General features: G+C 37.0%; 36 protein-coding genes (1 of these 36 only partly in view). 20 read left to right on the top strand and 16 right to left on the bottom strand.

The window, feature by feature from the left end:
- A protein-coding gene (locus ACFINH_RS03160; protein ID WP_375622020.1) for an ABC transporter ATP-binding protein crosses the window boundary here: on the top strand, positions 1-1,691 show its 3' portion. The gene continues 76 nt to the left of window position 1, outside the view; the window shows 1,691 of its 1,767 coding nt (coding positions 77-1,767); the start codon falls outside the window, past its left edge; it ends in the stop codon at positions 1,689-1,691.
- A gap of 1,440 nt (positions 1,692-3,131) precedes the next feature.
- On the opposite strand, the gene ACFINH_RS03155 is transcribed toward ACFINH_RS03160, so the two are convergent.
- Both ACFINH_RS03155 and ACFINH_RS03150 read right to left on the bottom strand, forming a co-directional pair.
- Positions 3,132-7,790 (bottom strand): translocation/assembly module TamB domain-containing protein, encoded by a 4,659-nt coding sequence (locus ACFINH_RS03155; RefSeq protein ID WP_375632133.1) that lies wholly within the window; start codon positions 7,788-7,790, stop codon positions 3,132-3,134.
- Entirely contained in the window at positions 7,790-9,754 is a 1,965-nt protein-coding gene (locus ACFINH_RS03150) for an autotransporter assembly complex family protein (protein WP_375632132.1), read from the bottom strand. The genes ACFINH_RS03155 and ACFINH_RS03150 overlap by 1 nt, the downstream gene beginning before the upstream one ends.
- 408 nt (positions 9,755-10,162) lie before the next feature.
- Here ACFINH_RS03150 and ACFINH_RS03145 point away from each other — a divergent pair, with 408 nt between their 5' ends.
- The gene (locus ACFINH_RS03145) at positions 10,163-11,695 is read left to right on the top strand and encodes a YifB family Mg chelatase-like AAA ATPase (RefSeq protein ID WP_375632131.1); all 1,533 of its coding nucleotides are present in this window, start codon (positions 10,163-10,165) and stop codon (positions 11,693-11,695) included.
- Between the two features lie 11 nt (positions 11,696-11,706).
- On the opposite strand, the gene ACFINH_RS03140 is transcribed toward ACFINH_RS03145, so the two are convergent.
- Complete coding sequence (locus tag ACFINH_RS03140) at positions 11,707-12,612, bottom strand: transporter substrate-binding domain-containing protein (RefSeq protein ID WP_375632130.1); 906 nt, start codon at positions 12,610-12,612, stop codon at positions 11,707-11,709.
- Between the two features lie 1,257 nt (positions 12,613-13,869).
- Between ACFINH_RS03140 and gyrB the strand changes: the two genes are divergently transcribed.
- From gyrB to tsaE, 12 genes are all read left to right on the top strand, one after another.
- Positions 13,870-16,302 carry a DNA topoisomerase (ATP-hydrolyzing) subunit B gene (gene gyrB, locus ACFINH_RS03135; protein ID WP_375611371.1) on the top strand — a complete coding sequence of 811 codons (2,433 nt, stop codon included), beginning with the start codon at positions 13,870-13,872 and terminating at the stop codon, positions 16,300-16,302.
- A gap of 118 nt (positions 16,303-16,420) precedes the next feature.
- On the top strand, positions 16,421-17,203 hold the full coding sequence (gene ubiE, locus ACFINH_RS03130) for a bifunctional demethylmenaquinone methyltransferase/2-methoxy-6-polyprenyl-1,4-benzoquinol methylase UbiE (protein ID WP_375612796.1): 783 nt from the start codon (positions 16,421-16,423) through the stop codon (positions 17,201-17,203).
- A 2-nt stretch (positions 17,204-17,205) separates the two neighbouring features.
- Entirely contained in the window at positions 17,206-18,792 is a 1,587-nt protein-coding gene (ubiB, locus tag ACFINH_RS03125; RefSeq protein WP_375612795.1) for a 2-polyprenylphenol 6-hydroxylase, read from the top strand.
- Positions 18,793-18,860: 68 nt separating this feature from the next.
- Positions 18,861-20,282, top strand: coding sequence for a bifunctional phosphopantothenoylcysteine decarboxylase/phosphopantothenate--cysteine ligase CoaBC (coaBC, locus tag ACFINH_RS03120; RefSeq protein ID WP_375612794.1), 1,422 nt, complete (start codon positions 18,861-18,863; stop codon positions 20,280-20,282).
- Between the two features lie 1,887 nt (positions 20,283-22,169).
- Entirely contained in the window at positions 22,170-22,889 is a 720-nt protein-coding gene (locus ACFINH_RS03115; RefSeq protein WP_375612793.1) for a sulfate transporter family protein, read from the top strand.
- Between the two features lie 804 nt (positions 22,890-23,693).
- Positions 23,694-23,816: a hypothetical protein gene (locus ACFINH_RS03110; RefSeq protein ID WP_375612792.1), complete on the top strand. Its 123-nt coding sequence runs from the start codon at positions 23,694-23,696 to the stop codon at positions 23,814-23,816.
- Positions 23,817-23,875: 59 nt separating this feature from the next.
- On the top strand, positions 23,876-24,796 hold the full coding sequence (gene accD / locus ACFINH_RS03105; RefSeq protein ID WP_375611366.1) for an acetyl-CoA carboxylase, carboxyltransferase subunit beta: 921 nt from the start codon (positions 23,876-23,878) through the stop codon (positions 24,794-24,796).
- A 4-nt stretch (positions 24,797-24,800) separates the two neighbouring features.
- Positions 24,801-26,120 carry a bifunctional folylpolyglutamate synthase/dihydrofolate synthase gene (locus tag ACFINH_RS03100; protein WP_375632129.1) on the top strand — a complete coding sequence of 440 codons (1,320 nt, stop codon included), beginning with the start codon at positions 24,801-24,803 and terminating at the stop codon, positions 26,118-26,120.
- Between the two features lie 44 nt (positions 26,121-26,164).
- Complete coding sequence (locus ACFINH_RS03095; RefSeq protein WP_375620876.1) at positions 26,165-27,163, top strand: complex I NDUFA9 subunit family protein; 999 nt, start codon at positions 26,165-26,167, stop codon at positions 27,161-27,163.
- A 713-nt stretch (positions 27,164-27,876) separates the two neighbouring features.
- The gene (gene ahcY / locus ACFINH_RS03090) at positions 27,877-29,274 is read left to right on the top strand and encodes an adenosylhomocysteinase (RefSeq protein ID WP_375632128.1); all 1,398 of its coding nucleotides are present in this window, start codon (positions 27,877-27,879) and stop codon (positions 29,272-29,274) included.
- A 34-nt stretch (positions 29,275-29,308) separates the two neighbouring features.
- Positions 29,309-31,774 carry an ATP-binding protein gene (locus ACFINH_RS03085; protein ID WP_375632127.1) on the top strand — a complete coding sequence of 822 codons (2,466 nt, stop codon included), beginning with the start codon at positions 29,309-29,311 and terminating at the stop codon, positions 31,772-31,774.
- A 51-nt stretch (positions 31,775-31,825) separates the two neighbouring features.
- Complete coding sequence (tsaE, locus tag ACFINH_RS03080; RefSeq protein WP_375632126.1) at positions 31,826-32,296, top strand: tRNA (adenosine(37)-N6)-threonylcarbamoyltransferase complex ATPase subunit type 1 TsaE; 471 nt, start codon at positions 31,826-31,828, stop codon at positions 32,294-32,296.
- 680 nt (positions 32,297-32,976) lie between these two features.
- Here tsaE and trxA read toward each other — a convergent pair.
- The 6 genes from trxA to ACFINH_RS03050 form a co-directional block, all read right to left on the bottom strand.
- Positions 32,977-33,300 (bottom strand): thioredoxin, encoded by a 324-nt coding sequence (gene trxA / locus ACFINH_RS03075; RefSeq protein ID WP_375611361.1) that lies wholly within the window; start codon positions 33,298-33,300, stop codon positions 32,977-32,979.
- 177 nt (positions 33,301-33,477) lie between these two features.
- On the bottom strand, positions 33,478-36,954 hold the full coding sequence (gene addA / locus ACFINH_RS03070; protein ID WP_375632125.1) for a double-strand break repair helicase AddA: 3,477 nt from the start codon (positions 36,952-36,954) through the stop codon (positions 33,478-33,480).
- A 2-nt stretch (positions 36,955-36,956) separates the two neighbouring features.
- Complete coding sequence (addB, locus tag ACFINH_RS03065) at positions 36,957-40,076, bottom strand: double-strand break repair protein AddB (protein ID WP_375632124.1); 3,120 nt, start codon at positions 40,074-40,076, stop codon at positions 36,957-36,959.
- Positions 40,077-40,462: 386 nt separating this feature from the next.
- Positions 40,463-42,037 (bottom strand): peptide chain release factor 3, encoded by a 1,575-nt coding sequence (locus tag ACFINH_RS03060; protein ID WP_375632123.1) that lies wholly within the window; start codon positions 42,035-42,037, stop codon positions 40,463-40,465.
- A complete protein-coding gene (locus ACFINH_RS03055; RefSeq protein WP_375632122.1) occupies positions 42,037-43,698 on the bottom strand; it encodes a lysine--tRNA ligase in 1,662 nt (553 codons plus the stop codon). The genes ACFINH_RS03060 and ACFINH_RS03055 overlap by 1 nt, the downstream gene beginning before the upstream one ends.
- A 374-nt stretch (positions 43,699-44,072) precedes the next feature.
- On the bottom strand, positions 44,073-45,308 hold the full coding sequence (locus ACFINH_RS03050; protein WP_375632121.1) for an argininosuccinate synthase: 1,236 nt from the start codon (positions 45,306-45,308) through the stop codon (positions 44,073-44,075).
- A gap of 170 nt (positions 45,309-45,478) precedes the next feature.
- On the opposite strand from ACFINH_RS03050, the gene ACFINH_RS03045 reads away from it, so the two are divergent.
- The gene (locus ACFINH_RS03045; RefSeq protein WP_375612781.1) at positions 45,479-46,120 is read left to right on the top strand and encodes a LysE family translocator; all 642 of its coding nucleotides are present in this window, start codon (positions 45,479-45,481) and stop codon (positions 46,118-46,120) included.
- 791 nt (positions 46,121-46,911) lie between these two features.
- Here ACFINH_RS03045 and rlmN read toward each other — a convergent pair.
- The 7 genes from rlmN to lptC all read right to left on the bottom strand — a co-directional run bounded on the left by rlmN (position 46,912) and on the right by lptC (position 54,069).
- Positions 46,912-48,138 carry a 23S rRNA (adenine(2503)-C(2))-methyltransferase RlmN gene (rlmN, locus tag ACFINH_RS03040; protein WP_375632120.1) on the bottom strand — a complete coding sequence of 409 codons (1,227 nt, stop codon included), beginning with the start codon at positions 48,136-48,138 and terminating at the stop codon, positions 46,912-46,914.
- A 41-nt stretch (positions 48,139-48,179) separates the two neighbouring features.
- Positions 48,180-48,683 (bottom strand): invasion associated locus B family protein, encoded by a 504-nt coding sequence (locus tag ACFINH_RS03035; RefSeq protein WP_375632169.1) that lies wholly within the window; start codon positions 48,681-48,683, stop codon positions 48,180-48,182.
- A 1,004-nt stretch (positions 48,684-49,687) separates the two neighbouring features.
- On the bottom strand, positions 49,688-49,945 hold the full coding sequence (locus ACFINH_RS03030; RefSeq protein WP_375632119.1) for a hypothetical protein: 258 nt from the start codon (positions 49,943-49,945) through the stop codon (positions 49,688-49,690).
- 624 nt (positions 49,946-50,569) lie between these two features.
- Complete coding sequence (ptsN, locus tag ACFINH_RS03025) at positions 50,570-51,034, bottom strand: PTS IIA-like nitrogen regulatory protein PtsN (protein WP_375611353.1); 465 nt, start codon at positions 51,032-51,034, stop codon at positions 50,570-50,572.
- A gap of 913 nt (positions 51,035-51,947) precedes the next feature.
- A complete protein-coding gene (gene lptB / locus ACFINH_RS03020; protein WP_012754448.1) occupies positions 51,948-52,742 on the bottom strand; it encodes an LPS export ABC transporter ATP-binding protein in 795 nt (264 codons plus the stop codon).
- Positions 52,743-52,748: 6 nt separating this feature from the next.
- Positions 52,749-53,348: an LptA/OstA family protein gene (locus ACFINH_RS03015; protein WP_375622043.1), complete on the bottom strand. Its 600-nt coding sequence runs from the start codon at positions 53,346-53,348 to the stop codon at positions 52,749-52,751.
- Between the two features lie 76 nt (positions 53,349-53,424).
- Positions 53,425-54,069: an LPS export ABC transporter periplasmic protein LptC gene (gene lptC / locus ACFINH_RS03010; RefSeq protein ID WP_375611351.1), complete on the bottom strand. Its 645-nt coding sequence runs from the start codon at positions 54,067-54,069 to the stop codon at positions 53,425-53,427.
- 183 nt (positions 54,070-54,252) lie between these two features.
- Here lptC and ihfB point away from each other — a divergent pair, with 183 nt between their 5' ends.
- From ihfB to lspA, 5 genes are all read left to right on the top strand, one after another.
- Positions 54,253-54,531, top strand: a complete 279-nt coding sequence (gene ihfB, locus ACFINH_RS03005; protein ID WP_273790186.1) for an integration host factor subunit beta — start codon at positions 54,253-54,255, stop codon at positions 54,529-54,531.
- A gap of 7 nt (positions 54,532-54,538) precedes the next feature.
- A complete protein-coding gene (locus ACFINH_RS03000) occupies positions 54,539-54,835 on the top strand; it encodes a LapA family protein (RefSeq protein WP_375632118.1) in 297 nt (98 codons plus the stop codon).
- A 172-nt stretch (positions 54,836-55,007) separates the two neighbouring features.
- Positions 55,008-55,940 (top strand): class I SAM-dependent methyltransferase, encoded by a 933-nt coding sequence (locus tag ACFINH_RS02995; protein WP_375612775.1) that lies wholly within the window; start codon positions 55,008-55,010, stop codon positions 55,938-55,940.
- Positions 55,941-55,942: 2 nt separating this feature from the next.
- Positions 55,943-56,797 carry a TrmH family RNA methyltransferase gene (locus tag ACFINH_RS02990; protein ID WP_375611349.1) on the top strand — a complete coding sequence of 285 codons (855 nt, stop codon included), beginning with the start codon at positions 55,943-55,945 and terminating at the stop codon, positions 56,795-56,797.
- Positions 56,787-57,290, top strand: coding sequence for a signal peptidase II (lspA, locus tag ACFINH_RS02985; RefSeq protein WP_375612774.1), 504 nt, complete (start codon positions 56,787-56,789; stop codon positions 57,288-57,290). Before ACFINH_RS02990 ends, lspA begins: the two co-directional genes overlap by 11 nt.
- The last annotated feature ends 381 nt before the right edge of the window (positions 57,291-57,671 follow it).

The raw sequence follows: 57,671 nt of genomic DNA, 5'->3' as shown, positions 1-57,671 counted from the left end.
CGCGTTGGTACAGTGCGGCTATTTTCTCAATGATCATCATTTCTGGTACAACTGCAACGAGTGCATGGATGATGCGTGATGTTGTTAATCAGATTATTGATGCGCAAAATTTTCCTATGATCGTTTTAATTTCTAGCATCATTGCTTTTATCTTTATTCTCAAAGGAGTTGCAACTTTTTCCCAAACTTATTTTCTAAACAAAGCCGGAAATAGTATCATTGCTGAACAACAACGCAAAATTTTTGCCCGACTTATGGAACAAGGAGTCTCTTTTTATCATAATAACACTTCATCTGATCTTCTTGTTCGCGTAACCCACAATGCTACAGCTGTACGTAATATCATTGATACTATTATCACAACTTTTGTACGTGATTTGCTTTCCGTTAGTGGTTTGTTGCTTGTCATGTTTATTCAAAACTTTATATTAGTTTCCATTACTTTAATCATAGGACCACTAGCTTTTTTAGGCGTTCGAATGGCTTTAAAACGCGTTCGCCGCCTTATGGAAAAAGAGCTCCTTTCACTTGGTGAAATTATAAAAATCGTACAGGAAACTGCTGTTGGCATTCGAGTCATTAAGGCTTTTTCACTAGAAGAAGTCATGAAGAAAAGAATGGATAAAGCTATTTGTGATGTTGAAAAACAAACAAATAATATTGCAACACTCGAAGCTATTACAAATCCGATTATGGAAACACTCACAGGTGTTGCCATTGCTGGTATTATCTGTTTTTCCGGTTACCTTGCAACCCAACGCGCAGGTGTTCAAGGTGAATTTATGTCTTTTATTGTTGCTTTACTTTTAGCTTATGAGCCCGCAAAAAGACTAGCAAATGTACGTGTAAAAATTGAATCTGGATTGGTCAATATCCGCACGATGTTTGAAATACTCGACCATCCTCTTACAGTTATAGAACATAAAGAAGCTAAAGATCTGAATAAAACGCAAGGAGCTATTCGCTTCGAACACGTTTCTTTTGCATACACTGAGAACAAAATGGTATTGAAAGACATCAACCTAGAAATAGAAGCTGGGAAAATGACAGCATTGGTGGGACCATCAGGTTCGGGAAAGTCTACCTTTATTAACCTTATTATGCGACTCTATGATCCCACAAAAGGACGCATATTAATTAATGATCAAGACATCCGCTACACAACATTTCGCTCTCTGAGAAACCTGATGGCCTATGTAGGACAGGATACTTTTCTCTTTCAAGGAACTGTTAAATATAATATCGGTCTTGGAAAAGAAGGGGCTAGTGATGACGAAATTATCGAAGCAGCAAAAGCAGCAAATGCTCATGACTTTATTATGCGTTTGCCAAATGGTTATGATACACAGATAGGTGATAATGGCTGTAATCTTTCAGGGGGGCAAAAACAACGACTCGCTATCGCTAGAGCAATGATTCACGATAGTGAAATTCTGATTCTTGATGAAGCAACAAGTGCGCTCGATTCACACACCGAAGCACAAATTAATGAAGCCATTCACCACCTTACTAAAGGACGCACAACAATCATTATTGCTCATCGCCTTTCAACGATTGCTCGTGCTCATAAAATTGTGGTCATACAAAATGGACAACTGATTGAACAAGGTACTCAAAAAGAATTGCTAGCAAAAGAACATGGGTTTTATAAAAAACTTCATAATATCCAGTTCAAAAAACATACCCCCTAATTTCTAGATCCTTAAATAAGATTTGAAATAAAAAATGGATAGAAGGTAATGCTCCATTTATAAAAAAAGACTTGTTATCAAGAAAAAGCATTACTTCAATCAAGAATTGGTAAAGAATTTATGGTTTATTGAAAATAAAATTCTTGGATTTAGATGAAAACTTTACTCGTTGTTTTGTTGAATGCAAAAGATAAGATGTAATTTGCTTATTGCAAATTTTCTTTATATTTATGATGAATCAATCAAAAGCGCTTGTTGTACGTCATAAGAGATATTGGTATATGCATAAAAACTCTTAAGATAAGCAATAAAAATACCTCTACACTTTCAAGTGAAAAGATTGTCAGCAACATGAGAAGCTGGAAAATAGAATGATAATGCCGGCTTATAGCTTTAGTAAATACTTATACCTTTATTAATAACGGTAGTGTAGATTTTATACCATTCATAAGAGATACTTTATACCATTTCACAAGCAATCTTATGAAATAGACTCAAGCGCACACTGAGAAATGTTCCTTTAAAACAAGTACATAAACTTGCAACACAATAATGTTATATTTTGGAGTATTCTGTTTGGGGAGCTATTCGTTATAAGAAAAGTGATCTTATTCCAGACACAATAAACAAAAATCTAAAATAATAGGTAATTTTTATTATTAAAAAATATTGCTTTAAATGCGTTTGACAATAAAATCGATATCTTATGATATTCTCCGCTTAACGCTTTTGTTTATCACGTTCTTTAATGGAATCATGTCTTTCACATAAAAACAGAATGCCATTGTGTTGCAAATTCACGTACTTGTTTTAAAGAGACCTCTCTCAAAGTCTTCCCTAAGCCCATTCGCAATAACATTCGTGAATTGTATAACGATAAATCCATTAAGCTGCCCTATCTTTACGCTTATGGAGTAACAAGCCGGCACCACTCACACTATTCTGCCAGTCCCTAATGTTGCGACAGCTCTTAGCTCTCGAGATGATTCATAAGAGGCATTTTTAGTTATTTCTTAATAGTTTTATCCACACAGGATTCTCCGCTTGTAGCATACAAGCCGAATGATTTTGATTGATTCAATACGAAAGAGATTCGTACGATATTCAAAGTTCTAATTCAAGTTGAATAACAATAAATTATCTTTATAAATCAATATATTGCACACACTCCATTCTTTAGGCAACAGCACGATATGGGCTTGAAAACAAGGTAAGGTATTTCTCTAAAATAAATATATAGCAGCAAAATAACATACTATCTTTCGTGAAGATTTTGTCCCTTTAGAGAATAGCATAACAAAAATCGAATATTTCAGATATATCTCTTCACGCCTCAACAAAAAGCTTCTTCTTTTATAGGATTTCTAGTCTATGCCTCCTTCCTCAGATTTAGAAATGAGAGACAAAAAACGAAGAAATTGTTTTTTTAAAATTCAATCTTTAATAATCTCTTTCATAAAAGAGACCTATACTAGAATTTTGTTCATTTCCTATGGCACCTTTAGCTTTGAGATGACGCGAAATATCTAAATTAATTGTCCCTTTCGTCGTTCCATCAGACCCTGCTTCAAAACCCAAATAAATATTATTGTGTATGTAGCGTCCAATACGTAAGCCTGTATTCCCCTTCTCATTAACGATAACATCAAGATCATCAAGTCCAATTTTAGTTCGTAAAGTATTCAACAAAGATGTATTAGAACTACCTGCAAGATCAGCCGCTGCTGCTGCAAGTTGAGCAATCTGAAATGGTGATAATTCATTAAGAGAGCGATTAAAAATCAAACGCGCCAAAATCTCATCCTGAGGCAAATTTGGTTGTGATGAAAAATTAATATCAAGATTATCAACCGTCCCACTTACAGTTACAGTGACACGAATATCACCACTGTTATTGTTGGTTACAAAATAAACCGTAGGATTAAGATTACCACTAAAACTCGCTTGTCCTTGATCAAAATTAAGACGTTGTGACAGAATATCAAAACGTCCACGAATCATTCTAAATTCACCAACTGGATGCACATCATTCAATGGACCTGCTAGATTAATGCGTCCTCCCAGTTCAGCATCTAAGCCTTTTCCGCGTACAAAAAATTGATTGCGTGCTGTAATACGCATGTTTGATAGCACGACAGATGAAGATTCTTGTGTAACTATACGGCTTTTGCTTTTGTTCGTGTTCTTAACATCAGCACGTTCAAGTGTTGTTTGAATCGATTTAGTTAAATTCTTATTTCTAACATCAAGAAACTTGGCACTTTTAAAATGATCAGGAACAAAAACTTCAGCTTTTTCAACGATGATATCACCACCAAGAACAAGACTATTTAAAAAATGACCTGTCATTGTCATCTCACCTGATAATGTTGCCAGAATCATAGAACCATCATTATAATTGGCATTATCAAGATGAAATATCAAATCTGTCTCTAGACCATTAGAGATACGACCTGAAGCAGAAACTCCTCCCCCCTCAAACGAAGAAGCTGAAGCTTTTTCTATAAGGATATGATCACCTTTCAATTTGCCTTCAATCGTTATATTATTCAATCCTACATTTGTTTGTGAATCAAAAAAGCTACCGTCGCCTATAGAAATATTTCCTATCAATTGTGGCTTTGATAATGACCCATTAAGAGCTGTATCAATTCTTGCTGTACCCGTTATATGTGCACCACGCTTGGCTAATAAGAGATTAACAAAATCAAGAGGCATTATCCCTTTAACGTTTAATTTTGCCTCTGAACCATTAAGAGATACAGGCCCATGGATGGAAAGATCTAATCCTTTATCTCCAGTAGCTATCATATTTTCAATATGAAATGTCGATTTTTTATAAGAACCACGAGCATTTATATTGATTGACATCGGTCCTTTATGCGTCATAGCGGTTAAATTTTGACTAGAAAGCTCAAAATGAGCAGATGGATCCTTCATTGTTCCACCAATATCAACTTTACCTATCACTGTCCCATCAAGCGCTTGTCCTGCAATAAAACCATTCGCCAAACGTGCAGATAAATTTTGCAAATTAATATGAAGATCAAGCGCATTTTTCTCTAGAGATACACGCCCCTGAGCTTGTGCTTGTACTCCTTCTCCTGTTAAATTTGCATTCAAAGTAAGATTTTGATCTACAGTATTTCCCGTAGCAGAAAGAGAAAAAGGCATAATTTTTTTATCTTGAAAAGCAACAGTTGTCAGTCCCTCACCTTTTATATCGTAAGTTATATCAGGTTTTTTTAAATGACCACGAATCATAACCTGCCCTGTTACACTCCCTGCTGCTCCAAGATCGGATTTCCACAGATTGACTAAAGCAGCAGGAAGCGCATTCATTGTAAGTTGTAAATTCAGGGTATCTTGAATATTTCCTGCTAAAATGATGTTGCCTCCATTTATTGCAATTCCTAATTCATTGATTGTCATTCCATCTTTATCAAAAGAAATTATAGATGGCTTCGGCAATGTTGCATGAAAAGTATGTTGTTTTAAGTCCACAGCTTCAATTTGCACTTCTCGTTTTATACTTTCTGGAAGTTCCTCAACCATTAAACGACCAGAAAGCCGTGCATTGAGAGTATCATGCAACATCGCCTGGACAGTAAAAACCGTTTGTCCATTATTCCTATCAGCGTGAGCATTTAAACGATTGACCATTACCAAAGGTGTTTGAATATGTTCTGCATTGATAACTCCTTCAAACTGAGTCATGCCAAAAGGATCGAATATGTCAGCATCTATTGCCAATTTTTTTATTTTATTCTTGGAAAAATTCAAATGGTTAACATGCGCCTTCACATTGGTTTTTTGTCTGCCATTTTGTTCATCAAAAATAAAATCTCCTTTTACTTTTCCACTACCATCCTGCAAAAATAACGCTGAAAGTACGGAAATATCATCGGCATCAATATGCAGCGCTCCTTTCAAAAAACCGCCAAGTTGTTGAGAAAGATCACCCGTTATTTTTGCACTTCCCCCTCTAATATCGATATTTTCAAGTTTTCGAATTTTATGAGAATCTTCAAAAGAGGCCGATAAATGCAAAGTTTTTTTAGCAAAAACCCCTTCACCTTTTACCGCCCCCGTTAAAGAAGTAACTGGTGCTGTATTATCTACAAATGCATCTATATTAAGTGTTGTGTTTTGAAGTTTCTTCCCTACAATTAATGCTTCATCAATATGGGCACGTGTATTTAGTTTTATATGGCTATTGCGCCCTCTCGCCGTACTTTGAATTGTAAGCGCACCGCTTATCTTTGGATCTAATTTGGACAAATCAGATATTTGAGCAGATAGATCCATTTTAGCGCTTTCATCTGAAAAATAACCATTAGCCTCTATGTTTGTATATTGATTTTTCAAATTAAAATGACGTAAAGTGAAGCCCATTGTATTTCGAGCAGCGCCACCTGAAAGAGTAGTATTTCCTTTGAATAAACGATCAAAAGACTGCATGCCTATTTTCATATCGTCAGCCATTCCTGATAATTTTAGATCAAAAATACCACTCAATAAACTGATCGTTCCTTTGGCTTTAATATCTGCACTACCAGAAAGTGATTGTTTACTGAACACTTCCAAAGGAGTTAATGTTTGAGCTTTTAAACCGAGATCGCCTTTAAAAACAAAATTCTCCATTGTCCCTTTTAACCAAGAAGAAAAACCCTGAGCCGTAACACTCAGATCATGAATCAAAATTGGTTTGTTCGAAACAATATCCGTATCTAAATGCACATGAACCGCTTGGCTTAAATTTTCTACTAACACTCCCTTAATCTTTTTAACCCCTTGAAGCGTCCCTTTAACCTGAACACCAACATGACGAGAAGCTGCATTATCAAGATTTTCGCTTACTCCTCCCATATCAAAAATTGCATCGCGAATATAAATATTTTTATTGCTTAAATGATTTACAACCAACCGCCCATTCCAAGATTGTTGACCTTCGCGACCATAGTCAATGTTCAAAGCAAGAGTATTCGCAGGTTTTGGCACTTCTGATATAGGTAAATGAATAGACTCCTTTTCGTTATCAAGAGCCATTTTGCCATCAACAAAAAGCCGTCGCAAGAATCCATCGGCGGTTATTTCAGCATTGGCTATAACATTCATTGCTTTGTTCTGAATAACCATCTGATCAAGGTGTGTCACACCTTCTTTTGTTCTTCTTGCCTTTGCTTTTAATGTTATATCAGATTCGAAGAGACTACGATATTGAACAGGTATTAAAGGGCTCAGTGTTCCCTCTAATTTCGTAGAAAAACTCTGTCCTTCTGGAACACTTTCAAGAATAACATTACCATCTAAAATAGAATGATGATCGGACTCTAAAGAAAGTTTGATAACCAAATCATCAAAAGTACCATCACCTTTCACGACGAGACTTAATGCTGGACGTTGTTCAATGTTAAAAATATTCGCCAAAATACCATTTTGTGGTTCGTTAGCAGAAATATCAATTTGAGCTGTACGATTACTATCAGATATCTTGGTGAGAACAGAAAAAGAACCCGGTGCATCTAAACGATGCGCCGCTATATCGACATCAAAATTACCACCAGCCAAGGTGAAATTGCCTTTTAAGGACATATCAGCAGAAAAACCAAAAAGATTCTGTTCAAATGTCACATGTTGAGCTGTAAGCGTATTGATAGAAAGAGCAAGCGGCAATTTTGGTAAAGAGAATTTACCAGTCTCAAGGGAAGAAACAAAAGAAGAATTGCCTTGCGGTTTGCGTAAAAATGTAACCTGTTCTGCCGAAAGCTGGTTAATATCCATCCGCCCTCTCAGCAACGCTAGACGATTCCAATCCATTTTAGCATTGGTAATTTTAAGCCAAACTCCTTTTTTATCACTGACAGTAATAGTATCAATTGATGTTTGAGAAGACAGTGTCCCTTGCATATTGTGTAAACGAACTTGACGATTAGGCGCTGAAAGCTTTCGTTCAATTAAAGAAACAAACCATGAGCGATCATCTGTTTTCATTTCGCTAGAGGGAAGAATGTCTCCTCTTTGCGCAAAAACAAAACCACCCACCCCAAAAAACAAAAATACAAAGAAGAAAGCTGATAAACGTACACCTTTTTTCATTAAAATGCTTGCCCTATACCCACATAAAAACCAATGCGAGGGTCACCCTTCTCTCTCTTTAAAGGAAAGGCTAAATCAACGCGTAAAGGACCAAGACCCGTCATATAACGACCTCCTATACCGGCTCCCCATTTAATTTTTTGAGAAAAATCAAAATTTGCTTTTTCCCCTACTAAACCTCCATCAAGAAAACTGACAAACCCTATTTTATCATTTAAAGAAACACGCAATTCTGCTGACCCCTCAATAAGCGCCCGTCCACCAACAACCCCATCATTTTCTGTTTTGATACCAATATTACGGTAAGCATAACCACGAACAGAGCCCCCACCACCAGCAAAAAAAAGCGTATTTGCGGGTACTTGTGCTGTATCATTCCCAAGAATTGTACCAAGCTTCGCCCGCGCAGCAACAACAAAACGATCCCCTTCATCCAACGCCCAATAAGAACGACCTTCTGCTGTTACTTTTGCAACAAAGTTGCTAAAACGCATCTCATAAAAAGGCTCAATGAAAACTTCACCATATAAACCTTTTGTTGCATTAAACTTATTATTACGACTATCGTAAATCAAGCCGCTAGGGAAACCGATTGTTGTAAAATTACGGCTCCCAAAATAGATATCACGTGAATAACCATTTGAAACTTCTACAGCAGCCTGTCCCGATAGATTACCATTAAAAATATGCGTAATACCTAATTTTCCTTTGATGGCTTTTGTCGTATAATTTTCTAAAACATCTTGTTGTATTTTTAATTCTGACCTGAGATCTGTATCTGGCGTGAGTACACCAGGCTTTACAAATGTACCACCGAAAAGATAATCAAAATTTTTAAAATTATATGATTGCTTTTTATTGCTACCAACACCACTTATTTTTGTTTCAATTTTAAGAGTCTCTGCATGACCAAAAAGATTGTTATGCATCCAATAAGTCTCAAAACCAGCACCGTCTAAAGTTGAATAGCTACCGCCTACACCAAAACGACGCGGTTTACGTTCTTGTACAACAAGTGCAAGCGGTAAACTACCATCTAGATTAATAGTATCAGCCTCACGTATATTGATAGCACGAAAAACACCAAGGCGCGCAAGACGTTCATTTGCCTTAGCTAACGCATCAGAATCGTATATCTGCCCTGGTTTCAATCCGGTCATCCACGCGATATAAGCTGAATCTACACGTGGTTTCTTACTTATATTACGCACACTTAAAGGACCATAATGAGCCTTTTGTCCAGGACCAACAACAATCCGTCCTTCAACACGCAATGTAGCATGATCAGCCACGACTTCACTCTTCATAATTTTAGCTTTAGCATAACCTTGTTGCCGCCATCCTTCTATCGCCCATTTTTCTGCTTTCAAAATGGTTTCAGATTTAGCAATAGCCCCAACTTTATAGCCCAATTCTTCAATTGTGGGCATTTTATGCGCTTTACGTTTTTCAAACGGAGCTACTTTATCAATATTGGCAATACTAAAAACATATTGTGGACCAGCATTAATTGTAATAACGATATTCGATTGTGCTGGAAGTTGAGTTACCGGACTTAAATCAGCGACTTCTAAGCCATTAATTTTAATACTAATAACACCACCATAGCGTCCATCAGCATAAAGAGCAGAAAGAATTGCTCGATAATCTGAACGCGCCTTGGCGAGCAAACCAGAAGAACTGGCGGATGCTTTCTCTTTATCAGCAACAAGAGAAGAAACAGATTTAACTATTTTTATACCTTCTAATGGTGCACCTGGCGGTGCAACAACATCAACTTTATAAAATTTCTCTGTACTTTTGGTATAATGTGAAGAAGAATTTGTTTTCTTTTGACCAAAAAAAGGGATGCCGAAAAAATCAAATGCAGCAAGTGGCTGTGGAAAAGAAAAAGTAAAACACAAGCCTATAAATACACAGCGCACAGTCCCTGATTTTAACAAAATTCTTGTCTGGTATACCATAAAATCAGATACCTTATAATACACTTTGCATCTACTACGCTTTAAATAATATAAAAATAAGAAAGGTAAATATAATTACTTTGCACATTTTACACGTTTTATCACATCAAATAACACTCTGCGATACATAACGTTATCCTCCCCTTATATTTTCATAAAATTCTACACTGTTGTATAACACGAACAGCCTCATTCTTTTTTTCTTAACATATTTATTTAGCTTATTATAAATGTTTTATTGCGTCCCATATCATCATGGTTAAATTTGTACAAATGACTTTCCATGGGAATGCTAAAAAACTGCCCACGTATATAGTTCTCTCTATAAAAAAAGCTATAGAGATGCTTCTTGATTTTTATAAATAGATATGATTGTCTCTACCAAGTCTAAAGGGGGAAAATAAATAAATGATCGCACGTATTACAACTGTTGCTTTTCGCGGTCTAGAAGCAGTCCCTGTCGATGTACAGGTTATGATTTCGTCTGGTAAAATAGGAATGGCTATTGTTGGATTAGCTGATAAGGCAGTTGCAGAAAGCCGTGAACGTGTACAAGCAGCCCTCCACGCTTGTGGACTTTCTATGCCTACTAAACGAATTACGATTAATCTTGCACCAGCTGATTTGCCTAAAGAGGGATCGCATTATGATTTGCCAATCGCCGTAGGCTTAATGCTTGCTATGGGAATCCTCCCTCCCGAAGTAGCTCAAGACTATGTCATTTTAGGAGAATTATCACTGGATGGTTCACTTACCGCCGTTAATGGTGTTTTACCAGCTGCCATGACAGCTTTATCACTCGATAAAGGACTGATTTGTCCCTTCCAGTGTGGACCTGAAGCAGCATGGGCAAATGCAGAAATAAATATTCTTGCCCCAGAGACTCTGCTCACTATAGTCAACCATTTCAAAGGAACCCAAATTCAAAAACGTCCACAACCGCGCCAATATACTATCGAAACTGAACTTCCAGATCTTTGCGAAATCAAAGGACAAAAAACAGCCAAACGTGCCTTAGAAGTTTGTGCTGCTGGACGCCATAACCTTTTGTTTGTAGGTCCCCCTGGTGCTGGAAAATCTATGCTAGCGCAACGCTTACCTTCCATTTTGCCACCTCTTGATAGCCGTGAGCTTTTAGATGTCTCTCTGATTGCTTCTATTACAGGAGAAACGGTTCATAAGACCATTTCACTTCATTGTCCCTTTCGTTCCCCACATCATTCTGCTTCCATGGCCGCAATGATTGGTGGAGGGCTTAAAGGACGACCGGGAGAGGTCTCCCTTGCTCATAATGGTGTGTTATTCCTTGATGAATTGCCTGAATTTTCTCCACAGGTTCTTGATTCTCTTCGTCAACCTTTAGAAAGTGGGGAGTCAGTCATCGCCCGCGCTAATCACCATATTAGCTATCCTGCTCGCTTCCAACTTATTGCCGCGATGAATCCTTGCCGTTGTGGTATGGCAGGCGAAAAAGACCATGTTTGCCCTAAAGGGATACGCTGTCAAATCGATTATCAGTCCCGTATTTCTGGTCCTCTGCTTGACCGAATTGATTTACGGATTGATGTCCCTGCTTTGACGGCTATGGACCTTATGCAACCAGAACAATCAGAAAAAAGCTGCGACGTTGCCAAACGCGTCGCACGGTGCCGTACCATTCAAGCTAAACGTTTTTCAACAATGGGGTTTGATCATATTCGTACCAATGGCGATTGCCCTGCCAAAATTATAGAACAGATTGCCATTCCTGATAAAAGTGCGACCATACTCTTACGAGATGTGAGTGAAAAAATGCACCTCTCCGCACGCGCTTATCATCGCATTCTCAAAGTTGCACGCACAATTGCTGATCTTGACGGATCAGATACTCTTTCACGCTATCATCTCGCAGAAGCTATTTCCTATCGACTAGGCGCAGAAAGATTAACAGCCCTTAATTAAAAAACTACTCATCAATAAAAACTTATTGGAAAATAACGCAAATAAAGTTCTGTAAGTTTACCATCCTCTTCTAGAGATTTCAGCGCATAATTGAGTATATCAACCAATTTTTCATTCTTTTTTGCAACAGCAAGCTGCATTCCTTGCCCCAATAACTGTGGCGCCATATATGCCCCCCCAACAAAATGGCAGCAATCAACAGATTTTTGTTTTTTGAACCATAATGATAAAGCAAATCCATCATCAAAAATAAGGTCAATTTTACGCTCTTGTAATGCTTTATAGAGCTCTTCTCTCTTTTTAAACCCTTGCCATTTGGCTTTAGGAAAATAATATTGAAAGAGTTTTTCGTGAACACTTTTAGACAAAACACCACTGGTTAAATGTATCAATTGATCACTTATTGGCTCATCGAGATTTAAACGTCGAGAAGCAACAAATCGCGCTGGAAAGCGCAAATATGACTTTGTAAAAACAAGATCTTGCTGGGTTTTACTTGTTTCTTTTAAACCCGCAATAATGACTTCTGCACCACCATTTTTAACATGTTCTACAAGCTCTTTCCAAGGAATCACTTCTATTTCACAAAGCTTCTCTAATTTTAATTTTGAGCAAATAGCGCGCAATAAATCGATATTATAACCTGCAAGATACCCCGATTGATCAATAAAATTAAAAGGAGGAAAATCAAAAGTTGTTACAAAACGCAAACGAAAGATATCCGTTGTATCAGGTTGTACCAAATGTTCATGCGAATCAAAAAAAGAAGGCAACCTTTCAGCTTCTGCGTAAGAGGAAAATAGAACCCCCCCCGCTACAAATAAAATACGAATAAAAATATTGTATGGATTATTGAATAAAAAGTACTGTAAACGCAATTGAAGATGTTTCACATATATAGATTTTTTTATTTTCAAAATCTCTCCCCCATTTTTCAAAACTAAGATGCAACACTTCTTAACTATTATCTAACGCACTTCACCAAAATATCTGGCGTTTAATAAATAAAATTCTTGCTATTTTTGAAACCATTGAAAATGCTTAGATTTCTGATGTTAATTTTCCAAAATGAATATATAAAAAGTAATTTTAGAGAAAAGCGATTTAATTTTTTAATATAAGAAATAAGCTGTATATACTTTAGTGGTACACTTTATTTTATCAAAATATCCCGCGTACCTTAAAATATTAAGACCATTTCCTTGCGTATCACAACCTGGGAAGTATATAGATACTATTGAAGAAAAGAGTAAAAATACCCCTCAAATGCCGATGGTTTTCTCAACATTAAGGTTGCATCAACATTTAAGAGCTGAAAAATAAAATGATGATTCTGATTTGCACTTTATTGTCACGATGGGAAAGATGGGGGACATAAATCTTGTAGTATTCACAGGGTATTTTGCGTTATACTATTCAAACATCGTTGTAAAATGAGTTTGGGAACATTGAGAGATGCTCCTTAAAAAAGCGCGTGAATAAACAGTACAATGGCGTTTTGTTTTGAATGAGCGATGCAACCTCACGAGAATGCAAGAAACAAAAGCGTAAGATAATTCGTCATTACCCTCATTATTCAAAAATATCACCGTAGACGTTTTTTTAAATTGTAAAGTTGAATATAAAAGATGATCGTGGAAACGTGTTTTTACATTTACGCATTTATATTTTCCTCAAATGAAGCTTTTTTCACATTTTAAAGATGACACAAACCAATATACACAATATTTTCGCCTCAATCTAACATACAAAAGTTTGAACTGCTTAGAGAGCTCGCAACCTTTGTTTTAAATATATGGTAGAATTAGGATTGAAAAATTGATTTATGGATAAAACAAGTGAGACCTTTATTAGTGTAACACAAAAATGCATAACTAATTCTGAAACATTACGCATATGCAAAAATAAACAAAGTAAATAGCATCGTTTATGAAACAGCTTTTTGTATAAGTCATAAGTGTTTATTCGCCTTATATCACCGCCCTAGTGTTTTACAGCATAACAGTACACTATCATTTTATCATTCTCTCCATTATATATCGACAGATATTGAATCTAGATCTGATATACGGTAAATATTTAATGTGGTTATTCCATAAATAACTGATCAGAACATTGAGCTTTAAAAAAAGCGGATAAAATATTGTAAATTGAACACAGGAATGGACTAACTTATGAGTGATGAAATAACCTCACCAGCACAAAGCAATAACTATGATGCCGCTTCTATCAAAGTTCTCAAAGGTCTTGATGCTGTACGCAAACGTCCTGGTATGTATATCGGTGACACTGATGATGGATCGGGGTTACACCATATGGTCTATGAAGTTGTAGACAATGCTATCGATGAAGCTTTAGCCGGTCATGCAACTCTTGTAAACGTCACACTCCATGCTGATGGTTCTTGTTCTGTTCGTGATAATGGACGTGGAATTCCGACAGATATCCATCCAACAGAAGGTATTTCTGCCGCTGAAGTTATTATGACACAGCTTCATGCCGGTGGAAAGTTTGATCAAAACTCTTATAAAGTTTCAGGCGGATTACACGGTGTTGGCGTCTCTGTTGTGAATGCATTATCCGTTTGGCTTAAATTGCAAATCAAACGCAATGGTAAAATTCATGAAATATCATTTACCCACGGGGTAGCTGATGCTCCATTAAAAGTTGTTGGCGATTGCGATCAAGAAAGTGGAACAGAAATTAGATTTTTACCAAGCTCTGAAACCTTTACTATGGTTGAGTTTGATTTTGAAACTTTAGAGCGTCGTTTACGGGAATTAGCTTTTCTAAATTCTGGGGTTTATATTCTTCTTGTTGACGAGCGTCATGCTGATATTAAATCCGTTGAATTGCATTATGAAGGTGGATTAATAGAGTTTGTGAAATATATTGATCAATCAAAAAAAGCTCTGCTTGATACTCCTATTTATATTGCAAGTGAAAAGGATGGTATGAGCGTTGATGTTGCCCTGTGGTGGAATGATTCCTATCATGAGAAGGTCTTGTGTTTTACCAATAATATCCCTCAGCGTGACGGTGGAACGCATTTGATAGGTTTCAGAAGTGCCCTTACACGCCAAATTAATGGCTATGCTGAATCTTCAGGTATTGCTAAAAAAGAAAAAGTGAACTTAACCGGTGATGACTGCCGTGAAGGATTAACAGCTATTCTTTCTGTCAAAGTTCCTGATCCAAAATTTTCTTCACAAACAAAGGATAAGTTAGTCTCTTCTGAAGTGCGCCCTATTGTTGAAAGTTTGGTCAATGAAGGTCTTTCAATATGGCTGGAAGAACATCCTCATGAAGCAAAACTTCTCATTAGTAAAGTGGTAGAAGCTGCAACAGCACGTGAAGCAGCACGCAAAGCACGTGAACTCACAAGACGAAAAGGGGCGCTTGATATCACTTCTCTACCAGGAAAGCTTGCCGATTGCCAAGAACGAGATCCCGCAAAATCAGAAATCTTTATTGTCGAGGGGGATTCGGCTGGCGGTTCAGCAAAAAGTGGGCGCTCACGTCAAAATCAAGCAATTTTACCCCTTCGTGGTAAAATCCTCAATGTTGAACGAGCACGTTTCGACCGCATGCTCTCATCTGATATGATTGGAACACTTATTACAGCTCTTGGAACGTCTATCGGTAAGGATGAATTTTCACCAGATAAATTACGTTATCATAAGATTATTATCATGACGGATGCGGACGTTGATGGAGCCCATATTCGTACTCTGCTGCTCACTTTCTTTTTTAGACAAATGCCCGAGTTGATTGAACGTGGACATCTTTATATTGCTCAGCCTCCTCTTTATAAAGTATCGCGTGGAAAATCTTCCCAATATATTAAAAATGAAGCAGCGTTTGAAGAATTCTTGATCGATACTGGATTAGAAGAAACAACGCTTGAGCTTTCAACGGGAGAAGTTCGTGCAGGGGCTGATTTGTATCAACTCGCTAAAGATGCTCGTATATTACGTCAACTTTTAAATGGTCTTCATACCCGTTATGACCGTAATATTGTTGAACAAGCAGCAATTGCTGGCGCTTTTAATCTTGAAGTCTTTGCAACACAAGAAAAAGCGCAAAAAATAGCAGATACTACAGCACACCGCCTTAATCTGATTGCTGATGATATGGAACAAGGTTGGAGTGGACAATATACAGCAGATGGAAGTTTATGTTTTGAGCGTATTTTGCGTGGTGTTAAAGATGTTGTTACGCTTGATGTGGGACTTATAAATTCAACTGACGCACGCCAAATTGATCGCATTTCCCAAAATTTTATCGACATATATCATCCTCCTGTTCTTTTACGTCGCAAAGATAAAACAGAGCGTATTTTTGGTCCTATGAGCCTTTTAGAGAGCATTTTTACAAACGGTAAAAAAGGTGTTACTCTTCAACGTTATAAAGGTCTTGGGGAAATGAATGCTGAACAACTTTGGGAAACAACGCTTGATCCCAATGCACGTTCTCTTTTACAAGTAAAAATTAATGATGCAACCGATGCAGATTCACTTTTTTCTCGTCTCATGGGTGATGAAGTTGAACCTAGGCGTATTTTTATTCAAGACAATGCCTTAAGCGTTGCCAATCTTGATATCTAAAGGTACTCTTCTGTTTTTGGCTGTGTAAATATCGTAGTTTTATACGTTGTTTTTTCGTAGTTGAACATTCCCTCTCTATTTCATTTACGATAAAAGAAAAATAAGGAAGATCATATACATGGCAATTGAAACAGAACGTGTAGGAACCAAGGGTGGCATGGAGCACTCTTTTGGTTTTACAATAGTAGATGAAACACAAAAACAATCCATGGTGGATGGTGTGTTTCATTCTGTTGCTGAAAATTATGACAAGATGAATGATATCTTATCCTTAGGGCTACACCGTGTGTGGAAAAATTCCATGATTGCTTGGCTTTCCCCACCAGCACTTTCTCATTGGAAAGTTCTTGATGTCGCTGGCGGTACAGGTGATATTGCTTTTCGTATTCTTAATGCTTCACGCCAAAAAGCCCATGCTACAGTGCTTGATATTAATGGCTCAATGCTCAGCGTTGGCAAAAAACGCGCACAAAAAAATGGTCTTGCCCCTCTGATTGATTTTGTTGAAGCCAATGCAGAAAATCTACCTTTTGAAGATCAAAGCTTTGACGCTTACACGATTGCTTTTGGAATTCGCAATGTTCCTCATATTGATCAAGCTCTTAGAGAAGCTTTTCGTGTTTTAAAGCTCGGTGGACGTTTCTTATGTTTAGAATTTTCAAATGTCGAGATGCCTTGGCTCGATAAAATTTATGATCTTTGGTCTTTCCATGCTATCCCTAAGCTAGGTCAATTTATCGCAAATGATGGCGATGCTTATCGTTATTTGGTTGAATCTATCCGCAAATTTCCTAAGCAAGATGATTTTTCCCATATGATCAAGCATGCGGGGTTTTCGCGGGTATCGTACCGCAATCTCACCGGTGCGATTGCAGCGCTGCATTCAGGTTGGAAAATTTAAAAATGGTGCAAATTTCCCCTTACTTTCAATTGATGCGTGCAGGATGGGTTTTAACACGTGAAGGTGTTTTAAGTGCTCTTCCTCATGATGATCTTCAAGGATTTCCAGCGCTATGTCATCGTATAGCGAGTGCATTAGCACGACGCAAAACAAAAAAGAAACAGCGATCTGAAAATATTTCATATGCCATTAATAAGCTTGGACCCTCTTACATAAAACTTGGTCAATTTCTTGCCACAAGACCTGATATTGTTGGGCGTGATATTGCGGAAGATTTGTCACAGCTACAAGATCGTGTCCAAACATTTTCTTGCACTGCCGCTATTGCTCAAATTGAAAGTTCTCTTGGTCGCTCTATTGATGATTTATTCGTAAATTTTTATCCCCCCATTGCCGCCGCTTCTATTGCTCAAGTTCATCCAGCTGAATACAGTGATGAAACTGGCCATAAGAAAAAATGTGCTGTAAAAGTTATTCGTCCTAATATCAGAGCACGTTTTTCTAAAGATCTTAGAGGATTCTATCTCATTGCTCATTTACAAGAGCGCTATATCCCTGCCTCTCGAAGGCTTCGTCCTGTTTGTGTGGTGGATACTTTAGCACAAACAACACGACTTGAAATGGATTTACGCTTAGAAGCAGCAGCTATATCTGAAATGGCTGAAAATATTCAACATGATACAGGCTTTCGGGTTCCACGTATTGACTGGGAACGGACAGGACGTAATGTTCTTACAATGGAATGGATTGATGGTATAAGAATATCCGAAATTTCCAAACTTAAAGAAGCAGGTTTTGATTTGAAGGCGCTCGCTATTACGCTTATTCAATCTTTTCTTCGCCATACATTGCGTGATGGTTTTTTTCACGCCGATATGCATCCTGGTAATTTATTTGTAGATGAAAAAGGATGTATTGTTGCTGTTGACCTAGGCATTACAGGAAGGCTTGGTAAAAAAGAAAAGCATTTCCTTGCTGAAATTCTTTATGGCTTTATTACCCGCGATTACCATCGGGTTGCACGTGCCCATTTTGAGGCAGGTTATGTTCCTTCACACCATAATATCGAAAGCTTTGCGCAAGCCAACCGCGCTATTGGCGAACCAATTCACGGACAATCAGCACAAAGCATTTCCATGGCTAAATTGCTCACTTTATTGTTTGAAGTCACTGAATTATTTGACATGCAAACGCGACCTGAACTTTTATTGTTGCAAAAAACGATGGTTGTTGTGGAAGGCGTTGCCCGCACATTAGACCCCACTTTTAATATGTGGAAAGCTTCTGAACCCGTTGTCAAAGAATGGATTAGTAAAAATTTAGGACCCGTAGGCGTTGCAAAAGACTTTAGTGAAGGAGCACAAGCTCTCCTTTCGCTGGCACGCAAAACACCACAATTGGTTCAAAATTTCCAACGGATAGAAGAAGATTTCAATCAAATGAGAAAAACAGGTTTTAATCTTTCTCCTGCTACCCTCAAACAACTTGCTGTGGAACAAAGTCATAGAAACCGTTATGGTCGTTATAGTCTTTTTATCATTGCACTTTGTTGCGCTTGTCTTACTTTTTACTTTTTTCATCTTTTCTAATCTCCTTAATATGCTAAAAATATCAACAATGAAATCATTGCAATCATTTTATTTCTTGGAGGTATTTTATGGCCAGTATTACCATTCGTAACCTGTCTCCTGAAACCAAAGAAGCTTTACGCATACGCGCCGCGCAAAATGGTATTTCTATGGAAGAAGAAGTCCGACGCCTTTTAAGCAATCCCACTCCTCTCACCACACAACCCCTTCATACTAGCGCTGTTGAAATGCAATCATTGAAATCAAAATCTCTCCTTCTTATTATTGGTGGAAGTATTGCATCCTATAAAGCACTTGATTTGATTCGCCGTTTACAAGAACGTGGAGCACATTTAAAAGTTGTAATGACAAAAGCAGCGCAAAAGTTTATTACGCCTTTAGCCGCTGAAGCTTTAAGCGGTGGTACTGTATATACTGATTTATTTTCACGCGAAGAAGAACACGATATCGGACATATCCGTTTAGCACGTAATGCTGACCTTATTATTTTAGCCCCTGCTACAGCCAATCGCATTGCAAAAATAGCCAATGGCATAGGAGATGATCTGACTGATTGCATTCTTTTAGCGGCACGCTGTCCACTCTTAATTGCACCCGCCATGAATCCGTCCATGTGGGCGCATCCTGCCACTATTCGCAATGTTGCACAACTGCGCGCAGATGGCGTTCATATCATCGGACCAGAAATCGGAAATATGGCTGAACGTGACGAGATAGGATATGGACGCATGAGCGAACCTTTAACTATTGTCGCTACCATAGAGACTATTTTGAATGTGCATGAAAAACCTCTCTCTGACCGCCATTTCATCGTTACCTCTGGCCCTACCCATGAACCAATTGATCCAGTGCGTTATATTGCTAATCGGTCTTCAGGTAAACAAGGCCATGCCATCGCAACCGCTCTTGCGCATTTGGGTGCAAAAGTAACACTTATTTGTGGACCTGTTAATCTTGCAGACCCACAAGAAGTAAAAACCATTCATGTTGAAACAGCACAACAGATGTTACAAGCCGTTCAAACCGCATTGCCTGCTGATGGTGCTATCTTTGTTGCCGCTGTTTGTGACTGGCGCAGTCAAACGCAGTCTTTACACAAAATTAAAAAGAATGCTCATAAAATACCACCATCCCTTCATATGGTTGAAAATCCTGACATTTTAGCAACGATTGGACACGCTCCAAACCGCCCCTCATTGGTCATTGGTTTTGCTGCTGAAACATGTGATATCATTGCCAATGCGCAAAAAAAATGTGTTGAAAAAGGAGCTGATTTCATTCTTGCTAATGATATTTCTCTTCAACTAGATGGTACAAGTGTCATGGGTGCTGATACAAATCAAGTTTATCTCGTAAGTAGAAAAAAAGTTGAACAATGGCCCCATATGAGTAAACAACACGTAGCGCAAAAATTAGCAAACGTGATTGTATCATTTCTTGCCCCCAAAACACCTACTCCTCATGAGGAAAATATACCCCTTTGCAAATAAGAACTCTTCAAACGCGTTGATATTAAAACACCTTATAAAATAGAACTGACAATATGTGTCTATCCATCTCAATTAGTATATAATATTTCTGGTTTATAATGATAATATCGCATTGTTCATATTAAATTAGAATCCCAGATATCATAAGATTCTCTCATTCCTAATCTCTCTCATGTTGAATCAATAAAAATCATTTTCTTGCACGTTGTAAACAAGGATAACTGTATGAATACAAAACGTTTCAGAAAGAACTAAAAGCGCTTATAATGGACCGTCTCAAGAACCAAGGGCTTGTCTCGGACAACACTGAGGATGATGGTGCCAGCGTGCTCTTTTTATTAAGCGTAAAGTTAGTGATGCCCTATAAGTTTTATATTATTCACGAGAGCTTTACCCATATACCATTCACAAACGCTGTTGCGAAATGGGTGTGATGAGCGTTGGGAAATGTTTTTTTAAAAAATCCTATCTCACCCTAGCCTTCATAAAAGCAGGATCTATTGCACCACTGTCTCGCCAGCTTATAAAAAAACAAGCTATCATTCACTTTGGCTACCATCAATTTTGACAAAGCTCTTGTAATGGATAAAATTTATAAAAAGCATTTTCTTTCTTCAATGTTTTTATCCACATATTGGTCATATTTATGATATGCAAATAAATGATTTTGATTGTTTCATGATGAGAGCAGCTAATGAGAAAATATGACAACTTTATTTTGAGCTCTTATTCGCTATGAAAAATAATGTATAAATCAATAATATTATAACATCTCAATGCAATTTTAAGCATACTTCATGCTGACGCTCATAAAGAATGTAGACAAAATTCATTGTACCACTGTCTATAAGTTTATGAAACTGAAGCCTTTATTATTTTCCTCAGTGATCGGTCTTTAAGATTAAATGTCTGTGTCCTCTCTCCAGAATACCAAGACCACAAAGACTAGAATTTTATCCATGATATCTTCACATTGTGATGTTTCATGAGAAGCATTTTTATTCCTTTATCGAAAGCTTTGTATCCATACATTGGTCTCGCCTATAATGTGTACGTAAATAATTTTTTGATGTTGAATAGAGTCTTTGAAATTAAAGAATATTTCTATATTTGGGATTTTATTCAAGTTGAAAATGATCAATTCTCTTCGATAAATTAGTGGTGTTATTATCTAAAAATTATTTGATACAGTGCACCACTTGTATGAAAAGTGCTTCAATGAATGCTTACTTCATTGCACTTATAGCTTTTAAAATTCAAAATCTCATCATTTTTAAGCATCCGTGGTTTCTCCCTTTCTTTGCTTCTTCTCAAAAAACTGCTCTTCTATGGGATCGGACGGTCAATCGCCTAAGCTTATTTTTTCCACTTCTATCATATTAATCATTCTGTTGCCCAAAATTAGAATATCTACGGAGCGACTACGTTACCCATATTCCATTGAACTCAATATTTTTTTGAAAGCGAGGGGCAAGAGCATGCCGCCAAATAGTAGAAAAGTACAGAATTTTAGGAATTGTGCAAAACAATTAAGCACTTAGATAAACGAAGTTAGATAACTCTACTGAATAAATAGAAGTAAACAACTTTTCTCCCAAATAGTTCTTATTCCTTAATTTTTTACATATATCATATAAACGCAATAATCTACACTATGTACAAAAATACTAAAAATTTCTTCTACAACAGCTACTTTTTAAATTCTTCTTTGTTTTTAAAAATTAAAATTTCTATTTATTCAAACTTTATTTTTAACAAAGAAACCTTAACCGTTTTTTATAATGTTCTTGAAAAAAATCTTGTAATTCAAAGAAAGAAAAAATTACACTGTACATACTTTAAATATATTTCTTGTTTTTTTTGCTTCTTTCCTTAGTTTATTAATCTATGATTTTTACTGCTGCTTATCGTGCTTTACAACGTCTTCTGACCTCGCAATATCGTATTATGATACTGAAAGCATTGGGGGTTACTTTTTTCATTCTCACCATTTTATGGTTATGTGTGCACCAACTTTTTGTGTCTTACTTTTGGCCCTGGATTGCTCAATTTCTTCCTGGACTCCCTAGTTGGGCGGGATGGATTGGTTTTAGCATGCTTATCATCTTTAATCTTGGGTTGGCTCTTTTGTTGGCTTTTTTGATTGCACCCATCACAGCTATGATTGGTGGTTTTTTCATTGACTCTGCTGCTGAAATCATTGAAAAGGAGGATTATCCAAACGAGCCTATTGGACAAGCTTTGCCGTTTCAGCGTTCTCTTATCATTTCCTTTAAATTTGTTATTTTAAGCCTTCTTGGTAATGGAATTGCTTTTATTTTATTCTTCATACCAGGTATTAATTTAATTGCTTTTTATCTTATTAATGGTTATTTGCTTGGTCATGAATATTTCTTGTTTGCTGCTTACCGTTTTCGAACAGAGCAAAATGCGCGTGCTTTTTTACATACTCATTACACAACAGTTTTTGGCGCAGGATTATTGATAGCGATTTTTGTTTCGATTCCTATTATTAATCTAGCAACACCGCTTTTTGCCGCCGCCTTTATGACACATTTACACAAAATGCTTTCCCAAAAGACCATAGCACGCATTACACAAAAATAGTGTTCCTTGACTTTAAGGTTAATAAAACTTGCCAGCCAAAGAAAGCATAATATAAAATTTTATGCTTTATCTTTTATTAAAGCAATATATTGATTTATAATGATAACTTATCGTTTCACAACATGAGTGAAAAACCTAAATATTATGAGGGTTTCTCATTTTAATCCTATTCATATTGGATCAATTGAAATCGTTTGTTAATATCTCATAAATGGAGGTGGTGTGCGGATAAAAGTACTTTCAAAAAGGCGTGAAATATCTTTATATGAATCCTCTTAATGCAAACATTATCGTCGTATTGAAAACTGAAAAAGAATATGATGGTGCCGCTTTGTACCTTCTATTTCAGTAAAAACGGATAGCATAATGTCTTTTATACCATTCATGGAGAGTGTATACTCTTCATAAGAGAGTTTTGGAAATTATTGAAAGATATCTGTGTAAAACAAGCACGTAAATGAGTAATATAATGGTATTTTGAGCGTATTCTATTTTAATTGTAAAAAGCGTGCGCTTTAAAGAAACCTTTTGAAAAAAATCTTGCTCTGATGTTAGCGTTTCGCTAATATAGCGTTATTGTATTCATTATCTTTAATGGATTATTTTAGCCTTGTTAGCGCCTTATACTATAAGGTTTCTTTTCTTCAAAACTGTTGATACGAATGATTAATTGGATATTCATTGTTATTAAAAAATAAGGCGTTTGTTAACCATCGCAAGGAGTAAATTTTAACACCAAAGTAAAAAATACAAACATGTAAGTTCTTAGAACTTATGAGAAATTTATTATAGGGAATACTCTTCATGATGCATATGATTGTTATGATATGGGAAAAATTAAAAATTAAAAAACAAGCTATACGTACACTGATAAAAGTATTAAATAGACTCCTTTGTTCAACCGGTAAAGCAAATGTGACTGCTTAAGTTCTATATTCTTTCAAATCATGCAAAAGATGCACAATATTTAAAGGAAGGTTATAAAGATGAACTGGATTACAAATTATGTTCGTCCTAAAATTAACTCTATATTGGGGCGCCGTGAAATTCCAGAAAATCTATGGATTAAAGATCCTACCAGTGGTGAAATGGTCTTCCATAAAGATCTGGAAGCTAATCAATTTGTAGCTCCCAATTCTGGTCATCATATGCGTATCAGTGCTAAAAATCGTCTCATGCATTTTTTTGATGATGGTGTTTATACAGCTCTTGAAAATCCAAAAGTTGTAACAGATCCTTTAAAATTTCGTGACGAAAAACGCTATATTGACCGGTTAAAAGATTATCGTTCTAAACTTGGGGTTGATGACAATATTTTAAGTGCACGTGGTACGATTGAAGGCTTACCAATTATTGCAACTGTTCAAGATTTCGCCTTTATGGGTGGATCACTTGGTATGGCTTCAGGAGAAGCTATTATCAAAGCTTTTGATACTGCCATTGCTGAAAGGCGTCCGCTGGTTCTTTTTGCTGCTTCTGGTGGTGCACGCATGCAAGAAGGAACACTCTCGTTGATGCAAATGCCCCGTACAACTGTAGCGATTGAAATGTTGAAAGAAGCAAAGCTTCCCTATATTGTTGTGCTGACTAATCCAACCACCGGTGGTGTTACTGCTTCTTACGCCATGCTTGGTGATATTCACATTGCCGAGCCTGGCGCTATGATTGGTTTTGCTGGTCCACGTGTGATTCAACAAACTATACGTGAAACCCTACCAGAAGGTTTTCAAAGTAGTGAATATCTGCTTGAACATGGTATGATTGATATGGTTGTATCGCGTTTAGAAATGAAAACAACAATTGCGCGTATTTTACGCTTGATGATGAAACGCCCTGCTGTTTTTAACCCTTCCGATCCATCCCCAACAGACTCTCAAACATCGCTTTCTAGGACAAAAGCAGCTTAAGTTTATGCAACAAAGTCAAATACAAAGGGTGGTGGATGATTTACTAAAAAATTATCCGAAAAAATTTGATCTTTCTTTAGAGCGTATTGTTCACCTTTTAGAGCGTCTTGGTAACCCACATTTAAAACTTGCCCCTGTTATTCATATCGCTGGAACAAATGGCAAAGGATCTGCTTCAGCAATTTGCCGTGCTCTTTTGGAAAGTACAGGATACCGCGTTCATGTTTATAGCTCACCTCATCTCGTCAACTGGAATGAACGCTGCCGGTTAGGTCAAAAAGGAGGTGGTCAACTTGTTACAGAAAACCAATTGGCTGAGACAATCCGTGAAATTATAAAAGTAAATCGTCAAGAGCCGATTACTATTTTTGAAATTTTTACAGCCGCTGCCTTTATGTTGTTTAGTATACATCCAGCTGATGTTGTCATTTTAGAAGTTGGATTGGGAGGACGTTTTGATGCTACCAATGTCGTTAACAAACCAGCTGTATCGCTTATTATGCCCATTGATTATGATCATGAGAGCTTTCTTGGAAATACAATTGCTCAAATCGCTTTTCAAAAAGGAGGGATTATCAAACCAAACGTTCCTGTAGTCATTGGGAAGCAAAATTATGAAGAAACTCTTGCTACTTTAATACCCCTTGCTAATAAAAATAAAGCATTTTATGTTCTCTTTGATCAAGATTATCAAAGTTATAAAGAACATGGACGTATGGTTTTTCAAAACAATCAAGGTCTCATGGATCTTCCCCTTCCTAACCTTATTGGAGACCACCAAGTTGCCAATGCTGGTGCATCTCTTGAAGCAGTTTATCAAGCGGGTTTTCAACTTTCAGAACAAACCATAAATGACGCTTTGAAAAATATTTATTGGCCCGCACGAATGCAGCATCTTACCCAAGGACTTTTGGTTGATCAACTATCTCCTGATATTGATTTATGGTTAGATGGTGGTCACAATCCTGCTGCAGGAAAAGTTATTGCGGCAGAACTTACACAATGGAGAAAAAAAACAGATCGCCCCATTATTATGATTGCTGGCATGCTTAATACCAAAGATGCTGTCGGTTATTTTCGTCCTTTAGCTAACCTTGTCGATAAAGTATATACGATACCGCTGCTTGACAATAATGCCAGTATCTCTCCAACAGACTTAGCTAAATCAGCCCAAAAAGTAGGAATCCCTGCTGCCCCAAAAGCGCACCTACAAGATGCTTTGCATAAAATTAAAATGGAATATAAAGAGGCTATTGTTCTTATTAGTGGTTCTCTTTATCTTGCGGGTGATATTTTGCGTGACAATAAAACACCACCGTGCTAGATAATTAGCTATTTTTAAAGCTTTGAAAGATAGACTTTTTAATCATGCAACTTGATTGTGCACTTTATCAACATCCTAAACTCATTACTGTTTTTGGCGGATCCGGTTTTGTAGGACGACATGTCGTTGAAACTTTGACTAAGCGGGGATATCGCGTTCGCATCGCTGTTCGTTGTCCACAAAAAGCTTATTATATGCTCCAAATAGGAGAAGTAGGACAAACCCAAATGCTTAAAACAGATATCAAGCATCGTGCCTCTGTTGCACGCGCATTGCTTGGAGCTGATGCGGCAGTGTTTTTACCCGGTAGCTTAAAACAAGCAAGTCAATCGAATTTTAAAAACACACAAATTGATGGTGTTTACAATGTTGCTGAATTAACAGCAGAAACTGGTATTCCGCTCATCTATATGTCAACACTTGTGGCTAACGAGAATGCTTCATGTCTTTATGCACGTGTTAAGTTTATGGGTGAACAAATCATTCACAACAAGCATCTTCAAGCAATTATTATCCGTCCATCCGTTATCTTTGGACCAGAGGATTGTTTCTTTAACACCTTAGCAGATTTGTCACGTTTTTTACCAATTATGCCTCTTTTTGGAGGTGGACAAAGCAAATTGCAACCCGTGTATGTTGGTGACGTTGCTGAGTTTATCGTGCGCGCTTTAGATGGACAGGTTGCTTGGGGAAAAAATTATGATCTTGGTGGTCCCCAGATTATCACCTTCCAAAATACTCTTGAAAATATACTCAAAATTATTCACCGTAAAAAAACAATCCTATCCATGCCCCTTTCTGCTGGTCTATTGATTGGAGGAATTTTGGGAACAATCGGTAAATTGCCTTTTGTACCAACACTCGTAACAGCCAATCAGATACGTTTTTTGCAAATGGATAACATTGTTTCTAAAGAAGCTATAGAGAATGGATATACTCTAGAAGGTGTGGGTATTACCCCCAGAGCAATGGCAGCATTCTTGCCAAGTTATCTCTGGCGATTTCGTCCACATGGTCAATTTTCCCAAAACCTACTCGTCTAGAATAAATTCTTCCAAAACTGAGTTAATTATTTGATTTATAATTCATAGCGCGTTGTTAGCGGTTTTAAAATCAGAGTGTTCAATAGAGTGATGTTTTTACATTTTAAATACTCTATTCAGTATCACAAAAAATGTTTAATCGTATATCTATAGTCTTTTGATAAAAATCGTTGAAAACAGGAGAAAAGCACTTCTTATAAACTGTCTTTATCCAAGAGCAGGTGCAACATTGGAATCCTAAAGAACCGATTCTGAACTGCCTATCCATAAACATGATAATCTATGGCTTTGCATTTATATTATTTTGCTAAAAAGCTTAATAATGAGATTAAAGTAATTCTTCCTTTTTCAACAACCGCATAAGTGAGTAGAATACGAGTATACTACTTTCGATATTATCCCATAAAAATCAATATAAAAACTGTAAAGCAATGCACCATTTTTATTATTTAAAAGGTATTCCCTCTGGAGACTTTTAAAAGCTTTAAAGTTACGTGAAAAGGATAGAATTTTGTTTATATAATAAAACTTATCATGAAGATCTCCTACTCCATCAACAACATCACTACTCAGATCCATAAATGCATATTTGTTGCACAAATTTATGGAGATTTTAAAAGAGCTTTTTCACATAAAGAAGTCCTCTTCTTGTCTTGCATTTTTTTTTAATTTCTCCTACCGTCTTGGAAAAACTTATTTTAAAGGAATGAAGAATGGCAGCTCAAGATTTTGTTGTCAAAGATATTGCACTTGCCGCTTATGGTCGTAAAGAACTTGATATTGCTGAAACAGAAATGCCTGGTTTGATGGCTTGTCGTAAGGAGTTTTCTTCCAGCCAACCTTTGCGCGGAGCGCGTATTTCTGGCTCATTGCACATGACAATTCAGACAGCTGTTTTAATTGAAACATTAAAAGCGATTGGCGCCGATATACGATGGAGCTCTAGCAATATTTTTTCTACGCAAGACCATGCAGCAGCAGCTATCGCCGCAACTGGCATTCCTGTATTTGCCATTAAAGGTGAAACATTGGAAGAATATTGGACTTATATAGATGCAATCTTCCAATGGCCAGATGGTAATCCTTCCAATCTTATTTTAGATGATGGAGCTGACGCCACAAACTATATTTTAATGGGAAGTCGTGCAGAACAAAATAAAGATATTTTATCGCATCCCAAAACAGAAGAAGAAGAAATTTTTTTCAAACAAATACAAAAGCGTATGGATGCAACGCCAGGTTTTTTTACACGACAGCGCGCGGCAATTAAAGGTGTAAGCGAAGAAACCACAACAGGTGTAAACCGTCTTTATCAGTTACAAAAAGAAGGACTTCTACCTTTTCCTGCTATTAATGTTAATGATAGCGTCACTAAATCAAAGTTTGATAATAAATATGGATGTAAAGAATCATTGGTCGATGGTATTCGACGTGGAACAGATGTGATGATCGCTGGTAAAACTGCCATTGTCTGTGGTTATGGTGATGTAGGAAAAGGTTCAGCAGCATCTCTTTCTGGTGCTGGGGCTCGTGTTAAAGTAACAGAAATTGATCCTATCTGCGCTCTTCAAGCCGCTATGGATGGCTATGAAGTTGTTAGTTTGGATGATGCTGCTTCCAGTGCTGATATTATCATCACGACAACAGGCAATAAAGATGTTGTTCGTTTAGATCATATGCGACAAGTAAAGGATATGTGTATTCTTGGAAATATTGGTCATTTTGATAACGAAATCCAAGTCGCTGCCCTTAGAAATTTGCCATGGACAAATATTAAACCACAAGTTGATATGATCACCTTTCCCGATGGAAAACGCATCATTTTGCTCTCTGAAGGGCGTTTGTTAAACCTCGGGAATGCGACTGGGCATCCTTCTTTTGTCATGTCAGCCTCGTTTACTAATCAAGTTTTAGCGCAAATTGAACTTTTTACCCGTTCAGAACACTATACAAATGAAGTCACTGTTTTGCCTAAACATCTTGATGAAAAGGTTGCACGTCTACATCTGGATCGGTTAGGAATAAAATTAAGTGTTTTATCAGAAGAACAAGCCGCTTATATTGGAGTCTCACCACAAGGACCTTATAAACCAAACCATTACCGTTACTAATACGTTTCCTTGGGTTAAAAAAGGGAAAGATGCCGTGCTCAGCTTTGGTGACTATAACCCCAAAGAAAAAACTCAAAAAGAGATCCGAATCTATACGTATATATTTTTCTTTTTTTTCTTTTTTTCTCCAACATGCGCTTTTGCTCAGTCATTGGAAGGTTATTTACCATTTTTCTTCACTTTTCCGAATGGTCCATGGCTGCTTTTAGCGCTGTGTGGAGGAATTTCTTGTGCTTCACTTCTCTCGTGTATAGCTGTTACCGTGCGTGCAAAAAAAACTGCACAGAAGCCTTTGAAGATAATTCAGGCAAATTTTTCTGAAAAACTTAAATATTATGAATGGCTTCTGGAAGAAACCGAGCAATTCCTTCTTATTTGGGAAAATCCAACAACCTTACCCCGTGTTGTTGGTGCTCTTTCTGCATTGCAAAAAATAGGAATCGATCAGAAAGATTTTCAGCGTTTTGAGCTCTGGGTTGAAGAAAATTCTCTGCGAGAACTTGATTATGCATTGACTCAACTACGTTGTAAATGTCACCCTTTTGATCTTTCTATCACCACCACAAACAATGTACTGCTACAAGTTACAGGAGTCATCGCAGGAACAGTCGCCATTGCTCGTTTTCAAGATATCTCAAAACAACAGAGTGAAAATTCTCGTTTACAGAAAGATATCGCCCGCCTTCTTACTGAACTGAGAATGCAGCGTAATCTTCTTGATCTTATTCAAGAGCCCGTATGGATAAAAGATTGTGAAGGAAAAGTTTGTTTTATCAATCGCGCCTTTAGAGAAATGACAGACTTTCGTGAAGACAGTGATGACGTGGGGGATCTTTTCAATGAAAATACACAACGCAAAACAGATGAAACAGAAACAATTTTTCAAGAACATGTTCATACGGTTATTGGTGGAGAACGGCACCGTTTTCATCTCACACGTATTACAACAGCTGAAGGGATGGCAGCTTTTGCACGTGATGACAGCGCATATGAAAATCTTGCTCATGAATTAAGATATGTTCTTCAAAGCCATTGTGAAACACTTGACCAAATTTCAACAGCTGTAGCCATTTTTGATACAAACCAAAAATTAAAATTCTGTAATCATGCTTTCAAAATTTTATGGCCGTTGGAGAGTTCTTTTTTAGAAAGTGAACCAAGCCATACATTGTTTCTTGAACGTTTACGTGAAAAGGGGCTCATTGCTGAACACCCTGATTGGCGCGCATGGAAAGAAGAACTTTTAAAAGCCTATTGGCAAACAGAATCGAACCAACAAATTTGGAATCTTCCAGATGGACGTACGGTGCGTGTTGTCTCGAACCCTCATCCACAAGGAGGTGTCACTTGGCTTTACGAAAACCTTACAGAAAAAATTGATCTTGAGCGCCGTTATAATACACTTATTAAAATACAAGGTGAAACACTTGATAAACTTTCTGAAGGTGTGGTCGTTTTTGGTACTGATGGACGCCTTCGCTTATCGAATCCTGCCTTGTCGAAATTGTGGTCTCTTCCTTATAATTTACTGGTAGAAGGAACCCATATTACACAGTTACAAAGCCATTGTTCAGCCTTAACCTTGGGGCAAGAATGGGATCAATTTACCAAGTTCATTACCGGTTTTGCTGAAAAACGTGAAACATTTTCAGGTCGTATAGATCTTAAAAATGATATGATTATTGACTATACTCTGGTCCCTCTTCCTAATGGACAAACGATGCTTACTTTTGTGAATGTTACGGACACTGTCCATGTTGCGCGTGCTCTTCAAGAAAAAAATGAAGCATTAGAAAGTGCTGATCGTTTGCGTAATGAATTTGTCCAACATGTTTCTTATGAATTACGCACACCTCTCACCAATATTATTGGATTTTCCGATATTTTACGTGATCAAATTTTCGGCTCTATCAATGAACGTCAACAAGAATATCTTGAACACATTCATTCAGAATCAGGAACTCTTTTAAATATTGTTAACGATATTCTTGATCTTGCTACCCTTGATGCAGGCATTATGGAGTTGGACATAAAATCGGTTAACATTGCCGATGCTATGATACAAGCAGTAGCACGTGTAGAAGATCGCCTTAATGGACGGCATATTACGCTTTTACAACAAATTTCTCCTTCCTTAAATTCTATTTCTGCTGATGAAAAGCGCTTGCATCAAATTTTTGTGAATGTACTGAGTAATGCTATTAATTTTGCAACGGAGGCGAGTACTATTGAATTTTGCGTCGATGAACAAGATGATAACATTGTCTTTAGCGTTCACAATCAGGGCTCTGATATCCCAGAGGACGTCCTTGATCGTATTTTTAAACGTTTTTCTTCCCATTCACACCATGGTGGGCGTGCGGGAGCGGGTCTTGGCCTTTCCCTTGTAAAAAGTTTCGTTGAACTACACGGTGGACATGTTGAAATTCTTACCGGTTCTGGAAAAGGAACAACAGTTAAATGTTTTTTCCCACTCTCCAAAGGAGATACGATTTTTTAATTTTAACCTTTATGATAACAAAAATTTTTCATCCATTTCATGGAACTTTTAATGAATTTTAGTTTTTTTCTTGAAAATGAAGAGGCAACAAAGCTTTTTGCACAAAATTTAGCTCTTTCTTTAAAGCCAGGAGATCTTGTAACGCTGCAAGGAGATCTTGGAACTGGAAAATCAACCATTGCACGTACAATCATTCAAACACTTGCGAACGATAACACTATGGATGTTCCAAGCCCTACTTTTACTCTTGTGCAAAGCTATCAACTTCCAAAGTTTGAAATTATTCATGCTGATCTTTATCGCCTTTCTATGGCAGAAGAAATTGATGAATTAGGGCTTCATGAAACTCGTGAGAAAAATATTTTACTTGTTGAATGGCCAGAAAGAAATACAGCTCTTTTAGAACTCGCCACTTTTGCACTCACCTTACACTATAAAGAACATGGGCGTCATGTAACAGTTAGATCAGCGCAACATTCCATTGAATGTTTGCAACAGTCTTTTACAATTCGTACATTTTAAAAAAACATGAACATCATCATTTTTTAATTTGATAATACCTCAGTACTACCTATGAAATCTGAGATGATGGACAACATAAAGAAGGCTTCATGGAGGCACCAACCATGGAAGATGAAACGAAATGCTGACTCTTTTATATAACAATGACATAAATTGCAAAGGACAGCCGTTAATTTATAGAAATTCATCAATTTATTTTAGAGAATCTGATACCTACAATTTTGATTTTAGAGAATAGTATAAGAGAATTTTAAATTGAAGTGATAACCCTTTAGAAGAGCATTATATAACCTGTAGTGAATTGCTTGTCTCTTTCTGCTTAAAAATTGTGAGCTTCAGAAAAGTAATTTGCAAAGTTTTTGCTTAAAATCTCCCTTTATGTGTTGAAAACACTATCTATCTCAATAGTCTTATTTAAGAAGAAATACCTTTAATGAAATTATCATTCACCCAATATTTTTAACGCGCCTATAAGGAAAGAATTGCATATATTCTTCATACAAAGCAATTTTTTATAAAAAATGGTCAATTGAATCATGCATAAAAGCACGAATTCTTAAATTCATTTAAAATTTTGATTTTTATTGTCTTTTCATTATAATATAATGCAAAAAAGAATATTTTAAAAAAGTCAAAAGGAGAGACAAAATTTCTCTCCTTTATAGTGATTATATGTGGAATTAACTAAGCCCATCTTTTATCCATTCAGAAAGACGTCCTTTAGAGGTAGCGCCAACCATATTCGATGAAATATTTCCATTTTTAAACATTAGTAATGTAGGGATAGAACGTACTCCGTATTGGGTAGCCAGTTCCGGATTTTCATCAATATTTACCTTAGCAATTTTAACTTGATTTTGCATTTCTATTGAAATTTCATCCAAAATTGGAGCAATCACTTTGCAAGGGCCACACCATTCTGCCCAAAAATCAACCACAACAGGGGTGGAAGAGGTTAGAACTTCACTTTCGAAATTGTCCTTATCAACTTTTATACACGTCATTGATTTATCCTTTATATTCACCTTTTATAGATTGGTATAATAACAATTCATATCAAGTTATTGCAAAGATAAATTATTAAAGGACTTTTTTATACCAGGGATTGTGCGTTGTGTTTGTTTGAGCGATTTTATGAAAGTAAATAAAGTGTAAAAATGCTTTGCAGGGAAAAGACTAACTTATAAGGCAACTTCACTAAGAAATGCCTCAAGTTTTTCTGGAGGAAGTTTAAAAATTTTGGCTTCTTTACTGTAGATAAGCAGAGCCTGTATATCTTTATCGGGATGAATAGCTTGCAATAATTTTCGATAAAGAGCCATTTGCAACCAATGATGGGAAGCAATAGCAGCTTCATTTTCTGGCGGGGTTCCTGTTTTAAAATCTGCAAAGATAACGCTGTTTTGCGTTATGTAGAGACGGTCAATTTGACCAGAGATTGCTTGTTCTTTTCCACGAATTTTCACAATACCCATTAAGGAGACCTCAGCACGTGAATGCTCAGAGAAAAGGGGTTTGAGATAAACATGATCTAATATTTTCCAAATATGGCAAAGAGCATCTTCTCTTTGGCTCTCATGCCAATGAGAGGCTTTGATATTGAGATAGTTTCGAGCATAATCTCGACGTTTTTGTGGGGGACAATCGGGCAAATACTGTAACAATCGGTGAACGAGATTACCATATTCAATGGAAAAAGCTCTGTTTGTGTTCATGGCTCCTAAAACAGGTGAAGTGGTAAACTGTTTTGGATTTGAGAATAGCTCTGTATCAGCTTCAATGGAAAGGCTCGCCACTGACGGTTTTAACGGTTTTGGGAGCACCGGTTCTGCTGGGACTTTATGGGAGAAAAAGTCTGGTAGAGGTGGAAGTGTTTGGCACTCAACGGAAGAAATTTTTTGGTTTATAGAAGTAGAAGAAGGCGGTGTAATGCAATAACGCCAAGCTGCAATATCTTCCGAAGAATCTTTTATAGCAAGGGCATGCGGTTCGAGGGCTTTTTTTACGAGTTGTAACCATGTATGAGATGGCGTTTTCGGACCTTTATACCCACAAATAAACAAGCGATCTTCAGCGCGTGTCATTCCTACATAAAGAAGACGCCTATATTCTTCTTCTGCACGCTCTTTTAAATATGAAATTGCTTGTTTAGAGAGTTTTGTATTAAACTTTTCATTGGGATGCCAAATAAAGGCTTGTTTTCCGTTCCATTGTGCATTGTTTAAAGGAACTTTAAGCAAGTGAGGCGCATGCTGAGGATGCCAAATCGCACTGCCAGGATCGACTAAAAACACAACAGCAGCCTCTAGTCCTTTTGCAGCATGAACAGTCATAATGCGAATTTCTTCATTACTTTGTTCAAATTCACGTTTAATTTCTGGTTCGCTTGCACTTAATGTTTCTAAAAAAGCTTGTAATCCTGGTAATCCTGTTTTTTGAATAGTGAGCGTATAATCCATAAAAGCATCGAGCACATCATTTGCTTCAGATCCTAAACGGGATAGAATTTTTTGCCGTCCCTTATCATTGTTCAGAATATAGCTATAGAATTCAAAAACCGGTATTTGATCCACTAAAGCACGATAATGGTTTAGCTTCTCAAAAGCATCTTTAAAAGATACCTGCGATGATGTATGCGCACACAGACTTTGCCAAAGAGAGCCGGTGCGGTGTGCGGCAAGCTGATAGAGTTCCTCTTCACTAAAAGCAAAAAGTGGGCTTTTTAAAACACAAGCAAGAGAAAGATCATCTTGTGGCTGTAAAACAAAACGCGCAAGCGCCATTAAATCACGGATACTAATATGTTTGGTAAGCTGTAAACGATCAGCCCCTGCTACGGGAATATTACGGTGTTTAAGAGCACGAGAAAGAGCTGAGACAAATTGATCACGTTTACGGACCAAGATCATAATATCACTTGCACGTATTAAGCGTCCTTTTGCTGGAAGCATTTCGCCTTTTTGTAACCAGTCAGCAATCGTTTCAGCAATTTTTTCTGCTAAACGGACTTCAGGTGTATCTAAATGATTAACAGTTGCATGCCAATCTTGAGGAAACTCACTCGTTTCTTTTGAAATGGCATCCCATATAACAACTTCACCGGGACTGTGAACACGGATAGCTTCATGCACCGTTTTTGTATTGTCTGCCGAAAGTCCTTTATAGTTTTCTGGTGTTTCAAAAACAAGATCAACGCTTTTAAGAACATCTGCTGTAGAGCGAAAAGAATAATGCAGTTGTATTTTTTCAAATTGCTGATTTGTTTGCTGCACTTTTTTTTGAATAATTCGTCCATTTGCAGCAAAATTTTCTGGAGCAGCGCCTTGAAAAGAATAAATAGATTGCTTTTCATCTCCAACGGCAAAAAGAGTGCGTATGTTTGTTCGTTGGCTATACCCTGAAAAAAATTCCTGTGCCAACAGTTGAATAATTTGCCATTGCTCAGGGTTGGTGTCTTGTGCTTCATCAAGTAGAATATGATCAAGTCCCTGATCAAGTTTATAGTGCACCCATTGGCTTGCACCTTTGCGCTGTAACAAATGAAGTGTACGCTCAATAAGGTCATCAAAGTCTAAGAAGCCATTGGACTTTTTTAGATTCTTATAAATTTTGAGATAAATAGTACAGAGCTGAAAAGCAGCCATATTGAGGGTGGCAACCTTTGCGCATTGATATTTTTCTAAAAGAACAGAAAGCTTGTTTTGTTTATCTTCAAGCATTTGTTGAATAAAAGGCCAAATTTCGTCTGATTTTTTATGAGATAAATGTGAAAAATTACGCGGCTCACCTTTTGTTGTAAAATAAACATCAGAAATAATATTGAGAATATTTGTCTCATCATGCACCTTTTCTAATTGGGAAAGTTTTGCCACCATATCCTTAAAGCTTTGATTACCATTGGTTTCACAATGCTTAAGAGCATAAAGAGGAAGGCGCGCTGTTTGTTTAATTTGTTCCAGAAGATATTGATTTGTTTCATTGGGCGCTAAGTTAAAAAGCGCGCGCAATTTTTCTTCTCCATTTTCAGATAAAAGAGAAGATAAAAAATCAGACAATTTATGTTGCTTTTCAACTGCCTCATAGAGCAATTGATTAAAAGTATGTTCGCTAATAACTTGAAGTAACAGCTGCAAAGCAGGTTGTACATCACGACGGGCTAAAAGTTCGCGACGGGATTCTTGTTGTAATTTTTTTCGACCGATATCATCGGGAAGTTCAAAATGCCCTGCAATATTGGCTTCTAACATAAATTGATGTAAGAGAGCTTCACAAAAAGCATGAATCGTTTGAATTTTTAAGCCACCAGGCGTTTCGAGGGCACGCGCAAAGAGTTGCCGTGCATAAGTTAGTTTTTGCGCATTAACAGGTTTTTTTTCAAACCGTGTTAAGGTTTCTTGCAGCTGTGCATCATCGAGCTCATTCCAACTAGAAAGCGTGCGAAAAATTCGTGATTGCATAACAGCAGCAGCAGCTCTTGTATAAGTAAGGCATAAAATACGTGCTGGAGGCGTACCGTTTAAAAGCAAACGGATAACACGTTCACTTAAAACGTGGGTTTTTCCAGATCCAGCATTTGCAGAAACCCACACGTTTTTTTGGGGATGTGTTGCTGTTGCTTGTGCATCAAGAGCGGCTTCAGGAATAGAAAAAAACGTCATGATTACTCTTCTTTATGAAAACCACTTGACCATTCCCACAACCGAGCCAAATGGTCGTAGTCACCTTCATATCGTTTTGACATGGGGACAGCATGTGAGAGATAGCCTTGTTGTGGATTTTGATAATAAGTTATGAGTGCGATAAGATTTTCCCATGCATTTTCAGCAAGATCAACAGCACTTAGATAAGTTTTTCCGTCTTTTTTCTTTAAAAGAATTGATTGGGATTTAATTTCACCTTTTTTGTTAAGGGGAATGTAAAATAAATTTGAGGGTGTAAAATCTTGAAAATCTGGGAAGCCCCCTTGTATGAGTAAAGCTGTTTCTAAAGCCAATTGCGGAAATAATAATTCACGAACTTGTTTTGATGAAGGAGGGGTTCCGGTTTTGAAATCTAGAATTTCAACCGTTTTATCTGGCAAAACATCAAGACGATCAGCGCGTCCTGAAAGGGTTACTCCTGTTGTTCCTATAGGAATTTTTTGTGATACCACTTCCGAATATCGCTCTCGCAGCCCTAAACTTTGTTCCCATTGAATAAAGCGTGGAGCAAGGTTTTCAAAACTATTCCACCAAATTACTTCAATATCGGGTGGAAAATTGAACTTATCAAACTCTTTACGCCCAATAGCAAGCAGTACATTGAGTGCATTTGCAGCATTTGGATTTTTCATTTGTGTGCAAAAAGCTGCAAGAATAGCGTGATAAAGTGTTCCTCGTTCTGAAGCGCTAGGATCATGAATAAGTTCTTTAAGTGGTTTGAGCCTTAAGATTTTTTTGGCATAAATAGCATAGGGATCATATCGCAATGTTTCTATTTCAGTGACTGAAAAATGGCGCGGGCGTATATCAAGAGGTGGAGAAGGGCAAGGACGTTCCACCTCAGAAGTTATGCTTGTATGATCAAGCATCTTTGCCCAATGGCGTAGTATTTCACCTCGTTCACGGATTTGTTCCCAAACCTGTTTTCCTACAACTGTTTCCATGCGTTGTAGCCAGCGTGATGGAATGGAAGGCGTATGATTAACGCGCAATGCGCGACTCATCACCACTTTATCCATTCCCATCGCCCATTGAAAATCATGCGCAGAAAGACCAATACGCTGCTCTGGTGGTTCCAGAGTTAACATCATTTTCATCGGTCGCGATAAAAAAGCATCATTTCGGGTTGATATTGGCCATGACCCTTCATTAAGACCGCCGATGACCACTGTATCAACCGTTTGCAAACGCGATTCCAAAGTACCCCAGATGAATAAACGTGGATGTCCCCCAGGCGAAGGTGCGACGGAACGAGTTGCTATTATGGCAGAAAACATAGCAGGCCATTCGCAAAGATGAAATGTTAATCCGGATTGATCACTGACCAATTCACGTAGAAAATTTGATAAGGCTTGTCCTGCTTCATGTTGATAAAGATGTGCAAGAGAATTATCCTCATTGCGACCAAAATTTTCAAAAACCTCAACAGTTGCTATTGCAGCCTCATTGATGGTGCATTCTTTCTCTTGTTTCATAAGAGATGTTAAAGGTTCAACAGCTGTCCTCAAAAGATGACAAAGGAAACGTGCTTCTTCACATTTCTGCTGATCAAGAGCGTTGATTTCAGAACTATTATGAAAGTATGTTTCAATCCATTTTTCAAGAAATTGATCACACTCGCAAAGATTAATACGCCCTGTATTCCCTCGAAGAACAAAAAGTTCAAAATTTTCTGCCATTTCCCGTAAACGATGACGATTTTGTTGGAGTGTTGTAAGGGGATGTTTAAGAAGAGAAAGAAAAACAATGGGATCATCAGGTTGCAATACATTTTCTAAGATAAGTCGTAAGAGAGTTACAGGCAATGTTTGTGCAAGTGGTATTCCGCCTGAATCATTTGCTTCAATTCCAAATCGCTGTAATTCCACGGCAACACGGCGTGCTAAATTACGGTCATTTGTAATAAGAGCCGCAGTTTTTTGAGGTTCTTCAATAGCTTTGCGTAAGGTAACAGCTATAGCGAGAGCTTCTTCACGTTCATTTATAGCTTCAATAAATGACCAATCTGCACAAAGATTTTCATAATCATCACGGACAATTTGTATCCATTTATCTGTTGTAGAAGCAGGTCGGAGTGCTTCTGATAAAAGAGCCATTCGTTTTTTCTTTGTTATACTTTGTTGGCCAATTTCGCAAACATGATGACGTTGACACTCCATGAGAGTTAGAAGTTTTTTTAAATGATATTGAGGATGGCTAAAAACATTTTCTGCAGGATCAAAAAAATCACAAGCTGTTTTTTCTTTATTGCTTGTGCTTAGTGCATTCCATTGTTCTTCATCCATATGAAGATCAAGGCCAGGAAGAACAACAGCCCCTTTGGGCAGAGAAGCTATAACCTTTAAAAGATGAGAAACTGCGGGCATAGAACCTGACACACCAGCAGCAATGATAGGTTTATCAGGCTGCGTGCATCGCAAAGTCTCTGCATGCATTGTGAGTGCTTGATTACGCCATTCCGCGGGATTGCTTCGTTGCCTTTCGGTCAAGATTTGTGGCCAATTTTGCGTAACAATAGTCAGAAAGTCGAGCGTTATTTGCCACCATTCAGCGACCATATCAGGTGCAATATCTTTAAGTTTCGACCAATCTGCTCCTTCTGTTTCAATTTCGTCCATCAAATGCGCTAAATCCTGAGCAAGCCAAATTGCATCAGCACTATGAGCCGGAATAAGTACATCTTCTGTACCAAACATGGCACGCAGATGCGCAGGTAAATTTTCACGCCATGGGCGAATAAGGCGCGCTAAAAGCAGTAAGCGTTCACTTTTTCCAATGGGTGGATTCAGAGTGCTGGTATGATTTTCAACAAAAAGGAAACTGTCTTCATCGACATCTCCTAGAGCACGAATGGTTGGTAAGAAAGTTGATTGTGTATCGCTTCTTTCAACAAAGGCTAAACGTAAAGCGCGAGCAGCACGACGTGTCGGAACATAAATAAGGCTATCGGCAAGGGCAGTTTGAATGTCTCCATTGGGAGCGAAATTATCAATAAGGGTACCGGAGAGCAGTGCCTCAACAAAGTGAGGCAAAAAAGCCATTCCAGAAGATATAGAAAAGACACGTGGTTTATAAGTCATATGATCTCATATTGGGAATAACAAATTTCATCTTATTGATTATTTGCTTTATTTTGACTGTATACAATTTTCATACAAGAAAAAACTGAAAAGCTCTATTTATACAGGAGATTTTTAGCTGACATTCAAAATACTGAAATATATGACCTTGTCTTAAGCTATTGTGAAAAAATATATCAAAATTTTAAAAGACGTTACAATTACAAATATATTATAACTTATTGAATATTATAAAATAAATTTACCGTATTCTTTATACAGTGCAATCTGAAAGTGTTCTTTACATACTCCTTTTGTTTTCAGAAAAAATAACAATATTCAGATCCCCAACTCAATATGAAAAATCATTATCAACCAAATTGTTACATAAAAAATTCTTCTTTACATTAAAAGCTTACTTGATAATCTTTAAAAGTAGAAAATTTTATCTTAGGAGCTCTTTCTGCTTCATAATTTAATGAAAAATGGTTCTCCGCTAAAAAAACTGGATCACCTTCTAAATCATACGCAATAGCAGAGTGGTGATTGCTGAGAAACTTTTGCAACTCATCTTTGCTCTGCGCTGAAATCCAACGGCATAAATTAAAGCGCGCAGACTCAAAATTCACTGGCAAAGAATATTCTATTTTTAATCGTTCTTTTAAGACATCAATTTGCAAAGCACCAATAACACCAATGAGAGAAGGCGACCCATCATCAGGAATAAACAATTGTACAACCCCTTCTTCAGCCATTTGTTGCAAAGCTTCTTTGAGCTTTTTTGCTTTCATTGGATCGCCTAAACAAACACGACGCAAAATCTCTGGTGCAAAATTTGGTACTCCCTTAAAGAGGATATCTTCTCCTTCAGTCAAAGTATCGCCGATACGCAATGTTCCATGATTAGGGATCCCTACGATATCACCAGCATAGGCTTGATCAGCAATTTGGCGCGAACGCGCAAAGAAAAATTGTGGAGCCGAAAGTGTCATCGGTTTTCCTGTTCGGACCAACTTTGTTTTCATACCACGTTCAAGTGTTCCCGAGCATACCCGAAAAAATGCAATACGATCACGATGATTAGGATCCATATTCGCTTGAATTTTAAAAACAAATCCCGTCATTTTAGGTTCAGTTGCTATGATATTGCGCTGATCTGCACTTTGATCACGAGGACTTTGACCAAAATCAATAAGTGCATTGATCAAATCACGAACACCAAAATTTCGTAAAGCTGAACCAAAATAAACCGGAGTCATATGACCTTCACGGAAAGCTTGAAGATCAAAATTCTTGCAAACACTTTGAGCAAGTTCTACCCCTTCAATAAAAGTGGAACGTTGATATTCAGGGAGTAAATGGACAACCTCTCTGGGATTTGAAACTATTTGCTGTGTTATCTCATCATCTTTTTGACGAAAACGATTATGATGAAGGTCATAGGTACCAACAAAATCTTTACCCGTACCAATTGGCCATGTTATAGGCGCGGTATCAAGAGCAAGCTTTTCTTCAATTTCATCTAAAAGCTCTATAGGATCACGTGCCTCACGATCCATTTTATTGATAAACGTAACAATAGGAATATCCCGCATCCGACATACTTCAAACAATTTCAGTGTTCTTGGCTCAATTCCGCGTGCCCCATCCAATACCATGATAGCACTATCAACAGCTGTGAGAGTGCGATACGTATCATCCGCAAAGTCCTCATGTCCTGGAGTATCTAGGAGATTAAAAATATGATTTTCATATTCAAACGTCATCACCGAAGTCACAACGGAAATACCACGATCACGCTCAATATTCATCCAATCAGAACGGGTTTGAATACGATCTTTTTTGGCTTTTACTTCTCCTGCAAGTTGAATAGCACCACCAAACAATAAAAGCTTTTCTGTTAATGTTGTTTTCCCCGCATCTGGGTGAGCAATAATTGCAAATGTACGGCGTCGCTTTACTTCCTGCACTCTTCGTTCCATTATTCCTCCACAGGACGTGCAAGTGTTTCAGCAATCAGTGCACGCATTTCATTAATCCCATAAAGCGCTATAAATGATCCCCATCGTGGACCTCGCTCTTGTCCAAGAAGGACTTCATACAACATTTGAAAAAAAACATTAGAAACACCAGGCCCACCTTCAGGGCTTTTTTTGCTATGATCTTGATAGCGTTCCGTTAACCTTGCAACATCAAGAAGCATATTTTGTAATATGTTGCCATCAACAGTTTCAGGTAAATGAGCTAATTTTTCATCAATTTGTGCTAATGTTGCTCGTTCGCTATCATCTGGTATACGAAATTTCTTGTTTGGTTTAACAAAAACATCAAAATATTTAATGGCAAACTTCACCAATTGATCAAGTTCTGGATAAGTTTGTGAATTTGCTTCTTTAGCGTAACGAGAAATAAAACCCCAAAGAACTTCTGCATTCTCCGCATTTGAAGCACTTACCAAATTTAAAAGCATCGCAAAGGATACAGGCAAATCAACCTGCGGTGGACAACCATTATGAATATGCCATACAGGATTACTAAGCCGTTCTTGCCAACTTTGACGACCATAAGCAGAAAGATGAGCATAATATTCATCTACAGCTTTAGGAATAACATCAAAATAAAGCCTTTTTGCTGTTTTAGGTTTTGAAAACATATAAAGCCCTAAACTCTCTGTTGGGGCATATGTAAGCCATTCATCAATGGTTAAGCCATTTCCCTTGGATTTGGAAATTTTCTGCCCTTTCTCATCTAAAAAGAGCTCATAGTTGAATCCTTCTGGGGGCTTTCCACCTAATACTTTACAAATTTTAGAAGAAAGATTTGTGGAATCGATAAGGTCTTTTCCGGCCATTTCATAATCAATGCTAAGTGCTGTCCAACGCATTGCCCAATCTACCTTCCACTGACACTTAACTTTGCCCCCCGTAACCTCTGTTTCTATGGTTTCTCCTGTTTCAGGTTCAATATAAGTGACAGTCCCTTTTTCAACATTACGCGCAATCATCGGTACCTGTAATACTTTTCCAGAAAAGGGAGAAATCGGTAGAAAGAGTGAATAGGTCGCTTGCCGTTCTTCACCTAATGTTGGTAAAATAATTGCCATAACCTTGTCATAACAGGCAAGGATTTTCAAAAGTGTTTCATCAAAACGACCGGAATTGTAATAATCCGTAGCACTTGCAAATTCATAATCAAAACCAAAACGATCAAGGAAAGCCCGTAACCGCGCATTATTTGCCGCTCCAAAAGAAGGATAATCATCTCCAAAAGGGTCGGGTACACGGCTCAACGGTTGACCAAGATAATGTTCCATCCTCTCGCGATCAGGCACATTCTCAGGAACCTTGCGCAAACCATCCATATCATCAGAAAAACAAAGTAATTTTGTTTTTACTTTATTCTCCGTGAGAATATGAAATGCATGACGCACCATGGTTGTACGTGCAACTTCCCCAAAAGTTCCAATATGCGGTAAACCAGAAGGGCCATAACCTGTTTCAAATATCACACTGTCTGGATAACCCGTTTTTTCATACCGTTTGATAATCTTACGTGCTTCTTCAAATGGCCAAGTTCTCGATTGAGAAGCTGCATCTTTTAATTCAGGCGTAAGGTTGAGGGTATCACACTGATCACGCATCATTATTTATCCTAAAAATTACACTCTTTCAAAATAGGGTGTATGGTTCTTGAATTTATTCGTCAATAATAGCAAGCAAAAAGATGAAAATTTCTTTATACTCTTAAGTCACTATACAAAAACCGCCCTCGTTATAAACATATTTTGTTCTGATAAAAATCAAAAACATTCAATATTATAAAGCAAAATTGACCTGTTTTGATTATCGAAGCCTTCATTGCTATTATTATCATGGGTTTTGCTTATTATATTTATTAGCGCAGAAGATAAGCTTCTAGTATTGAACGAAAGAACGGTAAAAACCAACAGAAAAATGCTTAAACTAGGCATTTCATACAAAAGCACTGCACCTACTTTACACTTGTCACCGTAATTTTCTATTTCTTTTCTTTATCACCTTGATGACGCATTGCTAATGTACGCAAACGTAGAGCATTTAATTTAATAAAACCAGTTGCATCTCTTTGATCATAAACACCTTGATCATCCTCGAAAGTTACTAACTCACTGGAATAAAGTGATTTCTTACTTTGGCGCCCTTCAATAATTACATTCCCCTTATAAAGCTTTAACGTGACTTCACCTTCAACATGTTCTTGAGATAAATCAATAGCTGCCTGCAACATCTTACGTTCCGGCGAAAACCAAAATCCATAATAAATGAGTTCTGCATAACGTGGCATCAATTCATCTTTTAAATGAGCTGCGCCACGATCTAACGTTAAAGATTCTATAGCTCTGTGAGCCGTCAAAAGAATGGTTCCACCTGGTGTTTCATAAATACCCCGTGATTTCATACCCACAAAGCGATTTTCTACCAAATCTAACCGACCAATACCATTATCGCGCCCATAATGATTTAACTCTGCAAGTAAAGTTGCAGGTGATAAATTTTTTCCATTGATTGAAACAGCATCGCCTTTTTTAAAGCCAAGAGTAATTCTGGTTGCTTGATCTGGAGCATCTTCCGGCGAAAGAGTACGCATATGGACATATTCAGGAGCAGGAAGTGCTGGATCTTCTAAAATCTTTCCTTCTGATGAAGAATGCAATAAATTTACATCCACTGAAAAAGGCGCTTCACCTTGCTTATCCTTTTCTACAGGAATTTGATGAATACGAGCAAATTCAAAGAGATCTGTCCGACTCTTAAAATCCCAATCACGCCATGGAGCAATAATCTTTATATCAGGATTAAGCGCATAAGCGGAAAGCTCAAAGCGTACCTGATCATTGCCTTTTCCTGTTGCTCCATGAGCAATGGCATCTGCCCCTGTTTCCTCAGCAATTTCAATAAGGCGTTTTGAAATAAGTGGACGTGCAATTGATGTTCCTAAAAGATAAGTCCCCTCATAAACGGTATTGGCTCGAAACATCGGAAACACAAAATCACGCACAAATTCTTCGCGCAAATCTTCAATGTAGATCTCTTTAACACCTAGCATTTCAGCTTTACGACGAGCAAGTTCTAGCTCTTCCCCCTGCCCCAAATCTGCTGTAAAAGTTACAACTTCAACACCTAGCGCACTTTGCAACCATTTAAGAATAATTGACGTATCCAATCCACCTGAATAAGCCAAAACAACTTTTCTAATATTTTGCCACTTTTTCATTTTAAAGTTCTATATGAGCTACTTTTTTATTTCTACCCAAAAATCAAAACGATGCAAGAAATATAAAAATAAATTCTTTTTAAGCAACATTAAAAAGACGCAAAAAGCGTAAATAAAGGTGCCTCAAAGTATAAATAGTGAACACTGCTTAAAAATAAAAGGAGATTTACGTGTCATTTCTACCGGAGTGGTCTATTGTTGTACAATTTGCTTTAGCATCGTTGATTTTAGCACTTATTCCAGGACCAGATATGATGCTTTCTGTAGGACGAACCATTACACAAAGCAAAAAAGCTGGAATTATGTGCGCCTTGGGTAGTGCAACAGGGTTTGCCATTCAGGTTACCGCTGTAGCACTTGGCTTATCAGCGCTTATTTTTGCTGCACCACATACTTTTGTTCTTCTGAAAATTGTTGGCGCCTTTTATCTTTTATGGTTTTCCTTTCAAGCTTTACGGAGAAACCCCACTTTTTCCTTTGAACAGACATCTTCTAAATCTCAAAGCGCTAAACGTAACTATCTTGCTGGTATTGGAATTAATCTTCTCAATCCTAAAGTTATACTCTTTAACGCGACATTCTTACCACAATTTATCAATGCGAATGATCCTATGGCAACACAAAAATTGCTCTTTTTAGGACTCTCTTATATTCCTATTTCTTTCCCCATTACAATTGCAATCGTTTTTACAGCGCATAAACTTACCAAAACTCTCAAAAAGAACCCTCTTTATATTCGCTTTCTCGACTGGCTTATTGCTGGTACTTTTACCAGCTTTGCCCTCCATCTCCTTGTGGTTACAAAACATTGATTTATACGTGTAATGTATCGCTTTTAATTTAAATAAAAAAACAAATATTATAAGATTTTTTCATTTCAAACCTGTTTGTTTTGAATAAAACAATACCTTTCCTTTGTACATCACAAGAGAAGCTGGAGTTTTCGTATGGATAAAAACTATCTAAGAAAAGAATAAAAACACCTCTTATAAACCATCTCAAGTACTAAAAGCTGTTACAACATTGGGAGCTGAAAAATAGAATGGTGGTACCAATTTACACCTTTATTAAACATAAAGGTGTAGGAGTACAATACATTCACAGAAGCTTTTTGTTACACTCCTCACAAGCATTATCGTGATATGAAGAGTGTACTAAGAGATACTTAAAAAACATATCAATGGATAACTTAATGGTATTTATATTTTAGATCCTCTGTTTTGCTTGTGATGCGTGATCTTATTTAAGAAAATAATAAACAAAAGCATGAGGCAGTGCACAATCTCCACTTTTTAAAAGATATTACCGTAGATGCTTTTAAAAGACACAAAACCTAATTAATGAGTACGATAATAAGGTAGAAATTAGTTATAATCCTTAAGACCTCATATTCCCTCTAAATTAGGCTTCCTTCTTAATTTCAGAGATTATGCAAACAAGACTATAGACAATATCTTACCCCATTTAGCATATAAACGCTGAAACTGTTCGTCTAGCACTTATCCATCTTAATCTCTGTCTCACATATGCCATCGCATGAGGTTTGGATATTAATTTACAAACAAAAAAGTATAGGCCTCGATATCGCTGAAAATTGCGTTACCTAATGACCAATGGCATTTTCAAGTCGTAAACGTTCAGATTTACGTAAGCGCTCTGAAGCTGATTTAAGCTGTCCACATGCAGCTAAAATATCGCGTCCACGCGGTATCCGAATAGGAGAAGCATAGCCCGCTTGATTAACGACATCAGCAAAACGCTCGATTTGCTCCCAATCAGAACATTGATAATTACTCCCTGGCCACGGATTAAAAGGGATTAAATTAATCTTAGCAGGAATCCCTTTCAATAACTGAATCAATCGCTTAGCATCATCTAAACTATCATTGATATCTTTCAGCATAACATATTCAAATGTGATTCGTTTTGCATTGGAAAGACCAGGATAATTACGGCAAGCCTCCATTAGTAAAGCAAGCGGATATTTTTTATTAATGGGAACAAGCATATCCCTTAGTGTATCGTGTACTGCGTGGAGTGAAATTGCTAACATAACACCAATTTCTTCTCCAGTTCGGATAATTCTAGGAACAACTCCACTAGTTGAAAGCGTAATTCGACGTTTTGATAAAGAAAGTCCATCGCCATCAGAGGCAATCAATAAAGCTTTTTTAACAGCTTCAAAATTATAAAGAGGTTCTCCCATTCCCATCATAACAATATTGGTAATTTTTCGTCCTTCAATGGGAACAATTACTCCATCAGGGGTATTCTTATCAGGAAAATCACCCAAACAATCACGTGCAACCAATAATTGTGCCAAAATTTCTTCTGCGGTCAGATTACGAACAAGCATCTGCGTTCCCGTATGGCAAAAAGAGCAGGTTAACGTACACCCTACTTGCGATGAAAGACATAAAGTACCACGTCCTTCTTCAGGGATATAAACCGTTTCAATTTCAACAGGCCTTCCAGCTCCACGTGCAGGAAAACGTAAGAGCCATTTACGCGTACCATCTTTTGATATTTGTTCTCCAACAATTTCTGGGCGCGCAATGGAGAAATGACACTTAAGTGTTTCTTGCATTGCTTTAGAAATATTCAGCATCTCATCAAAATTTGAAACACCACGCACATAAAGCCAATGCCAAAGCTGACGCACACGCATACGCGTTTGATGCTCTGGTACACCAACTGTCTTTAAAGCTTGCATCATTTCATCTTGCGACAAACCAATTAAAGAGAGCTTAGAACTCTCCTTCACGACCACATTATCTGTTTTTCGTGCAAAACATGAACCAACTGGTCTAAGGTCATAAGAAATGGCCATTGCTTTCCAATTCACATCACTATTTTAGAGTTATCGAAACCTTAATGGCACTTTTGAGCTGCATTTAATGCAGCAGTGACCCCTTTTAAGGAATAAGTATAAGTGGTATGCGTTCCTCGTTTTGATATCGCTTGCACTGTCATATTGCTTCCAGCACGCATAGCAGAAACAAGCTGCTTTTCTAGCTCTGATGACGCCAGCCAAGCTGAGGAATCTTTCGTGAAAAAATCAAAATCCTTACCTCCAATGGTCACTGTCACTCTCGACCCTTCTTGAAGGGTATAACCAGCCATAAACTGCGGTTCAAACGAAATAGGTGAATGAGAACGCTTGGTAACCAAGAAAAAATTATCACCATGATTAACTGTCGTTGGAAGAGCCTTCAAAGGTACCGATAACACATAGCAAATCGTATTTTTGGGCGATTTATAAGAATAGGCTCCCCACGCTTCAAATTGATTTAAACGGCTTGGCGTTTGTGCATATGCCACTCCTGCTGTAACAAAAACCATTACAGATGCAGCAATAACAGTCTTTTCAAACATCTTCATTTAGCTCACTTCTTTAGTCTCTAACAAGATTTTCTTCATTGGAAAAATTCAACAAAAACTCCCCGACATTCATGTGTTATTGTCCTAATTCCTTCAATAAGCGAAATATTTTCAAACTAATCAAAATAGATTTCTACGTTTCATTATGACCTTTTAATCGTTACCAAAAAATAAACTTCTTATTCAATAACCACATTAAAAAATAACATCTTCATTTTACGCTACTTATTTCGTTTTTGTATAAAAAACGATTTCTTTAAGCTATAGAACTTCAAAACGAGATGAAAATATACCATCACACTATTAAGAAATAAACCATACTCTTTATATCACAAGCAATCTGATGCAAAATTTTGAAAATACACCCCGGACTCCCCGCAAAAAAGCTTAATCGCCTTACGAATATCACTTCTCGACTTTATGCATTCAATACATTTATGTTCGCAAAATACTCCACCTTTTACTCATTATAGTGCATTCATATTTCGTATTCAATATCGTCCCGATAACACTTTTTCTCAACCTTCAAAAGACCTTGTAAAAATAATAAAATATTATCAAGGTATTAATAATAAAACATAAAGAATTTAGATTCTATCTCAATAATCACATACAACTTTGTTTCTTTTGATCTTATTTCCCTATATATTTCATCTCCAATTATTAATTTCTAAAATGATTTTAGTAACTTATAATAGCTTAATCGTATTATTTTAATGTATTAGACGATATTTTTCTTTCTGTTATAAAAAACTTCTTAAGAATTCTTTGGGAAAGTCTCCTTATCTTATTTCTAAGTAATTTATAAAAAGAAATATAAAACTTTTTTCTATAGCAGTTCTAACATTACCATTTTTTAAACAATATTTTAATCAATTAAAGACACTTAAATAAATCTTCCTATGCATAAAAACTCTTTCACCCAACCTAAAGGTATAATTTTCATTCTTACCGTACAAAATTGTTCTTTAGCATGAGCTCTATACAACAGCAGACATCTAAATCATATCTATAAAATAGTTGATCTCTCCACTTGTGAAGAAGAAAGCTGGCACCATAACACTATTTTCCAGCTCCCAATGTTTTGCTGCAACCCTCAATACTTGAGACGATTCATAAGAAGCATTTTTACCCCTTTCTTGTACAGTTTTTATCCACACGCTAATTCCGTTTACAACGTGCAAGGAAATGGTTTTGATTGATTCAACATAAACAAGTTTGGAATGAGAGAATTTTACAATATTCGGATCTCTCATCTAACATGCGAAATAGTGAATTATATTTAAAATTAATATCTTGCTATACTGAAGATACAATATATCTCTTATTTCTTCTTGATCATTAAAATATTATCCCTAAACACTCAAACTCAACTTACAAAAAAATTCAATGCACAAATAAACTTTTCTGTTGATTTCTTTCCCGCTTTCAAAGGACGAAGATTCTTAATCCAATCTGGACTGAAAAAGTTTGGATTCTTGTCGAGCGATCTCCTCTTTTCTTCCCACTCATGTGATTCACTTAACTAAAGGCTCTACAGACAAGTCCTGTTTAAAAATATTTACCACGCACTCTAAAAGCACTTAATATATTAAGAAGACTTACAGAATTTATCTCACCATATCTCAAATGATAGTGTTTTTACAGTATAACAGGATAAAAGAATCCACGAACATAATAATTAGATGCTTTAATATACGAGAACAAGAAAGGAAAAGCCCTTCGTTTTTGTTGGTTACTCTTTAAAAAGAAGGTTCAATTAGAAGTAATTTTCTTAAATCTCATGACATAACCTTTTGTTATTAGTCTTAAGATGCAAATTATATTATTTCCTACGCTCTGTAGTGCATACCTCGCAATTTATACGCTCATAATAACTTTTAAGCTGCATTTGATTCTGAAGTTTGAATCAATAAAGCATAAAGCGCATTGGCATTATGCGTACTGCGCAACTTTTGTACAACATCAGTGTGACGCAAAACACGTGCGATCTGTGATAAAGCTTTTAAGTGATCTGCACCAGCATTTTCAGGTGCTAAAAGAAGAAAAACGAGATCTATAGGTTCGTCGTCAAGAGCTTCAAAATCAACAGGACTTTCAAGACGTGCAAATATACCAATGATCCGATTAATATCAGGTAATTTTCCATGAGGAATCGCAATACCTCCACCCAAACCCGTTGAACCAAGCTTCTCGCGTTGTAAAACAACATCAAAAATCACATGCTCACTAAGACCTGTTAGCTTGGAAGCTTTTTCGGCTAAAATTTGCAGAACCTGTTTTTTCGAATTAGCCTTAAGAGCCGGAATGATCGCTTCCGGTGCTATTAACTCACTCAAATTCATACTTTAATTTTCCTCTTACACGCTAAAATGCTCATCAATAAACCTATAAACGCTATAGATACTTAATGTTCTTTCACTTTTCGCAACATCGCATGTGTTTTTACTTTTCAATTTATAATAGGTGATGGCTCAATACATCTCATATCACTTCTAAAACAATAATAAATAGTATTCGGATCATCATTAACGGCATGAGAAACCAAAGAAATGAAGTTGTTCATAAAGTTAATTTCCTTACGACTCTAGAAAAGGCCATTATTCATAAACTTATTAAACTTGTCATAAGAATTGATGTATAATCCGCCATCAGAGTTTTTCTTTCTTTAAACAATGAGCCCTTAAATTAAGATGAAAAGCATACTGAGCAAAATGGACCTTTACTTTGAAAATTACTGTATAGCTTGAACATCGACTTATAACAAGAATATAAAGATTTTTAGAAATTTAATGATTATTTTAAAAGATTTATAGATTTAGCCTGATATCTGTAGCCAAGCTCCTATTTTCAAATAGGCGATATAAACCAATAAAATACGACAACTCCTATTGAATAACCGCAATATATAAACCGGTGCTCCCATCAAAATACCTAAAACAGCATCATCGATATATTTTTTGATTCGACAGAGAAAAATATGATAAATATCTCTTACCTTTCAATAACACACGCATTTATTGAGAGCTTCGTTTATCACTCATTATCACGTTAATCTAGTGATATCTTTATCTATGATACAATTATGAGTAAGCTAAACTTATAAAACAACAAACTAACCTCTAATGATGAAGCCTTTTTCACCACTCAATAACAACATTAAGGTTATAGTCATAAAAGAAGTTTTGGCATAAATAAGGAAATTTTCAGTAATAATGTTTGGTTAAACTTAAATGGAAACTCGTGAAAGCTGTAAAATCAAAGAGAAAACTGATTTCCCAAATAAATTCTGCGTACATCAACGTTGTTGATAATATCGTTAGGACAACCGTGAACTAACACCCGCCCTGTATGAATAATATAAGCGCGATCGACAAGCCCTAATGTCTCACGCACATTATGATCCGTTATTAAAACACCAATGCCACGCCTCGTTAAATGACGAATAAGTTGTTGAATATCGAAAATAGCGATAGGATCAATTCCTGCAAATGGTTCATCAAGTAACATAAAATGGGGACGAGAAGCTAAAGCGCGCGCAATTTCAAGTCGCCGACGTTCACCTCCAGATAACGAAAGTGCAGACATTTTACGTAAATGATCAATTTTAAATTCATGTAAAAGGCTATCTAACTCTTCACGTTGTTTAAGGCGATCTTTTTCAACGACCTCTAAAACAGCTTTAATGTTATTTTCTACTGAAAGACCACGAAAAATAGACGCTTCCTGTGGAAGATATCCAATACCTAAACGCGCACGTCGATACATCGGAAGATGCGTAATATCAAATCCATCAATTTTAATGGATCCTCCATCAGATTTTATAAGCCCTGTCACCATATAAAAACAAGTTGTTTTACCTGCCCCATTGGGCCCTAAAATGCCAACGGCTTCTCCCGTACGAATGCCAAAAGAAACACCATTAACAGTTCGTCTTCCTCGATAAACTTTAATCAAATTACTAGCAATCAAGGTCCCTTTTAAGGGATTTTTTGAAGCTTCACTTTCAAGATTATACCTATCGGTCTGTTTTTTTCTTTTGATTCCAAACATGAAATCTTAATGGCCATTCTTTTGATTTTGTTTTAAAATAATAGAAACACGACCTTTTTTCTTAGGCGTCTCACAACCTTCTAAAAAAGCCTTTCCGCTTTCCATATTTGCCGTTAGTTTGCACCCCGTTGCCACATTGTCACCATCAGTTAACACAACATGATTCCCTGTCAAACTCATCATTTTTGACTTTCCATCAAAAACGCCTTTATCACCCGTAGCAACTTGCGTAGCAATTTTTATATAAACTTTTCCTAAAGCTTCCATTTTTTGTATACTCGACGAACCAAATAAAGAAACAGATGATGCCTTTGTATCTTCCTTGTTTTTATCAATTTCTTTATATGCTTTATCGTAGTAAACAACTAATTCTGCCGTTCTTAAAAGACGTTCACCTTGCACCACTGAAACATCACCCTTAAAAAGCGCTATCCCTTCTTTATCACGTATTTCCAAAGAATCTGCATGAAGTTCTACCGGTTCTTTATCGCTTGATAGACTTATTCCAAAATGGGCCACTTCAGCATATCCTAAAACTGCTCCTCCTCCTAACATTCCCATGCTAAAAGCCAACATCACACCTATCCATCTTTTGTACGATTTCATTATTTCAATTCTTCTGTTTGTATATACACATACTTCTCTTTATAAATATCCTTTAAAGATTTGTATTGATACTGCGTTATTGCTTTTGAAGCACTAAATGCACACCACCATGGAAATATATGTTTTTTCCTTTTTCTCGAATTTGTAAGGCGTTTGCGGCAAGATTCAAACCGGCTTGCTGAATATTAACACGTTGATCTGTTTTTAACTGTCCCTCGGATAAGTTAATACTAGCTGACATAAATTGTACCATCATCCCATCATTCGTCGTAATCGTGAATGGCTTATCCAACTGTAAAAAACCATTAATGTTATCGTAAACCCCCCCTTGTGCGACGAGAAAAACCTGTCGTTGTTGGCCCATAAATGCTCTAGCTGTAATGTTTTGCAACCCAATCATTCCAGCGTGGGTATGATCTTGAAATGCCTTTTCTGCTTTAAGCCAATAAGGTTCATGAGCACGCGTATACCCTTCTAATTTTGGATTGAGCATCGTCAAATTCATCACGCCACTTTCTCCATTATTCAAAGGCATAGAATCAGAAGTAACGGGAACCAAGAAAAACGTAAACCAGCAAAAAACCAGCGCTGAAATCAACGCTAAGAGAGGTAAAAAAATTTTTAATATGCTAATGCGACGCGAATGACGGGATGCTTTTTTTAAAACATCTCCAAAAGATGATTGCGTTGAAAAGGCTTTATAATGATTGTGTACGGACATACTCTCCTGATCTCTTAAATCCTCCGCATTTTTAATCTGTATACCCTTTATAGAAGGTATTTTCAAATTTTGTTTCTTGCAATTTGTTTTTTCTTGATTTTATTTTGCTTTTATCCGTTTATATATTGTAATATGCATGGAGTGCACAATTACAAAATTTTTTTGTGTGAAAGTGAGGCTATTGTGGTAAAATCAGAGCTTGTACAAATTATCGCTCGTCATAACCCGCATCTTTTTCAACGGGATGTGGAGAATATTGTAAACGCTATTTTTGAGGAAATTGCAACAGCACTTGCAAATGGCAATCGCGTTGAACTTCGTGGATTTGGAGCTTTTTCTGTAAAAAGCCGTTCAGCCCGTAATGGACGTAACCCACGAACAGGTGAAGCCGTTTCTGTTGAAGAAAAGTGGATTCCTTTTTTTAAAACTGGCAAGGATTTACGCGACCGTCTTAATCAGTGAGAAACTTATGATAATTAAACGTATTCTTCTAACAAGTATCGGTGTGATTCTCGCAGCGGTTTTGATTGTTTTTATCGTGGCTAATCGTCAAATGGTTCCGTTAACCCTTGATCCTTTTCGAGCAAATCCTGAAAGTTTTACTTATCATGCTCCCCTCTTTATATGGCTCTTTATTTTCTTTGGTTTTGGTGTTTTATTAGGAAATCTGATCGGTTGGTTTTCCTATCACAAATACAAAAAAGCTCTCAAAAAAAGTGAAGCTGAGATTGAAAAATTGAAAACATCTATCACAAATCTTGTGTAATGGTATTTAAATGAAATCTTTTCTCTTTAGTATTTTATATTCAGTACAGAGTTAAAAGCGCTCTTTTTCTTTTTTATACATGTTTTAATTGACTTTAGCTTTTTTGCACTTTTACGAAACATTTAAGAGCTTTATAATATATTTTTATACCTCATATACCATGATACAAAACATGCCCGCACAATGCTTTCAATCCTCCCATAACAATAGATATCCGCAGGAAAAGCTGCCCCTTATTTTAGAAACGGGTATAAGCGAAAACTATGCTCTCATTGATTCTGGTCATGGACAAAAATTAGAACGTTATGGAGCTTACCGCATTATTCGACCAGAAGGTCAAGCACTATGGAAACCCGCTTTACCACAAAAACAATGGGCTGATGTTGATGCTATTTTCACAGGAAACCTTGATGAAGAAGGGGTTGGGCGTTGGCATTTTCCTAAAAAGCCACTTGATGAAACATGGGCTCTTGCTTGGAATGGATTGTCTTTTCTAGGCCGTTTTACTTCCTTTCGTCATGTGGGGGTTTTTCCTGAACAAGATGCCCATTGGCGCTCTATGGAAGAACAAATTGTTAAAGCCGAACGCCCTATAAAATTGTTGAATCTTTTTGGCTATACAGGTATTGCCTCTTTGATTGGAGCACGAGCGGGTGCGAATGTTACCCATGTTGATGCTTCTAAAAAAGCCATTGCGTGGGCAAAAGCTAATCAAGAAAGAGCAGGATTACCAGATCATTCTATTCGCTGGATTTGCGATGATGCTATGAAATTTGTCGAGCGTGAACTGCGTCGTAAGAAAAGCTATGATATGATTCTTCTTGATCCCCCTGCTTATGGGCGTGGACCCCATGGTGAAATTTGGCAACTGTTTGATCATTTACCCGCTATGATCACAAATTGTCGTAAACTTCTCTCTGATAAACCGCTCTCTGTTGTCCTTACGGCTTATTCTATTCGTGCTTCTTTCTTTGCACTTCATGCTTTAATGCGTGATGCATTTGTAAATCTTGGTGGTACGGTCGAATCAGGAGAACTCATTTTGCGTGAAGAAGTTGCAGGACGTGCTCTTTCTACTTCTCTTTTTAGCCGTTGGATTGCTTGAATATGTGTAGACCCAAAACTGGTAGAGTGAAAGAAATTACCTCTCTTAGCAACCCCATCATAAAAAATCTTAAAGCACTTAGCCAAAAGAAAAACCGTAATAGAGAAGGTCTTTTCATGGCAGAAGGATTGAAATTGGTCATTGATGCTCTCAATCTTGGCTGGACAATACAGACGCTTATTTTTTCTAAAAGTGAAATCGGTAATGCTACTATCGAAAATACTGCCGCACGTGCTGTAGCCAACGGTGGTTTTGTTATTAAAGCCTCACAAAAGGTTATGGAATCACTTACCCGACGCGATAATCCACAAACAGTTATTGGTATTTTCAAGCAAAAATGGCACTCTTTTGAAATGATAAAAGGGCAGATTAAAGATGTTTACATCGCGCTTGATCGTGTACGTGATCCTGGAAACCTTGGTACCATTATTCGAACCGCTGATGCTGTAGGTGCTAAAGGTGTTATTTTAATTGGCGAGACAACAGACCCTTTCTCGCCTGAAACAGTCCGCGCAACCATGGGATCTATTTTCTCTGTACCACTTTATCGTTTTGATGAAAACGGCTTTTTAAACTGGTCTTCTCACTTTAAAGGTATGATTGTTGGAACACACCTCAAAGGTTCTCTGGATTATCGCACACTTGACTTCAAAAATGGCCCTATTATCCTTTTAATGGGGAATGAAAAACAGGGATTATCAGATCTTCTTACGAATCGGTGTGATAAACTTACGCGTATTCCACAAAGCGGACGAGCAGACTCGCTTAATCTAGCTGTAGCAACAGCTGTTATGCTTTATGAAATCCGTCGCCCCTATTTAATACTGGAACCATGTGAGGAAAAACATGATTCGTAAATCACTCCCTTTTCTTCTCTTGGGCTTGGCTTTTACAGTAGTACTTGATCAAGCTGTCAAATACTGGGTTATGCACAATATGCCTTTAGGAACAGAAATTTCGCTTATTCCTTTTCTTTCCCTTTATCATGTGCGCAATTCTGGCATTGCATTTTCGTTTTTTTCTTCCTTTTCTCAGTGGGGAATCATCGCCATCACGATCATTGTGATTATCTTTCTTCTATGGTTATGGAAAAATACTGAATATAATAAGTCTTTAATGTGCTTTGGCCTTATTCTTATTATTGGGGGAGCCATCGGCAATCTCATTGATCGTATTCGCTTTCATCATGTCACTGATTATATACTTTTTCATATTGATGATATTTTTTATTTTGCTATTTTCAACCTTGCAGATAGTTTTATCACTCTCGGTGTTATTGCCATCCTTATTGAAGAATTGCGTACTTGGATGAAAGCAAGGCGTCATTCCAATAGTACATCTTCTCATTGATATGTTCAGTGCCTTAGAAAACAGAGATTATTGACCGTCACAAGTCTGATTACGCATTGATTTCTCTTAATCAATTCTTGTTGCTCGTCATTTCACGTGTTTCTCTTCATGGGACTATAAGATCTTACTTTCTTTTAAACTTTACATTTCTACACTTAGTTAGTGCAAAAGAAATGAACTCAAATAGAATCAATATTTTTTATCCATGTGTCCTACATCACAATTTTTGAGGAGACATTTCACAGCATTTGAAGTTCTGTTTATTTGATTAGAACAATTGATTTTCGTACGTTTTTTAGTTTTTACAGATATCGCTTTTACAGAGCCTTTCTTAAGTGCTTCGTTTAAAAACTTTCCTTTTTTATTTTATATATTGTTTAA

The organism is Bartonella sp. AA74HLJMH (genome assembly GCF_042197045.1).
Lineage (GTDB): Bacteria > Pseudomonadota > Alphaproteobacteria > Rhizobiales > Rhizobiaceae > Bartonella.
This window is presented reverse-complemented; position numbering and strand designations above follow the sequence as displayed.

Bases quoted from the DNA above. Each gene is read 5' to 3' on its own strand.
- ACFINH_RS03015 (WP_375622043.1), bottom strand. From the start codon at position 53,348: ATGAAATCGTACAAAAGATGGATAGGTGTGATGTTGGCTTTTAGCATG.
- coaBC (WP_375612794.1), top strand. From the start codon at position 18,861: ATGGCCAGTATTACCATTCGTAACCTGTCTCCTGAAACCAAAGAAGCT.
- ACFINH_RS03110 (WP_375612792.1), top strand. From the start codon at position 23,694: ATGATGCATATGATTGTTATGATATGGGAAAAATTAAAAATTAAAAAA.
- lptC (WP_375611351.1), bottom strand. From the start codon at position 54,069: ATGTCCGTACACAATCATTATAAAGCCTTTTCAACGCAATCATCTTTT.
- ACFINH_RS03060 (WP_375632123.1), bottom strand. From the start codon at position 42,037: ATGGAACGAAGAGTGCAGGAAGTAAAGCGACGCCGTACATTTGCAATT.
- ACFINH_RS03115 (WP_375612793.1), top strand. From the start codon at position 22,170: ATGATTTTTACTGCTGCTTATCGTGCTTTACAACGTCTTCTGACCTCG.
- addB (WP_375632124.1), bottom strand. From the start codon at position 40,076: ATGACTTATAAACCACGTGTCTTTTCTATATCTTCTGGAATGGCTTTT.
- ACFINH_RS03055 (WP_375632122.1), bottom strand. From the start codon at position 43,698: ATGATGCGTGATCAGTGTGATACCCTCAACCTTACGCCTGAATTAAAA.
- trxA (WP_375611361.1), bottom strand. From the start codon at position 33,300: ATGACGTGTATAAAAGTTGATAAGGACAATTTCGAAAGTGAAGTTCTA.
- rlmN (WP_375632120.1), bottom strand. From the start codon at position 48,138: ATGGCCATTTCTTATGACCTTAGACCAGTTGGTTCATGTTTTGCACGA.
- lptB (WP_012754448.1), bottom strand. From the start codon at position 52,742: ATGTTTGGAATCAAAAGAAAAAAACAGACCGATAGGTATAATCTTGAA.
- ACFINH_RS02990 (WP_375611349.1), top strand. From the start codon at position 55,943: ATGTGTAGACCCAAAACTGGTAGAGTGAAAGAAATTACCTCTCTTAGC.
- ACFINH_RS02995 (WP_375612775.1), top strand. From the start codon at position 55,008: ATGCCCGCACAATGCTTTCAATCCTCCCATAACAATAGATATCCGCAG.
- lspA (WP_375612774.1), top strand. From the start codon at position 56,787: ATGATTCGTAAATCACTCCCTTTTCTTCTCTTGGGCTTGGCTTTTACA.
- ACFINH_RS03050 (WP_375632121.1), bottom strand. From the start codon at position 45,308: ATGAAAAAGTGGCAAAATATTAGAAAAGTTGTTTTGGCTTATTCAGGT.
- ACFINH_RS03155 (WP_375632133.1), bottom strand. From the start codon at position 7,790: ATGAAAAAAGGTGTACGTTTATCAGCTTTCTTCTTTGTATTTTTGTTT.
- ACFINH_RS03100 (WP_375632129.1), top strand. From the start codon at position 24,801: ATGCAACAAAGTCAAATACAAAGGGTGGTGGATGATTTACTAAAAAAT.
- gyrB (WP_375611371.1), top strand. From the start codon at position 13,870: ATGAGTGATGAAATAACCTCACCAGCACAAAGCAATAACTATGATGCC.
- accD (WP_375611366.1), top strand. From the start codon at position 23,876: ATGAACTGGATTACAAATTATGTTCGTCCTAAAATTAACTCTATATTG.
- ACFINH_RS03095 (WP_375620876.1), top strand. From the start codon at position 26,165: ATGCAACTTGATTGTGCACTTTATCAACATCCTAAACTCATTACTGTT.
- ACFINH_RS03000 (WP_375632118.1), top strand. From the start codon at position 54,539: ATGATAATTAAACGTATTCTTCTAACAAGTATCGGTGTGATTCTCGCA.
- ubiE (WP_375612796.1), top strand. From the start codon at position 16,421: ATGGCAATTGAAACAGAACGTGTAGGAACCAAGGGTGGCATGGAGCAC.
- ubiB (WP_375612795.1), top strand. From the start codon at position 17,206: ATGGTGCAAATTTCCCCTTACTTTCAATTGATGCGTGCAGGATGGGTT.
- tsaE (WP_375632126.1), top strand. From the start codon at position 31,826: ATGAATTTTAGTTTTTTTCTTGAAAATGAAGAGGCAACAAAGCTTTTT.
- ptsN (WP_375611353.1), bottom strand. From the start codon at position 51,034: ATGAATTTGAGTGAGTTAATAGCACCGGAAGCGATCATTCCGGCTCTT.
- ACFINH_RS03150 (WP_375632132.1), bottom strand. From the start codon at position 9,754: ATGGTATACCAGACAAGAATTTTGTTAAAATCAGGGACTGTGCGCTGT.
- ACFINH_RS03145 (WP_375632131.1), top strand. From the start codon at position 10,163: ATGATCGCACGTATTACAACTGTTGCTTTTCGCGGTCTAGAAGCAGTC.
- ACFINH_RS03030 (WP_375632119.1), bottom strand. From the start codon at position 49,945: ATGAGAGATCCGAATATTGTAAAATTCTCTCATTCCAAACTTGTTTAT.
- addA (WP_375632125.1), bottom strand. From the start codon at position 36,954: ATGACGTTTTTTTCTATTCCTGAAGCCGCTCTTGATGCACAAGCAACA.
- ahcY (WP_375632128.1), top strand. From the start codon at position 27,877: ATGGCAGCTCAAGATTTTGTTGTCAAAGATATTGCACTTGCCGCTTAT.
- ACFINH_RS03035 (WP_375632169.1), bottom strand. From the start codon at position 48,683: ATGTTTGAAAAGACTGTTATTGCTGCATCTGTAATGGTTTTTGTTACA.